55 protein-coding genes and 1 pseudogene (2 of these 56 only partly in view) are annotated in these 54,950 nt (G+C 59.2%); 25 read left to right on the top strand and 31 right to left on the bottom strand.

Annotated features, from left to right (window positions below; translation table 11 throughout):
* From AC6I7Z_RS21205 to mdtI, 5 genes are all read left to right on the top strand, one after another.
* On the top strand, window positions 1-258 hold the 3' portion of the coding sequence (locus AC6I7Z_RS21205) for a MetQ/NlpA family ABC transporter substrate-binding protein (protein ID WP_497815769.1). It extends 543 nt beyond the left edge of the window; only the last 258 of its 801 coding nucleotides appear in the window; its start codon lies beyond the left edge, outside the window; the stop codon is at window positions 256-258.
* A 251-nt stretch (window positions 259-509) separates the two neighbouring features.
* A complete protein-coding gene (locus AC6I7Z_RS21210) occupies window positions 510-839 on the top strand; it encodes a YdgH/BhsA/McbA family protein (protein WP_497815770.1) in 330 nt (109 codons plus the stop codon).
* Window positions 840-1,059: 220 nt separating this feature from the next.
* Entirely contained in the window at window positions 1,060-3,585 is a 2,526-nt protein-coding gene (locus AC6I7Z_RS21215; RefSeq protein WP_497815771.1) for an excinuclease ABC subunit UvrA, read from the top strand.
* A gap of 591 nt (window positions 3,586-4,176) precedes the next feature.
* Window positions 4,177-4,527, top strand: a complete 351-nt coding sequence (mdtJ, locus tag AC6I7Z_RS21220; RefSeq protein ID WP_497815772.1) for a multidrug/spermidine efflux SMR transporter subunit MdtJ — start codon at window positions 4,177-4,179, stop codon at window positions 4,525-4,527.
* Complete coding sequence (gene mdtI, locus AC6I7Z_RS21225) at window positions 4,514-4,843, top strand: multidrug/spermidine efflux SMR transporter subunit MdtI (protein ID WP_497815773.1); 330 nt, start codon at window positions 4,514-4,516, stop codon at window positions 4,841-4,843. The genes mdtJ and mdtI overlap by 14 nt, the downstream gene beginning before the upstream one ends.
* 30 nt (window positions 4,844-4,873) lie before the next feature.
* On the opposite strand, the gene AC6I7Z_RS21230 is transcribed toward mdtI, so the two are convergent.
* Window positions 4,874-5,779: a LysR family transcriptional regulator gene (locus AC6I7Z_RS21230; protein ID WP_497815774.1), complete on the bottom strand. Its 906-nt coding sequence runs from the start codon at window positions 5,777-5,779 to the stop codon at window positions 4,874-4,876.
* Window positions 5,780-5,933: 154 nt separating this feature from the next.
* On the opposite strand from AC6I7Z_RS21230, the gene AC6I7Z_RS21235 reads away from it, so the two are divergent.
* The 4 genes from AC6I7Z_RS21235 (at window position 5,934) to AC6I7Z_RS21250 (ending at window position 8,219) form a co-directional block, all read left to right on the top strand.
* Window positions 5,934-6,683, top strand: coding sequence for an SDR family oxidoreductase (locus AC6I7Z_RS21235; RefSeq protein WP_497815775.1), 750 nt, complete (start codon window positions 5,934-5,936; stop codon window positions 6,681-6,683).
* A gap of 263 nt (window positions 6,684-6,946) precedes the next feature.
* Window positions 6,947-7,186 carry a regulatory protein YcgZ gene (ycgZ, locus tag AC6I7Z_RS21240; protein ID WP_033791039.1) on the top strand — a complete coding sequence of 80 codons (240 nt, stop codon included), beginning with the start codon at window positions 6,947-6,949 and terminating at the stop codon, window positions 7,184-7,186.
* 170 nt (window positions 7,187-7,356) lie between these two features.
* Window positions 7,357-7,650: a hypothetical protein gene (locus AC6I7Z_RS21245; RefSeq protein ID WP_497815776.1), complete on the top strand. Its 294-nt coding sequence runs from the start codon at window positions 7,357-7,359 to the stop codon at window positions 7,648-7,650.
* A gap of 35 nt (window positions 7,651-7,685) precedes the next feature.
* Complete coding sequence (locus AC6I7Z_RS21250; RefSeq protein ID WP_497815777.1) at window positions 7,686-8,219, top strand: hypothetical protein; 534 nt, start codon at window positions 7,686-7,688, stop codon at window positions 8,217-8,219.
* On the opposite strand, the gene AC6I7Z_RS21255 is transcribed toward AC6I7Z_RS21250, so the two are convergent.
* The 3 genes from AC6I7Z_RS21255 to AC6I7Z_RS21265 form a co-directional block, all read right to left on the bottom strand.
* Complete coding sequence (locus tag AC6I7Z_RS21255; RefSeq protein ID WP_497815778.1) at window positions 8,191-9,177, bottom strand: apurinic/apyrimidinic endonuclease family protein; 987 nt, start codon at window positions 9,175-9,177, stop codon at window positions 8,191-8,193. The genes AC6I7Z_RS21250 and AC6I7Z_RS21255 overlap by 29 nt on opposite strands.
* 108 nt (window positions 9,178-9,285) lie before the next feature.
* Window positions 9,286-9,744 (bottom strand): DMT family transporter, encoded by a 459-nt coding sequence (locus tag AC6I7Z_RS21260; protein ID WP_497815779.1) that lies wholly within the window; start codon window positions 9,742-9,744, stop codon window positions 9,286-9,288.
* Window position 9,745: 1 nt separating this feature from the next.
* Complete coding sequence (locus AC6I7Z_RS21265) at window positions 9,746-10,180, bottom strand: DMT family transporter (RefSeq protein ID WP_048782770.1); 435 nt, start codon at window positions 10,178-10,180, stop codon at window positions 9,746-9,748.
* A 96-nt stretch (window positions 10,181-10,276) separates the two neighbouring features.
* Here AC6I7Z_RS21265 and AC6I7Z_RS21270 point away from each other — a divergent pair, with 96 nt between their 5' ends.
* Together AC6I7Z_RS21270 and AC6I7Z_RS21275 are read left to right on the top strand one after the other, a co-directional pair.
* On the top strand, window positions 10,277-11,236 hold the full coding sequence (locus AC6I7Z_RS21270; protein ID WP_497815780.1) for a LysR family transcriptional regulator: 960 nt from the start codon (window positions 10,277-10,279) through the stop codon (window positions 11,234-11,236).
* A gap of 496 nt (window positions 11,237-11,732) precedes the next feature.
* A complete protein-coding gene (locus AC6I7Z_RS21275) occupies window positions 11,733-12,938 on the top strand; it encodes a diguanylate phosphodiesterase (protein WP_497815781.1) in 1,206 nt (401 codons plus the stop codon).
* 55 nt (window positions 12,939-12,993) lie between these two features.
* On the opposite strand, the gene AC6I7Z_RS21280 is transcribed toward AC6I7Z_RS21275, so the two are convergent.
* On the bottom strand, window positions 12,994-13,209 hold the full coding sequence (locus AC6I7Z_RS21280; RefSeq protein WP_497815782.1) for a hypothetical protein: 216 nt from the start codon (window positions 13,207-13,209) through the stop codon (window positions 12,994-12,996).
* Window positions 13,210-13,282: 73 nt separating this feature from the next.
* Window positions 13,283-14,164 carry an alpha/beta fold hydrolase gene (locus tag AC6I7Z_RS21285; RefSeq protein ID WP_497815783.1) on the bottom strand — a complete coding sequence of 294 codons (882 nt, stop codon included), beginning with the start codon at window positions 14,162-14,164 and terminating at the stop codon, window positions 13,283-13,285.
* A gap of 168 nt (window positions 14,165-14,332) precedes the next feature.
* Here AC6I7Z_RS21285 and AC6I7Z_RS21290 point away from each other — a divergent pair, with 168 nt between their 5' ends.
* Entirely contained in the window at window positions 14,333-14,923 is a 591-nt protein-coding gene (locus tag AC6I7Z_RS21290) for a CGNR zinc finger domain-containing protein (protein ID WP_497815784.1), read from the top strand.
* Window positions 14,924-14,953: 30 nt separating this feature from the next.
* Here AC6I7Z_RS21290 and AC6I7Z_RS21295 read toward each other — a convergent pair whose 3' ends face one another.
* Window positions 14,954-15,427: an Lrp/AsnC family transcriptional regulator gene (locus AC6I7Z_RS21295; protein ID WP_497815785.1), complete on the bottom strand. Its 474-nt coding sequence runs from the start codon at window positions 15,425-15,427 to the stop codon at window positions 14,954-14,956.
* 146 nt (window positions 15,428-15,573) lie between these two features.
* On the opposite strand from AC6I7Z_RS21295, the gene AC6I7Z_RS21300 reads away from it, so the two are divergent.
* Entirely contained in the window at window positions 15,574-15,996 is a 423-nt protein-coding gene (locus AC6I7Z_RS21300) for a DUF2000 domain-containing protein (RefSeq protein ID WP_497815786.1), read from the top strand.
* A gap of 9 nt (window positions 15,997-16,005) precedes the next feature.
* On the opposite strand, the gene AC6I7Z_RS21305 is transcribed toward AC6I7Z_RS21300, so the two are convergent.
* The gene (locus AC6I7Z_RS21305; protein ID WP_497815787.1) at window positions 16,006-17,094 is read right to left on the bottom strand and encodes a YncE family protein; all 1,089 of its coding nucleotides are present in this window, start codon (window positions 17,092-17,094) and stop codon (window positions 16,006-16,008) included.
* Between the two features lie 398 nt (window positions 17,095-17,492).
* On the opposite strand from AC6I7Z_RS21305, the gene fhuE reads away from it, so the two are divergent.
* Window positions 17,493-19,664 carry a ferric-rhodotorulic acid/ferric-coprogen receptor FhuE gene (gene fhuE, locus AC6I7Z_RS21310; protein ID WP_497815916.1) on the top strand — a complete coding sequence of 724 codons (2,172 nt, stop codon included), beginning with the start codon at window positions 17,493-17,495 and terminating at the stop codon, window positions 19,662-19,664.
* A gap of 266 nt (window positions 19,665-19,930) precedes the next feature.
* Window positions 19,931-21,271: an MFS transporter gene (locus tag AC6I7Z_RS21315; protein ID WP_497815788.1), complete on the top strand. Its 1,341-nt coding sequence runs from the start codon at window positions 19,931-19,933 to the stop codon at window positions 21,269-21,271.
* Between the two features lie 55 nt (window positions 21,272-21,326).
* On the opposite strand, the gene AC6I7Z_RS21320 is transcribed toward AC6I7Z_RS21315, so the two are convergent.
* Window positions 21,327-22,274, bottom strand: coding sequence for an NAD(P)-dependent oxidoreductase (locus AC6I7Z_RS21320; protein WP_497815789.1), 948 nt, complete (start codon window positions 22,272-22,274; stop codon window positions 21,327-21,329).
* A complete protein-coding gene (locus tag AC6I7Z_RS21325; protein WP_497815790.1) occupies window positions 22,274-22,966 on the bottom strand; it encodes an RraA family protein in 693 nt (230 codons plus the stop codon). Before AC6I7Z_RS21325 ends, AC6I7Z_RS21320 begins: the two co-directional genes overlap by 1 nt.
* Window positions 22,967-23,137: 171 nt before the next feature.
* On the opposite strand from AC6I7Z_RS21325, the gene AC6I7Z_RS21330 reads away from it, so the two are divergent.
* Complete coding sequence (locus AC6I7Z_RS21330; protein ID WP_497815791.1) at window positions 23,138-23,848, top strand: IclR family transcriptional regulator; 711 nt, start codon at window positions 23,138-23,140, stop codon at window positions 23,846-23,848.
* Between the two features lie 98 nt (window positions 23,849-23,946).
* Here the strand turns inward: AC6I7Z_RS21330 and aroD are convergent, their stop codons facing one another.
* From aroD to AC6I7Z_RS21365, 7 genes are all read right to left on the bottom strand, one after another.
* Window positions 23,947-24,786, bottom strand: coding sequence for a type I 3-dehydroquinate dehydratase (gene aroD, locus AC6I7Z_RS21335; protein ID WP_497815792.1), 840 nt, complete (start codon window positions 24,784-24,786; stop codon window positions 23,947-23,949).
* 94 nt (window positions 24,787-24,880) lie between these two features.
* Window positions 24,881-26,269 (bottom strand): purine-cytosine permease family protein, encoded by a 1,389-nt coding sequence (locus AC6I7Z_RS21340; protein WP_286868037.1) that lies wholly within the window; start codon window positions 26,267-26,269, stop codon window positions 24,881-24,883.
* Between the two features lie 209 nt (window positions 26,270-26,478).
* Window positions 26,479-27,945: an aldehyde dehydrogenase gene (locus AC6I7Z_RS21345; protein WP_497815793.1), complete on the bottom strand. Its 1,467-nt coding sequence runs from the start codon at window positions 27,943-27,945 to the stop codon at window positions 26,479-26,481.
* A gap of 11 nt (window positions 27,946-27,956) precedes the next feature.
* Window positions 27,957-28,994 carry an LLM class flavin-dependent oxidoreductase gene (locus tag AC6I7Z_RS21350; RefSeq protein ID WP_497815794.1) on the bottom strand — a complete coding sequence of 346 codons (1,038 nt, stop codon included), beginning with the start codon at window positions 28,992-28,994 and terminating at the stop codon, window positions 27,957-27,959.
* Between the two features lie 20 nt (window positions 28,995-29,014).
* Complete coding sequence (locus AC6I7Z_RS21355; RefSeq protein WP_497815795.1) at window positions 29,015-29,935, bottom strand: flavin reductase family protein; 921 nt, start codon at window positions 29,933-29,935, stop codon at window positions 29,015-29,017.
* Window positions 29,922-30,767 (bottom strand): alpha/beta fold hydrolase, encoded by an 846-nt coding sequence (locus AC6I7Z_RS21360; protein ID WP_497815796.1) that lies wholly within the window; start codon window positions 30,765-30,767, stop codon window positions 29,922-29,924. Before AC6I7Z_RS21360 ends, AC6I7Z_RS21355 begins: the two co-directional genes overlap by 14 nt.
* Window positions 30,739-31,341, bottom strand: a complete 603-nt coding sequence (locus tag AC6I7Z_RS21365; RefSeq protein ID WP_497815797.1) for an amino acid synthesis family protein — start codon at window positions 31,339-31,341, stop codon at window positions 30,739-30,741. Before AC6I7Z_RS21365 ends, AC6I7Z_RS21360 begins: the two co-directional genes overlap by 29 nt.
* A gap of 456 nt (window positions 31,342-31,797) precedes the next feature.
* Between AC6I7Z_RS21365 and AC6I7Z_RS21370 the strand changes: the two genes are divergently transcribed.
* On the top strand, window positions 31,798-32,475 hold the full coding sequence (locus AC6I7Z_RS21370; RefSeq protein ID WP_286868047.1) for a GntR family transcriptional regulator: 678 nt from the start codon (window positions 31,798-31,800) through the stop codon (window positions 32,473-32,475).
* A 3-nt stretch (window positions 32,476-32,478) separates the two neighbouring features.
* Window positions 32,479-32,763, top strand: coding sequence for a DUF1330 domain-containing protein (locus AC6I7Z_RS21375; RefSeq protein ID WP_497815798.1), 285 nt, complete (start codon window positions 32,479-32,481; stop codon window positions 32,761-32,763).
* Window positions 32,764-32,830: 67 nt separating this feature from the next.
* Here the strand turns inward: AC6I7Z_RS21375 and AC6I7Z_RS21380 are convergent, their stop codons facing one another.
* The gene (locus AC6I7Z_RS21380) at window positions 32,831-33,538 is read right to left on the bottom strand and encodes a phage antirepressor KilAC domain-containing protein (RefSeq protein WP_033749107.1); all 708 of its coding nucleotides are present in this window, start codon (window positions 33,536-33,538) and stop codon (window positions 32,831-32,833) included.
* Window positions 33,539-33,825: 287 nt separating this feature from the next.
* Here AC6I7Z_RS21380 and AC6I7Z_RS21385 point away from each other — a divergent pair, with 287 nt between their 5' ends.
* Entirely contained in the window at window positions 33,826-35,019 is a 1,194-nt protein-coding gene (locus AC6I7Z_RS21385; protein ID WP_497815799.1) for a zinc-dependent alcohol dehydrogenase, read from the top strand.
* Between the two features lie 38 nt (window positions 35,020-35,057).
* On the opposite strand, the gene AC6I7Z_RS21390 is transcribed toward AC6I7Z_RS21385, so the two are convergent.
* The 3 genes from AC6I7Z_RS21390 to AC6I7Z_RS21400 form a co-directional block, all read right to left on the bottom strand.
* Window positions 35,058-35,405, bottom strand: coding sequence for a hypothetical protein (locus tag AC6I7Z_RS21390; protein ID WP_497815800.1), 348 nt, complete (start codon window positions 35,403-35,405; stop codon window positions 35,058-35,060).
* Window positions 35,406-35,435: 30 nt separating this feature from the next.
* Window positions 35,436-35,609 carry a hypothetical protein gene (locus tag AC6I7Z_RS21395; RefSeq protein WP_497815801.1) on the bottom strand — a complete coding sequence of 58 codons (174 nt, stop codon included), beginning with the start codon at window positions 35,607-35,609 and terminating at the stop codon, window positions 35,436-35,438.
* Between the two features lie 318 nt (window positions 35,610-35,927).
* Window positions 35,928-36,614 carry a hypothetical protein gene (locus AC6I7Z_RS21400; protein WP_497815802.1) on the bottom strand — a complete coding sequence of 229 codons (687 nt, stop codon included), beginning with the start codon at window positions 36,612-36,614 and terminating at the stop codon, window positions 35,928-35,930.
* A gap of 166 nt (window positions 36,615-36,780) precedes the next feature.
* Here AC6I7Z_RS21400 and AC6I7Z_RS21405 point away from each other — a divergent pair.
* Window positions 36,781-37,457, top strand: a pseudogene (locus tag AC6I7Z_RS21405) (SOS response-associated peptidase family protein).
* An 84-nt stretch (window positions 37,458-37,541) separates the two neighbouring features.
* Window positions 37,542-38,942, top strand: coding sequence for a H(+)/Cl(-) exchange transporter ClcA (gene clcA / locus AC6I7Z_RS21410; RefSeq protein ID WP_497815803.1), 1,401 nt, complete (start codon window positions 37,542-37,544; stop codon window positions 38,940-38,942).
* Here clcA and AC6I7Z_RS21415 read toward each other — a convergent pair.
* Genes AC6I7Z_RS21415 through fdhF form a run of 4 tightly spaced genes read right to left on the bottom strand, consistent with a single transcriptional unit; the run spans window position 38,939 to window position 44,700 of the window.
* On the bottom strand, window positions 38,939-39,883 hold the full coding sequence (locus AC6I7Z_RS21415) for a cytochrome d ubiquinol oxidase subunit II (RefSeq protein WP_497815804.1): 945 nt from the start codon (window positions 39,881-39,883) through the stop codon (window positions 38,939-38,941). The two genes, clcA and AC6I7Z_RS21415, sit on opposite strands and share 4 nt — an antisense overlap.
* Entirely contained in the window at window positions 39,880-41,247 is a 1,368-nt protein-coding gene (locus tag AC6I7Z_RS21420) for a cytochrome ubiquinol oxidase subunit I (RefSeq protein ID WP_497815805.1), read from the bottom strand. Before AC6I7Z_RS21420 ends, AC6I7Z_RS21415 begins: the two co-directional genes overlap by 4 nt.
* On the bottom strand, window positions 41,240-41,728 hold the full coding sequence (locus tag AC6I7Z_RS21425; RefSeq protein ID WP_497815806.1) for a DUF1641 domain-containing protein: 489 nt from the start codon (window positions 41,726-41,728) through the stop codon (window positions 41,240-41,242). The genes AC6I7Z_RS21420 and AC6I7Z_RS21425 overlap by 8 nt, the downstream gene beginning before the upstream one ends.
* Entirely contained in the window at window positions 41,728-44,700 is a 2,973-nt protein-coding gene (fdhF, locus tag AC6I7Z_RS21430) for a formate dehydrogenase subunit alpha (protein WP_497815807.1), read from the bottom strand. Before fdhF ends, AC6I7Z_RS21425 begins: the two co-directional genes overlap by 1 nt.
* A gap of 343 nt (window positions 44,701-45,043) precedes the next feature.
* On the opposite strand from fdhF, the gene AC6I7Z_RS21435 reads away from it, so the two are divergent.
* A complete protein-coding gene (locus AC6I7Z_RS21435; RefSeq protein ID WP_497815808.1) occupies window positions 45,044-46,252 on the top strand; it encodes a zinc-dependent alcohol dehydrogenase in 1,209 nt (402 codons plus the stop codon).
* An 80-nt stretch (window positions 46,253-46,332) separates the two neighbouring features.
* Here the strand turns inward: AC6I7Z_RS21435 and AC6I7Z_RS21440 are convergent, their stop codons facing one another.
* Window positions 46,333-47,316: a GlxA family transcriptional regulator gene (locus AC6I7Z_RS21440; protein WP_497815809.1), complete on the bottom strand. Its 984-nt coding sequence runs from the start codon at window positions 47,314-47,316 to the stop codon at window positions 46,333-46,335.
* A gap of 113 nt (window positions 47,317-47,429) precedes the next feature.
* Here AC6I7Z_RS21440 and AC6I7Z_RS21445 point away from each other — a divergent pair, with 113 nt between their 5' ends.
* From AC6I7Z_RS21445 to AC6I7Z_RS21455, 3 genes are all read left to right on the top strand, one after another.
* Entirely contained in the window at window positions 47,430-48,071 is a 642-nt protein-coding gene (locus AC6I7Z_RS21445) for an HD domain-containing protein (RefSeq protein WP_497815810.1), read from the top strand.
* A gap of 250 nt (window positions 48,072-48,321) precedes the next feature.
* Entirely contained in the window at window positions 48,322-49,014 is a 693-nt protein-coding gene (locus tag AC6I7Z_RS21450; RefSeq protein WP_497815811.1) for a hypothetical protein, read from the top strand.
* Between the two features lie 219 nt (window positions 49,015-49,233).
* Window positions 49,234-49,713 (top strand): Hcp family type VI secretion system effector, encoded by a 480-nt coding sequence (locus AC6I7Z_RS21455; RefSeq protein WP_497815812.1) that lies wholly within the window; start codon window positions 49,234-49,236, stop codon window positions 49,711-49,713.
* A gap of 143 nt (window positions 49,714-49,856) precedes the next feature.
* On the opposite strand, the gene AC6I7Z_RS21460 is transcribed toward AC6I7Z_RS21455, so the two are convergent.
* The 5 genes from AC6I7Z_RS21460 to AC6I7Z_RS21480 all read right to left on the bottom strand — a co-directional run.
* On the bottom strand, window positions 49,857-51,809 hold the full coding sequence (locus AC6I7Z_RS21460; RefSeq protein ID WP_497815813.1) for a methyl-accepting chemotaxis protein: 1,953 nt from the start codon (window positions 51,807-51,809) through the stop codon (window positions 49,857-49,859).
* 142 nt (window positions 51,810-51,951) lie between these two features.
* Window positions 51,952-53,103, bottom strand: coding sequence for an amidohydrolase (locus AC6I7Z_RS21465; RefSeq protein WP_497815814.1), 1,152 nt, complete (start codon window positions 53,101-53,103; stop codon window positions 51,952-51,954).
* 50 nt (window positions 53,104-53,153) lie between these two features.
* Window positions 53,154-53,915 (bottom strand): amino acid ABC transporter ATP-binding protein, encoded by a 762-nt coding sequence (locus AC6I7Z_RS21470; RefSeq protein WP_497815815.1) that lies wholly within the window; start codon window positions 53,913-53,915, stop codon window positions 53,154-53,156.
* 7 nt (window positions 53,916-53,922) lie between these two features.
* A complete protein-coding gene (locus AC6I7Z_RS21475; RefSeq protein WP_033748973.1) occupies window positions 53,923-54,594 on the bottom strand; it encodes an amino acid ABC transporter permease in 672 nt (223 codons plus the stop codon).
* Between the two features lie 62 nt (window positions 54,595-54,656).
* On the bottom strand, window positions 54,657-54,950 hold the 3' portion of the coding sequence (locus tag AC6I7Z_RS21480) for an amino acid ABC transporter substrate-binding protein (RefSeq protein ID WP_497815816.1). It continues 504 nt past the right edge of the window; the window shows 294 of its 798 coding nt (coding positions 505-798); the start codon falls outside the window, past its right edge; its stop codon occupies window positions 54,657-54,659.

Here is a 54,950-nt window from a genome sequence, read left to right on the forward strand (position 1 = left end):
CTGGCGCGCACGCTCGACGATCCGCAGGTTTACGTTTCAATTATCAATAATAACTTCGCCGCGCTGGCGAACCTCTCCGCCTCGCGCGACGGCATGTTTATGGAAGGCAAAGCTTCGCCGTACGTGAATGCCATCGTGGCGCGCGAAGATAATAAGGACAGCCCGAACATCCAGAAGTTGAAAGAGGCGTTCCGCTCACAGGAAGTGCTGGATAAAGCCAACGAAATTTATAAGGGCGATATTATCAAAGGCTGGTAATAGCGTTTGCGCCTCCGCATCCCCACAGGTTGCGGAGGCGTTTCCCTCTCTTGTTCCGGCATGTCAAAAACAGCCAGAATGTAATCAAATGAAAATATCTTCGCTAAACCTTCGTTAAGTTATCAGCCGCTGTTTCCATAACATCTCGTTAGCAATTAAAGCTAAAACGCACAACAAATTCTGGCGTTTATTACTTTCGTTACGACCGAAAATAAAGATAACCGTGCGTTAATCCCTTAAGGAGTCGGCTAATGAAAGAGTTAGTGCAGGATGTTTTATCCATTTTCTCTCCGCAGAGCGTGAATCCCGTGTTGATTCGTACGGGCCTCTCTCAGCGTGAAATCGCTTCCGTTCAGCCCTTCGCCGTGACTTCGGTGAGCTGGGCAACCTCTATGGAAGAGCTTAACGCCGCGTTTGCCCATAAAGCGCATGAAGCAGGCGCCGTTGGCTATCACATTACTGATGTGGAATCGCATAAGGCAGGCAGCGACGACCAGCCGCTGCTGGCGGCGAAAGCGACGCTCTATAATATTCCCGACGACAGCGACAACGCGCCGGCGGCGGCGGGATTTATATTGTAATCCGTTCGAATCAATACAGGCCTTAAATGCTGCCTGTTCTCTGTCATCAAACGCCCTTCGCTTTCAGGCTCAGGCGGCCCAGGCCGCCGCAGCCTTCACCCTGCTTTTTGCCTCCCGCGCCTCAGTCAGCGCATATCCCTGCTACCCTTTGACGACTTACCGGCTGGCGGCAAGCCGGCAGAACCACACTTTTTATGGAAACTCTTTTTGTGGGAGCGTTATGACGTCTAAAGGAAAGCAAAACAGCGGCAACCACAGCGGTGTGAGCGTTCAGGGCGCGAGAACGCATAACCTTAAAGATCTCTCCTTCACTTTTCCCCGAGACGCCATGGTGGTTTTCACCGGCGTTTCGGGATCGGGCAAGTCGTCGCTGGCGTTTGACACGCTCTATGCAGAAGCGCAGCGGCGCTTTATGGAGTCGGTCGCGCCCCATGCGCGCCGCCTGATAGATCAGGCGGCGGCGCCGGACGTCGACAGCGTTGACGGCCTGCCCCCGGCGGTTGCGCTACAGCAGAGCCGCGCGGGCGCGCAGGAGCGCTCTACCGTCGGCAGCCTGACGCGCGTTTCCGTCACCCTCAGACTGCTCTATTCCCGCGCCGGAAAGCGACCTGACGGCGTCTCCTTTCTGGCCGCTGAATCCTTTTCGCCTAATAATCCGCAGGGCGCCTGTCCGGCGTGCCAGGGCATGGGCATGGTGCATCAGGTGAAGAGAGAAGCCCTGGTGCCGGACGCCTCCCTGAGCATCCGCGAAGGCGCTATCGCCGCCTGGCCGCATGGCTGGCAGGCGAAAAACCTGCGCTCTATCCTGGAAGCGCTGGATTACGATATCGACGCGCCCTGGGAAACGCTCTCTGAACGGGACAGAGAGTGGATCCTGATGACCGATGAACAGCCTTCGGTGCCCATCTTTATGGGGCTTAGCGCCGAACAGCGCAAAGCGGCGATAGCGGCAGAGGTTGAACCCGCCTATACCGGCACCTATACCAGCGCCAGTAAATATGTGCTGCAAAGCTATGCGGGAGGCAAAGAGAGCGTCAAAAAACGTCTTTCCCGCTTTGTCGCGGTGGCGCCCTGCGCGCTCTGCCGAGGGAAACGACTTAACCAGGAGGCGCTCTCCGTGACCTTCGCAGGTTACAACATTGCTGAAATGGGCGAGCTGACCATCGCTCAACTCAAGGCGCTGTTTTCCCCGCTGGCGGAAGGCGCTTCGGCATATCTTCCTGAAGAGACGGCGCTAAGAGAAGCGACGATACGTATGGCGACGGATATTTGCAGTCGTCTGGACCAGCTGGAAAACCTCGGTCTTGCCCATCTTTCCCTTGGCCGCAGGACGACGATACTCTCCTCCGGCGAGCTACAGCGCATCCGGCTGGCGACGCAGCTGATCTCGCAGCTTTTCGGCGTCATGTATGTGCTGGACGAACCGGCGGCCGGTCTGCATCCGGAAGATGTGCGCGCGCTGATCCGCTCGCTGCGTGCGCTGCTGGCGGCAGGCAACTCGCTGGTGATCGTCGAGCACAATCTTGACGTTATCGCCGAAGCGGACTGGCTGACGGAGATTGGACCAGGACCGGGCCGACTGGGCGGCGAAATCGTCTATAACGGCGCGCCCTCCGGCCTGGCGCGCAACGGCCGGTCAGCCACGGCAGGCTACCTCTCTGGCGATCGCTATGCCGGCCTGCGGCAGCGCAGGTTGCCTGAGCAGTGGCTGCAGTTTGAACAGGTGACCTGCAATAATTTACGTGCGCTCGATTTCTCGCTGCCGCTCGACAGAATGACGGTGATTACCGGCGTTTCCGGCTCAGGAAAATCGACGCTGCTGATCCGCGTGCTGCCCGCATTGCTCCAGCGGCTGGATAACACGCCGGCCGATGAGGGCGAGGATGAGGAGGATGCCGTCATGGCGGTTCAGGGCAACGTGGTTGCCGGCGGCGCGTCACTGAAGCGGCTGGTACGTATCGATCAGCGCCCTATCGGCCGAACGCCTCGTTCCAATCTTGCGACCTACACCGGCTTTTTCGACATCGTCAGGCGGCTGTTTGCCGAGACCGATGAGGCGAAGAGGCGCGGCTTTGACGCCAGCCGTTTTTCATTCAATCTGCCCGCCGGCCGCTGCCCGGCCTGCGAAGGACAGGGTCTTATCACCATTGAGCTGCTGTTTATGCCACAGGCGAGCGCGCCCTGCTCCACCTGCGGCGGCCGTCGCTATAATGCCGAGACGCTTGAAGTGCGCTGGAACGGCAAGACGATCGCCGACGTGCTGGCGCTGACGGTAGACGAAGCCGCCGAGTTTTTTCGCGACAATGAGAGTATTCAGCGCTCTCTCACCGCGCTCAAGGCGCTGGGTCTGGGCTACCTGACGCTAGGTCAGCCGGCGACGGAGCTGTCAGGCGGTGAGTGCCAGCGCATCAAGCTCGCCTGGGAGCTGCAGCGCGCGCAGCGCGGCAAAACCCTCTATCTGCTCGACGAACCCTCGACCGGCCTGCATCCCTCCGACATGGATAAGCTGATGCGGGTGCTGGATCAGCTGGTGAAACGGGGCGATAGCGTGGTGATGGCGGAACACGATATGAGAATTGCGTCTGAGGCTGACTGGATAATCGATCTTGGGCCGGGATCGGGAGAAAATGGCGGTCATATCGTGGCGGCCGGCACGCCGGAAGCGGTCAGCCGCGCAGAGAAGAGTGTGACCGCGCCCTATTTAGCCCGACGGCTTAAAAACAGGCGCGGCGATCCGCAGGCGTAACGCGGGGGACTATTTCGCGGTTAGCGAAAACCCAGCCCGCTAACAAGCAGGCAGCCGGAGGCGTTTTTTATCTGGCTGCCTGCAACACGCGAGATTAACATGCGTGGCCTGATTCGTTCCCCTCCAGCCGACAAAGAGCCTGACTTTTTTGCTGCCTGAAAAAAAACCGCACGATTACAGAGCGTGGTATATCGCCATTAAAGTATGTTGTAACTACAAACAGGCGCTGTTTTATTTTAGCTGTATCTGGTCAGGCGCCGCCTGCTGGCGCAACACAATGAACCTTGTCATAAATCAATATTAGATATTAATGCTATTGAAGCGGCATGAGGCAGATGCTATAACTGCGCTGTGTTTATTACTGGAGTACAATCCGTCCACCGATGAGAAGCAACAGCGTGGATGTCTTGTTTAAATTATGCGCGTAGCATTTATCAATCATTCTCTTTTTATCTGCTCTCTTCCCGTCTGGAATATCGCCGATCAGCACTGGCGTAGTGCCCTGTAGGCCCTCTCCTCGTTTCCGTTTGCCAAAATAAACTTGCGCCCGTGCGGTGCAGGTCGATTCAATAATTGCGACAGGAGTTAGCCATGTTGGCATGGGTTTTATTATTACTTGCTATTATCAGCGAAATTATTGGTACGCTGGCGATGAAGTGGTCAAGCGTCGACGAAAGCGGATCGGGTTATTTAATCATGCTGGTGATGATCGCCTGCTCCTATATTTTCCTGAGTTTTGCCGTCAAAAAAATTGCGCTCGGCGTCGCCTACGCTTTGTGGGAAGGCATCGGCATCATATTAATTACGATATTTAGCGTACAGCTGTTTGGAGAGCCGCTGTCGCCGATGAAAATCGCCGGTCTGGCGGTGCTCATCGCCGGTATTATGCTGATTAAAACCGGTACCACGCAGAAAAAGGAGGTGCAGCATGTCATCAGCTGATATTACGCATCTGCTCTGGCTGGCGCTGGCGATCCTGCTGGAAATCGCCGCCAATATTTTCCTCAAATATTCCGACGGCTTTAAAAAACCGCTGCTGGGCATCGCCTCGGTAATTTCGGTGCTGCTGGCGTTCAGCGCGCTTTCTCAGGCGGTGAAAGGTATCGATCTGTCGGTCGCCTACGCGCTGTGGGGCGGTTTCGGTATTGCCGCGACGGTCGCGGCGGGCTGGGTGCTGTTTGGCCAGCGGCTCAACGCCCGAGGCTGGGCGGGGCTAAGTCTGCTGCTGGCGGGCATGATCTTAATCAAGCTCGCCTGATATTGCCTGATGTCCTGCCGTGGCAGGACGTCAGGGTCCGACCCGCGCGGGAAAGATTTCCTGCAGCCAGCTAATAAAGACCCGCAGTCGGTGCGTCACGTAGCGATTTTGCGGGTATACCACATGAAACGGATAGCGTGCCGGCCGCCACGGCGCGAGGATCTCCACCAGCCTTCCCGCCCGAATATGCGCCGCGGTGGCATAGGTAAAGGTCTGTACGATGCCCAGCCCCGCCAGCGCCGCCGCCAGATGCGCGTTGCTTTCATTTACCCCGACGCGATAGTCCGCCTTAATTTCCGTTTTTTCCCCGTCGCGCTCAAAGCGGAAGGGAAAGGCCCGTCCGCTCTGCGGCGAAAGGTAGCTGATCAGGCGATGGCCGTTTTTGAGTTCCTCAGGATAGGCCGGTACGCCATAGAGCTTGAGATAGGCGGGCGTGGCGCAGGTGATTAGGGTCGCAAAGCCGAGCTGGCGCGCGATCAGCGAGGAGTCATTTAGCGGGCCGCCGCGGATCACGCAGTCAACATTGTCGCTAATCAGATCGACGGCGCGGTCGGCGACGCCGAGATCGATACGAATATCGGGATAGCGCGTCATAAAATCGGGCAGCGCCGGGATCAGCACCTCGCTGGCGCTCGAGCCGCCGACGTCAATACGCAACACGCCGCGCGGCGAGCTGTGCGCCACGTTGAAAGAGGCGTCGATATCCTCAAGATCGTGCAGGACGCGCAGCGTTTTCTCATAATATTCCCGCCCTTCCGGCGTTACGGTGACGCGGCGCGTGGTGCGCTGCAGCAGACGGATGCCGAGATGCGCCTCCAGCTCCTGCACCAGCTTGCTGAGCGTGGCGTTCGGCATATCGAGCGAGTCCGCCGCGCGGGTAAAATTGCCCGCCTCCACCACGCGGGCGAATGCCCGAATCGCCATAAGCTGATCCATCGTCATCTCCTGAGATTCGTGATTATCCACACACAGAAATAGTGCTTTTCATTTTACAGGATTTTTCAACAAAGCCGGAAGGGATAGATTGTTCCTCAGCGCTGCAGTGACCTGTCGCAGCGACCCTAACCCACACGCTTAAGAGGAAACGATCATGACTCATGCACTTAACGGCAAAATCGCCCTGGTAACCGGCGGCACCAGCGGCATCGGCCTGGCGTCAGCGCAGCAGCTCGCCGCACAGGGCGCGCGCGTCTTTATTACCGGGCGCCGTCAGGAAGCGCTGGATGAAGCGGTAGCGCTTATTGGCTCCGCCGCTACTGGCATCCGCGCCGACGCCTCGCTTCTTAGCGATCTTGATGCGGTCTACGCCGAGATAGCGCGCAGCGTCGGACACCTGGATATTCTGTTCGCCAACGCGGGCGGGGGCGACATGCTGCCGCTGGGCGCGATTACGGAAGATCATTTCGACCGTATCTTCGCCACCAACGTGCGCGGCGTGCTCTTTACCGTGCAGAAAGCCCTGCCGCTGCTGGTGGACGGCGCATCGGTCATTTTAACCTCCTCTACCACCTCGGTGCAGGGCACCGCCGGATTCAGCGTATACAGCGCCAGCAAGGCGGCGGTGCGCAACTTCGCCCGCTCATGGGCGCTGGATCTCAAAGCGCGCGCTATCCGGGTTAATGTCGTCAGCCCCGGTCCGGTTCGCACGCCAGGCCTGGGAGGGCTGGTGGATGAAGCGAACCGTCAGGGATTGTTCGACGCGCTGGCGGCGCAGGTGCCGTTAGGTCGCCTGGGCGAACCGGAAGAGATTGGCAAGGTGGTTGCCTTCCTCGCCTCCGACGCGGCCAGCTTTATCAATGCCACCGAACTCTTTGTCGATGGCGGTATGGCGCAGGTATAAGGCAGATGCCCTGCAGAGAATTCGCTGCAGGGCATTGCTGTAAACAGAAGTTGTACAACCGTAAAAGAGTCTTAAAAATACTTGACGCAGGCCTCGCTTTCGCCACAATACAAAGGGTTAACAAAAGACAAACTCATTTGAGAGCATTTTTTGCAAAAAAGTTAACGCCTTTTTCAAGCATATTCTTGTACACCTTTTCTATAGATGTACAACTTGTCAGTTTTTTTAACTGATCATCGTTTAACTCATTTTGGGGTAAAATTATGCGTCAGAGCAGCAGCCTTCTCTCTTCATCTGAAGATATCGCACGTTATTTTCGTGAAGCCAGCCTGCCTTCCCAACAGGAAACGCTGGGCCAGATCGTTGTTGAGCTTCTCCGCGCAGGCAAAAACGTCAACCGTAAAGGTATTTGCACTAAGCTGGTAAGACGACTGGAAGTTGCCTCAACGGCCGAAGAAGAGAAACACTATCAGCGTCTTATCGGCTTGCTGTTGGGCCGCTAATTCCCGACTGTCATTACGATTTCCGTTTTTCCGGCACGGCCTTAAGATGTAAGCAGGCATTCGCTGGCTCCGGCCAGCACCAGCCAGGTGCGCTGGTTCTTTCTGTAGTCAACCGCACCTCAATCCTGCCCCAGTTTCCGGGGCGTGCAGCGGGACACAGAGCAAATGTTATGTATAAAAGTAATGAAGAAAGATTGACCGACATCGTTATTGGCGAGGCGACGCTGGAGCTGCTGCTGTCTGATAAAGCGGTCTCCAGCCGCGCGCTGATGGACGTCCTGCAGCGCATGGCGGCGGAAGAAGCTGATGAAGATCGGCAGCAGGTTATCGTTCGCGCCATGAACGAGGTGCAGCAGAACCTCACGACGCAATCCACCCAGTCTCGCGTGACGTTACGCGATCGCAACAACAATGAGCATCACTTTAAGGGCGATGCGATGCCGGGCGATAAACGCAGGCACTGACCCTTCCTTTCCGGTTTTCTTTTCAGGAGCACTCGATGAATATTGCCTGTTTAGGTTGGGGCTCGCTGATCTGGAAACCGGGCGATCTTCCCGTTGAAGGCGCGTGGCAGCAGGATGGCCCGCAATTTCCCATCGAGTTCTCCCGCACCAGCGACGGCGGCGAGCTGGCGACCGCGATCTGCATGAACGCGCCGCCGGTGCCGGTGCTGTGGGCCAGGCTGGCGACGCAGGATTTAGGGCAGGCCTGCCTGCAGCTGCGCGAGCGCGAAGGGATCCCTGATGAACGCATCGACGGCCTCGGCATTTTTTCCGTCACCGCGCAGACGCCCGGCGTGCTTGCCGAGTGGGCGCGCGCGCGCGAGCTGGATGCGGTTATCTGGACCGGACTGCCGCCGAAGTTGGGCAGCGTTGAAGGTTTAATTCCGACGCTGCCGCAGGCGATAAACTATCTGCAGCAGCTGGAAGGCGAAGAGGCAGATCACGCGCGCGCCTATATTTTGCAGGTGCCCGCGCAGATCGATACCCCTTATCGGCGCGCCATTACCGCCCATTTTGGCTGGGATCGATAACCTCTCTGGTCAGCGCGTAGTCATAAAGCCGCTGACTGGCGAGATTCTTCATTTTCACCTCGCACATGATATCAAAGGCGCTGAACGACAGCGCCCAGTCGTTCAGCGTCGAATTGAAATAGTAGTCCGAGTGCGCGCGCAGTTTCGTTTTCGCCACGCCCAGGCTCTGCTGATCGGGATAGCCCTGTTCCGGTATCAATCCTTCCTGCGAGATCGAATAGTGCAGCACCGGCCGAACGCCGCGCCATGACTCCTGAATCAGGGCGATGCGGCTATCATCCGGCTGAATAAAGGCGTTCTCTTTCACCCAGTGGTGGTGGATATCCAGCACGATGGGACAGAGCGCCCTCGCCTGCAGCACCTCATCCAGCGAACAGGAGATCTCATCGTTTTCCACCGTCAGCATATTGCGCGCTTCGGGCGTGAGCTGGCCAAAGGCCTGCTGAAATCCCGCGAAGCCTTTTTTGCCGTTCATATGAATGTTGATTTTGAAATCCTGAAACCTTTTGCCGTAGCCCATCAGCACGGCGCAGAGCGCATGGTACTCCACATCTTCGATCGCCCGCTGCACCACGTCGGGATTATCCGACGCCAGCACTGAATATTGTCCGGGGTGAAAAGAGAGGCGGATGCCGTGCTGACGCGCCAGCGCGCCGCAGCGCTCGAACAGCGGATAGAGATCGGGCAGAAATTCCCGGTAGAGCGGCATCGCTTCCGGCACGGTAAAGAGCGGCAGCAGATCGCTGCCGATACGCATCATGCGCAGGGTTTCCGGCTGGGTTGCCAGCGTTTCAAGCAGGCCGGCAAGATTCGTCAGGTTCAGGCGGGCAAGGCTGGCGATCAGCGCACTCTGCTCATCGCGCGGCAATCTGAGAAAACGGGTACGGGTTGTGCTCTTAAACGGGAAATGTTGTTTGCCGTCTGCATCCAGATATTTACACGCGAAGCCTAGTTTCATATTTCCCCCTGTTAAACACAAACAGTAAGTTTAACAGTTATTTGAAAACCGGCTGGCGGCGAGAGGCGACAATAAGCAATGCCTGCGCAGGCGGCGCAGGCATTGCGGTCAGGCACTCGCTTTTTTCGGCTTGTTGCTGCTGTAGATAAAGAACAGCGCAATCGCCAGGCAGACCACCGCCGCCAGCCGGCCCGGCGAGAAGGCGATCGCCGGATTGCCTAACCAGCCGAAATTATCGATCAGCATGCTCATGGCGAGCTGGCCGAAGATCACCGCAACGGTGGCTACGGCCGTCCCGATGCGCTGCACCGCCAGCACCATAATCACGATATAGGGAACGCCGCACAGCGCGCCCAGCAGCTGCCACTTCGGCACATCCATCAGGCTGTGCGCCTGCGGCGGCTCAAAAAAGAAAATCAGCAGCGCCGTCACCACCGCGCCCAGCGCGAAGGTCAGAAAGGCGCAGCGGAAGACGCCCACTTTACCGCCGAGCTGGCCGTTAATCGCCGCCTGAATACTCAGCAGCGCGCCGCCCAGAACCGCTAAACAGATCATTAAAATCGTCATATTAACCTCGAGCGACCAGCGCCAGTGCGATAACAATAAACACCAGCGCGATAATGCGCTTGCCATCGATTCTGCGATGCGGCGTTCCCAGCAGGCCGAAGTGGTCAATCACCAGACTCTTGAAGACCTGACCGGCGAGAATGCCGATCATCGTCATGGCGATGCCGATCACCGGCGTCGCCAGCGTCAGGATCACCACGTAGCCAGGGCCTAAAATCCCGCCGAGCAGCTGCCAGCCCGGCTGGGCGAAAAACGACGGGCTGTTGCGCGGACTAAAAAAGAGCATCAGCAAAAAGGTGAGCGCCGCGCCCACGCCAAAAATGCTGAACGTCGCCCAGAGATCCCCAACCTGCTGGCCCAATGGCCCGAGCAGCCCCGCCTCAACCGACAGTCCCATCCCGCCGGCGATCACCAGAAATAGAAAAATGAGTTGCATAATCGCTTCCTTTAAATCGAAGCGAAACAGCATAATGGAGTCGATTAAGATAAAAAACGCTATAGTGTAGCAAACACCTTTGCAGGAAATGCATTAATGGACAGCACCGGCTCGATTGATCTGCGCGCGCTACGCTTTTTCCTTAGCGTGTTCGATGCGCAAAACTTTTCCGTGGTGGCGCGGCGCGAAGGGGTATCCGCCTCGGTAGTGTCGCGCACCATTCTCCAGCTGGAGGATGCGCTGGGGCAGCAGCTTTTCTACCGCAACACGCGAGCGGTGATCCCCACCGAAGCGGGCCGGCTGTTTGTCGACTATGCGCGCGCCATCGACAGCCAGTTCAGCGACGCGCGGCAGGCGTTGCAGGAGCGATCGCTTCAGCCGTCAGGCCTGGTGCGGCTCAATGCGCCTGTTTTTTTTGGCCAGCGGCATATCGCGCCCTGGCTGGCGGGCCTGTCGGCGCGCTATCCGCTGCTGGAGATTGAGCTGACCTTGACTGACGACTATGTCGACCCGCACCGCACCGCGACCGATCTTATCTTTCGCATCGGCACGCTCACCGACTCCTCGTTTCACGCGCGGGTGCTGGGCAGTCAGCGCTACTATCTGGCTGCTGCGCCGGACTACCTCGCCAGGCATGGCGTTATCGCCAGTCCGGATGCGCTGAGCGAGCATCATTGTCTGGTCTATCGCGGCTCAGCGGGCGCCAACCGCTGGCTGTTCCGGCGCGACGGCGCGCCCTGGGTGCACTATCCGGTTATGCCGCTGCTGTCGTCGAACAACGCCGAAACCTTGCTGACCGCCGCGCTGGGCGGCATGGGAATGGTGCTTTTTCCGGACTGGCTGACGGGCGATCATCTGCGCACCGGCAGGCTGGTCAGGCTGCTGGAGGAGTATGAAGCGGGGATCAATCCCGTGCCGCAGCAAATTGCGGCCATTTATCCCAATACGCGCCATCCGCCGCTCAGCATACGCGCGGTGATCGATTACTTTATCGAGGTGTATGGCTCGCCACTCTACTGGCAGCGCGAGGCGTTAAACGACGCTGAGAAGTCATAAATCCTCCTCAGCGCCAGCGCGAGAAAAACGAGCGCGACGACAGCTAACGCTTTTCCAGTGACCTCCGGCGCTCTGGGCAAAAAACATTCCGGCTGAGGCGCAAAAAACAGGCGAGCCGTCCCGTGGCGATAATTTAAAGCGAAGCGGTTAATTCCGGGCGAAATTATCTCAGGGCCGCCAACGCGCCGCGCGCTGCCAGGCTTACAGATAAGATGTATTAGTCGAGCAACTTTATATAAACCAGAGCGCTATCGACGCCGGATATAATATGGTTTTCGAAAGACTATTATTTTCAATAACTTATAGTTTTCACCAGCACCTTTAATTAGCAGGCATAGCGGAGGATGGATTAAAGCGAACCGGCAAGGCTTTATCACTGCTTTTTTATAAAACAGCGTCTCGCCTACTTTTTTTTATTTCTAAAAAAAACCGCTAGACAATTGCTGCGTGACCTCTGTTAATGTGTGCCTCACAAAATCCATGACTGGAATTATCCATGCTGACAACAATAATCTATCGCAGCCATCTATCAGACGACGTGCCTGTAAAAACGCTGGATAATTTAGCCACACGCGCCAATAAAACCAACGAGACCTACGACGTTACCGGCATTTTGCTGTTTGACGGCACCCATTTTTTCCAGCTTCTGGAGGGTTCCGACGCGGCGGTTTGTGCAATTTACGAACGCATCTGCACGGATAAACGTCACCATAACCTGGTTGAGTTAATGTATGACTACTCGCCGTCGCGCCGCTTCGGCAACGTCGGCATGGAGCTGTTTGACCTGCGCAAGTATGACAAAGAGACGGTGCTGCAGGCGGTGCTCGATAAAGGCACCTCAAAATATCAGCTTACCTATGACGACCGCGCCTTGCAGTTCCTGCGCACCTTCGTCGAGGCGAGAGAAAAAGCCAACTACTTTGAAATCCCGCCGACCGATACCCTGCATTTTGTCGTAGAGGAGGCGCTGGAAAAAGCCATTGCGCCGCCGGACGCCGCTGACTGCAGCTTCGCCTTTCAACCGATTATCGATCCGCTGATGCAGCAAATCGTCTCGCTGGAGGCGCTGATCCGCACGCCGGACGGCAACGCGCCAACCGACTATTTCGCCCAGTTCTCCGGCGACGATATTTACGCTGCCGATATTAAAGCGAAAGGCGTCGCCTTCGCGCTGGCGAAAAAGCTCGATATTCAGGGCCAGACGTTATCGGTTAATTTACTGCCGATGTCGCTGGTGGTGGTGCCGAACGCGGTAGAGATTTTGCTGGATCAGATCAGGCAAAACGGGCTGGTGCCGGAACAGGTGGTGGTGGAGGTGACGGAAAACGAGGTGATTTCACGTCTTGATGAGTTCACCGTCGCCGTTAAGCAACTGCGCGCGGCAGGCATCAGCATTGCGCTGGATGATTTCGGCGCCGGTTTCGCCGGGCTGTCGCTGCTGTCGCGCTTCCAGCCGGACAAAATCAAAATCGACCGCAATCTCATTATCGATGTGCATAAAAGCGGGCCGAAACAGGCGATTGTGCATGCTATTTTAAAATGCTGCTCCTCGCTGGAGATCAGCGTTATCGCCGAAGGGGTCGAGAAGCCGGAAGAGTGGATGTGGCTGGAAGCCGCCGGTATCAGCAATTTCCAGGGTTATCTGTTCGCCCGCCCACAGCTGAACGGTATTCCGGCGGTCGCCTGGCCGGAGATTCAGTAAGGCTACCAGACGGGCCGCCTTCCGCGCGGCCTGTCTGTTATCACGCGGCCAGAGGTTAGATTCCGTCGTTCGGCGGAATCGCGTTTTTCCCCAGCTTCACCAGAAAACTGCCGTCAACGCGTTTAATTTTCGCGCCCCGATCGCCCCAGTACATCGCGATGCCGAAAAACTCATCGGCGGAAAGCTCATAGCCGATAACCACTGATTTATGCTCCCCGCTGCTGAGCAGTTCATTCAGCTCATCCAGATTGCTGGCGATAGCGTAATCCATGTTTCCCCCTGATGCTTCACGTTAACGAGTGCGGCCAAAGTTTAACCATACGCTATCCCGGCAAATCCGCCATCTAAAGCGCTTCGCCGCCAATCACCTGTCTGATGCGCTGCGCGATATAGTTCGCGTGGGTTTCCAGCGCAAAATGGCCGGTATCGAGCAGCTCAATCTGCGCCTGCGGGTTATCCCGCAAATAAGCCTGCGCGCCCGGCGGAATAAAGAAGGGATCGTGTTTGCCCCAGATAACCAGCGTCGGCAGCTGTTTTTCGCGGAAGAACCGCTGAAAATCCGGGTAGCGCGTCAGGTTATTGGCGTAGTCAAGGAAGAGATCCAGCTGAATCGCTTTGTTGCCGGGCCGTTCCATCAGCAGCGCATCAAGCATATAGCCTTCCGGCGCCACCAGCGTTTCGTCGCTGACGCCATGCAGATATTGCCAGCGGGTTCCTGCCAGATTAAGCACGTTGTCATGCACGACTTGGCGATTTTCCGGCGTCGGCTGCGCCCAGTAGCGCCGAATCGGCTCCCATGCGTCGCCCAGCCCTTCGAGATAGGCATTGCCGTTTTGCGACACCAGGCCGGTTACCCTGTCGGGATAAGCGAGCGCCAGTCGCAGCCCGCTCGGCGCACCATAGTCGAATACGTAAAGCGCGTACTGCTCGAGCCGTAACGCATCGACGAACGCGACAAGGGTTTCGCCCAGCGCGTCAAAGCTGTAGACGTAACGGCGCGCGTCTGGCACGTCGGTAAAACCAAAACCGGGCAGATCGGGCGCCACCAGATGGAATCTGTCGCTCAGCAAGGGAATAAGATCGCGAAACTGATGCGAGGAGCTGGGATAGCCATGCAGCAGCAGCAATGTGGGGAGTTCAGGATTGCCGGCTTCGCGATAGAACAGGCGCACGCCGTCAGCGTCGACAAAGCGATAGTGCACTGGATAGAGCGGATTGCTGATCATATTGGCCTCTCTTGTAACCGTTAAAGTTGTTTTTTACAGGTTCCACTCTACCCTGACATACTATTTAAACCTTTAAAAGTTATTTTTAACGGTTATTTGAATGCGCTGCCGTTGCAGAAAATAACCCTGTAACGTAATCTTTAACGGTTATCAGGAGAGTCGAATTTAATGAAAGAGAGAAACAGTGAAAACCTGCCCGCCGCGCCGTTGCTGATTGGCGATCATCTGGCGCTCGATTTTCTCAACACCGTGGCGCAGGTCGATGGCGCGCCGCATGATTTTTTTCAGCGCGACGAGGATGTGGTTCGCTGGCTAGAGGCGGCGGGATGTTTGTCAGGCGGGGGCGAAGTCAACGCGCGCGCGGGCACGCTGTTAACCGCGGCGCGTCAGCTGCGCGCCGTGATTCTGCATGCGGTACAGCAGAAAAAAAGAGAGTCGCTCTGGCAGCCGGAAGAGCTTAATCGCTTTCTGCGCAGCGCCTCCAGCCACTTTGAGCTGACGCTAAACCGCGATGGCCAGCCTGAGTATCGCCGCGTCTACGCGGCGGGCACGCCGGAGCAGCAGCTTGGCCCGGTGGCGGAGCAGGCTGCTGATTTGCTGGTGAACGGCGATTTCTCGCTGGTGCGCGAGTGCGAGCATCCCGACTGCACGCTCCTGTTTTACGATCGCACCAAAGCGCATCGCCGCCGCTGGTGCAGCATGGCGATCTGCGGCAACCGGGCCAAGGCGGCGCGCTTTCGCCGGATGACCCAGAGCTAAAGCGAGAGAGCCTGCGTCGGCGGGCGCGGATTACCCGCCCAACGTGCCTAGCGGCCAGGCGCTCAGCCCCTTTATCTCCTTCAGTACGAACATGCTCTGCATCTCTTTAATTCCCGGCAGGCGACGAATAACGCCCATGGCGAAATCGGCATAGCTGTCGAGATCGGCGGCCACGACCTGCAACAGGAAGTCGCTGTCGCCGCCGATACTGTAGCAGGCCACCACATTCTCCAGCGCGCTTACCTCCTGCTCGAATTTGCGCGCCTGCGCCTCGCTGTGGCTGTCGATAATTACCCGCACGAAAACCATCACGTTCAGGCCAATCTTTTTGCGGTTGAGCACTGCGCGATAGCCCTGAATCACCTCATCGCTCTCCAGCTTACGCACCATGCGCCAGCAGGGCGACGCCGACATGCCTGTCTTATCCGCCAGCTGCTGGTTAGTGATGCGCCCGTCCTGCTGCAGGCGCGCAAGGATTTTGACTTCTGCCTTACTCAACGACATATACGGCAACCTCTGCCTGATTTAGCATTAAATGGGGAATATTTTGCCCATATTAGCCGGTTTCCGCCCCTGATTCGACAGCACATTTCCGTTGCTGGCAGGCATACTTCTTACTCTTTCCCAAGACGATTTACTCAGAGGAACCTATGCGCTTCGATACCGAACAACACCGTTGCACCCTAATCGTCGCTCAGGATTTGCCGCCAGGGCTGGCGATGAACGCCGCCAGCGTGATCGGCGTCAGCTTTGGCCGCGCGCTGGAGAATCTGGTCGGCCCGGCGCTGAACAGCCGCGACGAAGTGATCTTTCCCGGCGTGATCGCCGCGCCGCTGCCGGTGCTGTTGGCCAGCGGTACGCATCTGCGCGAGCTGCATCAGCGCTGCGCCGCAGATGAGACGCTGCTGGTGCTGCCGTTCAGCGCGCTGGCGCAGTCGTGCAGAAGTTATGACGAGTATGAGGCGCGGCTGCGCGACGCCGCCAGCTCCGCTATCGAGCTGGTGGCGCTGGGGCTGGCGGGACCGAAAAAAGCCATTACCCGCCTGACGGGTAACCTTAAGCTTTATCGTTAGCGCGGCGCGTTAGGGTAGCGCAATGCGCACTACGCTGTCCGGCCCTTTGGTGGAGTTGTCTTTGTTGAAGTCCTGCTTCAGCGTAACGTAGAGCACCTCGCCGTCCGGGGAAAGCAGCAGGCTGTTGGGATGGCTGCTAAATGCCCAGCTGTTTTTCACCGCGTAGCTGGTGGCGTCAAGCTGCAGCACCCTCTTCGACTCGCGTTGGCTGATATAGATCTCATTGCGCGCCGGGTTGAACTTAATGCCCAGCGCATCGCCGTCGAGGCGCTTGATCACTTTGCCGGAACGCTCGTCAAACACCAGCGTGGCTTTCGCTTTTGAGTCGTCAGTGACAAACAGGCGGCCGGTAGCGGGATCCTCCGCCAGGTTGAGGAACAGATAGGCTTTGCCGTCATCCGGCGAGAAACGTTTCTCGATACGGTGAGTATGCGGGTTGATCACCAGAATTTCGCCGCCGCCGTTGGCGGTATAGACGCGGTCGGTCAGCGACGAGTAAATGATACCGGTCACCCATTTTCCAGCGTTGGGAATGCGCTTTTTCAGCGTCATGCGCTTCGCATCCACCACAGAAATGAAGCCGGGATCGGCCACGCCGCCGATGAAGAGTTCGTTATTGTGGAACAGCACTTCGCGCGCGCCGATGGGATCGCCATCTTTGTCTTTGCCTTTGAACATCAGACGCTGCAGCACCTTGCCGCTCTGCACATCCACCTGCGAGACGCCGCCGTCGAGCGTATTGGTAGCGTAAAAGCGATCTCCGCTGCTGTCCGCCGCCATGCCGAAGTTTTTCAGATCGGTGTGGGTGACGCCTTTGGTCGCCAGCGTAGTGGGATCAAGACGATAAATAACGCCACCGTTTACCGCATTAAAGCCCTGCGCGCTGGCGACAAACAGGGCGTTTGCCGCAGGCGCGTAAGCCATCTCGTAAAGCCCCTCGCCCAGCTCGCGCTGCGTCAGGTTAGCGGCGGCGGGCTTAGCTACAGCCGTCGCGGCGGGCGCAGCAGTGCGCGCCGGTGTCTGGCAGGCCGTCAGAACTGACGCTGCGAGGATGGCAACGGCAAGCGCGCGTCGGCGCGGGGTGAAGAGCGATTTCATGCAGGACTCCATCTATGGATAAGCCTCTCCCGTCAGGCGCTGCCGCAGCGGGGATAGCCAAATGAATGAGAATCATACTCATTAACATCAGAGGCGACAATCCGCCTGTCTGTGGTCAGGCCTGACGAGACCAGACGCCGTGCCACTCAGAGAGGCAATTGCGTGCGCTTTATGAACAACCTGTTGTGTTGCTGCTGCTGAGATTTCCCAGTTAGAGTTATAACATTATGATTAATATCATGTTTACATTTAATTACATTTATAGTGCAACTTCTGCACGACACATTAAAGCAAATGATTATCATTAACTTTCTCATTACAGTCCCACTCTCCTTTGCGCTTCGCTGCGACGAAGGCGAGCAAGGGCACCATAACAAGACTTCCTGATGGAAAAAATTATGTCTTTCAGCGGCAGGGAAACAGGCGCGACAGCGCGCGCACCACGATCGGTAAAAACCTTCACGCTCACACTGCTGGCGCTGGCGATCCACGCCGGCGCGCATTCCGCCTGGGCGGCGGAGAGCGACGATTCGCCCCAGCAGCTGGTGGTTGACGGCAGCGCGACGGACGCGACCCAGAGCAGCCATGATTATCAGGTCACCACCACGCGCGCCGGCACCAAAATGCTGCTGACGCCGCGCGACGTGCCGCAGTCGGTTACCGTCGTCACCCGCCAGCGCATAGACGACCAGGATCTTCAGGCGGTGGATGATGTGCTGACCAACGCCACCGGCGTCTCATCGCAGCAGGTTGACAGCGAGCGCAGCTATTACTACTCGCGCGGCTTTCAGATCACCGATTTCGCCTATGACAATATTCCCACCACCACGGGCGATGCCTGGAACTATGGCGACGCGGCAGAGGATACGGCGATTTACGATCGCATCGAGATTGTGCGCGGCGCCAACGGCCTGATGACCGGCGCGGGAGATCCAGGCGCCACGGTCAATATGGTGCGCAAGCGCGCCGACAGCAAAACCTTTACTGGCAGCCTCAGCGCCAGCTACGGCAGCTGGAACGCGCAGCGCTACGTGGCGGATCTCTCGGCTCCGCTGAACGCCGAGGGCAGCGTGCGAGGCCGCGTTATCGCCGGCTACCAGAACCAGGAGAGCTGGCTCGATCGCTACCAGAAAACCAAAAAATTCCTCTATGGCGTGGTGGATGCCGACCTGAGCGACCACACCACCCTGTCGCTGGGCTGGGATTATCAGCAGCAGCATACCGGCAACCCCACCTGGGGCGGCTTACCGAGCTTGTTCAGCAACGGATCGCGCACCCGCTACGACCGCAGCACCAATACCTCGACCGACTGGGCAAGCTATGCGGTGGAATCGCGTAAGGTCTTTGCCAACGTCACCCATAACTGGGACAACGGCTGGACCTTCCAGCTGAACGGCACCCACGGCGAACAGACCCTCAATGACAAGCTGCTCTACGTTATGGATAATCCGGACGAGGAAACCGGCCTCGGCGCCAGCGGCTTCGGCAGTCAGGATCGCGGCAAGCGCACGCTGGACTCCTGGGACGCCTGGGCCAGCGGCCCGTTTGAGCTGCTGGGACGTCAGCATCAGCTGATGGCGGGGCTGAGCTACAGCCGCCAGCACAACGCCTCCTGGAGCGCCAACGGCCCGGTCAGCAGCGAACAGCTTGGAGTATTTAACAGCAGCTGGGACGGCTCCCTTGCCGAGCCTGAATGGGGCGACTGGTATCTTAACAACGACGATATCGTGCGGCAGAAATCCGCCTACACCGCCGCGCGTTTCTCGCTGGCCGATCCGCTGTCGCTGATCCTCGGCGCGCGCTATACGCAGTACAGCACCGACGGCAGCAGCGGCGATATGCGCAAGAACAACGTGACGCCTTACGGCGGTCTGGTGTACGACCTGAGCGAGAGCCTCTCCGCATACGCCAGCTATACCTCGATTTTCTCGCCGCAAACCAAACGCAGCGCCGATGGCGCCTGGCTGTCGCCTGTTACCGGGAAAAACTACGAAACCGGCCTGAAAGCGGACTGGATGAATGGCCGTCTGACCAGCAATCTCGCTATTTTCCGCATCGAACAGCAGAACGCCGCCGAGGCGATTGACGGCGTCTTTGTCAACGGGTCGAGCGAACAGGCCTACCGCGCGACGCAGGGCGCGGTGAGCAAAGGCGCGGAGCTGGAGATGAATGGCGCCGTTACCGACAATCTGCAACTTACCTTTAGCGCCACGCGCTATGTGGCGCGCGACAGCAGCGGCCGCTACAACAGTTTTGCGCCGCAGACGCAGCTCAAGCTCTTTAGCCGCTATCGCCTGCCGATGCTGCCGGAGCTGACGCTGGGCGGCGGGATAAACTGGCAGAACCGCGTTTATCAGGATATCACCGGACCGAGCGGCGAGACGCAGCGCCTCTACCAGGGCAGCTACCCGCTGGTGGATCTCTTTGCCCGCTATCAGGTGACGAAGCAGCTGGCGGTGCAGGCGAATCTTCATAACCTGTTCGACCGCGAATACTACTCTTACCTCGACAGCTCCGCCGTCTACGGCGAGCCGCGTAATATGTCGGTCAGTCTGAACTACAGCTTCTGACGCTGCTCCCCGGCATCCGCCGGGGAGCATTACCGGTTTCCTTCCCCCTGCGTATTCATGCGCAGAATTCTAATGCCATCACATAACCGCTATCATCGCGTCATCTTTTTGTGACATCTCACTCAACCTTGCAACATGCCACTGCAGATAAAAGCCCATGCAGAGATAATGAGTTGTACTCTGTACATAACAGTTTTACACAGTAAAACAACCTACACCCGCAAGGTCGCGCTTTGCCGGGGACGACTTCTGTTAAGAGGTACATCATGTCTGAAAAGATGCACGCTTCACCTGCGCCCTCAGAGCTGGAAAGGCAAACCGTCAGGCGCGTTGTCTGGCGCATCCTGCCCTTTTTGATCGTCTGTTACCTGATTGCGATCATCGATCGGGGCAATATCGGCATGGCATCGCTGCAAATGAATGAGGATCTGGGATTATCGAAAGCGGTTTTCGGCCTGGCGAGCAGCCTGTTCTTTATCGGCTACTTTCTGTTTGAAGTGCCGAGCAACCTGGCGATGCAAAAGATCGGCGCAAAGATCTGGATCTCCCGCATCATGATCACCTGGGGCATCGTGTCGGTCTGCACCGCTTTTGTCGAGAGCAAGGAAATGCTGTATCTGCTGCGCTTTCTGCTGGGTGCTGCGGAAGCGGGTTTCTTTCCCGGCGTCATCCTCTATCTGACCTACTGGATCCCGGCGAAGTACCGCGCGCGCGTTATCGCCACCTTTATGGTGGCAATCCCGGCCGCTAACTTTATCGGCTCGCCGATTTCCGGCGCGATCCTGTCGCTGGACGGCTGGTTCGGCATGCGCGGCTGGCACTGGCTGTTTATTCTCGAAGGCATTCCCGCGGTGCTGCTGGGCGTGGCGGCCTTCTTCGTGCTGAGCAACCGGCCGGACAGCGCCAGCTGGCTCACCAGCGAGCAGCGTAACTGGCTCTCATCTACTCTGGCGGCGGAAAATGCCCAGCGCAAAGCCATCGGCCATATTTCCCTGTGGCAGCTGCTGCGCCACAAGCATATCTGGGTCATGGCGCTGATCTACGCCGGCGCTTCCGCCGCCGGATCCACGCTCAGCGTCTGGTCGCCGCAGCTGTTGAAGTCGTTTGGGCTGGATAACTTTACCACCGGTCTGGTGAACGCGATCCCTTACGGGCTGGCATCGGTGTTGATGATTGTCTGGGGTCGCAGTTCAGACCGCACCGGCGAACGCCGCTGGCATACCGCTCTGACGCTGTTCCTGATTGCAGGCGGCCTGCTTTCCGCGTTTATCAGCCAGTCCCTCACCGGCAGCGTGGTGATCCTGTCGCTGGTGTTGATTGGCGCCTATTCGATGAAAGGACCGTTCTGGGCGCTGGCGTCAGGCTGGTTATCCTCTTCGACAGTAGCGGCCGGGCTGGCGGCGATCGGCGCCGTCGCCAATTTGATCGGCGGCGGCCTGATGGTGAACGTGTACGGTATGATCAACCAGGCGACCGGCAGCCATACGCTGGCGATGATGCCGCTGGCGCTGCTCTGCGCGGCGGGCGGTATCGCGGTGCTGGTGATGGGCCGCAAGTCTCAGCTGCGCATTGAGGCTGAGGCTGAGGCTGAGGCGCAGCCGCGCTAAGCGATCGACAGACGAAAAAAAAGGCGCGATAAGCGCCTTTTTTATTGCCTGCGGCTTATACCGGCGATGGTGCCTCGGCAGCGTCTTCCTGCAGCACGCTCAGCACATTGCGCGCCGCCGCGCAGCCCATTTTCACGTAGGAGGTGTCGCTTACGCCGCCGATATGGGGAGAGAGGATCAGATTCTCCTGCTGCTGCCAGCGGTGCGGCGCGGTTAGCGGCTCCTGCGCAAAACTGTCCAGCGCGGCGCAGCGCAGCGTGCCGTTTTGCAGCGCCTCCGCCAGCGCCTCTTCCTCAATCAGACCGCCGCGCGCGGTGTTGATCAGTATGGCGCCCGGTTTAAACTGCGCCAGCGTCGCTGAATTGATCATACCCTGATTCTGCTCGGTGAGCGGGCAGTGGAGCGATACCACGTCGGCCCGACGCAGCAGCGTCGCCAGCTCGACCGATTCGCATCCGTCGGGCAGCTGTTTCGCCCAGGGATCGCAGGCGATGACCTGCATGCCGAAGGCCGCGCCCGCTTTCGCCACGCGGCCGCCGATGGCGCCAAGTCCAATCAGCCCCAGCGTGCGTCCCTCCAGCTCCAGCGATTTATGCCGCGCTTTATCCCAGTGCCCTTCGTGCATGCGCTTGTCCAGCGTAATGACCGACTTGGCGCAGGCGAGGATCAGCGCCCAGGTGTGCTCCGCGACGGCGGCGGCGTTGGCGCCCACCGCGGCCAGCACGCGAATACCACGCTGCGCCGCCGCAGCCTGGTCGATCACGTCAATTCCGCTGCCATGTTTAGCGATCACCCGCAGCGCGGGCGCGGCCTCCATAACGCGCGCGTTGATCTTGCCGTAGCGCACAATGATGGCGAGCGGATTATGCTGCTGGCACAGGGCGATCAGATCCGCTTCGTCAGGCTGGCGGCCGGCATAGACCAGCTGATAAGCGTGCAGCAGATCGACCGCCTCCTGCGCCAGATCGCTGCCGGTAACGATAATGGTCGGCTTATGGCTCATCACAGCGTCTCCCCGTCGTTCAGCATGCCCGCCGCGCGCAGCGCCTCTTCCAGCCAGGGCGCGCGAATATCGCCCTGACGAATGGCCTGAAGCCGGCGATTTTCGCCATCCAGCTTTTTCTGCGCCAGCTCCAGCAGCGCCGCGACCTCTTCCCGCGGCAGCACCACCACGCCGTCTGCGTCGCCGATAATCAGGTCGCCTGGCTGGATAGCCGCACCCGCCACCGATACCGGGTGATTAACGCGCCCGGCAATGGATTTAGTCGGGCCGCAGGGATTTAGCCCGGCGGAGAAAACCGGAAAAGCGCCCTGCGCCAGCGCATCGCTATCGCGCACTGCGCCATCGATAATGATTCCGGCGATACCGGCGGCATGCGCCTGGGTAGCCATGATTTCACCAATCAGGGCGCAGCTAAGATCCCCCTTGCCGTCAACGACAATGACATCGCCCGGCTGGGCAATCGCCAGCGCCGCATGAATGGCCAGGTTATCGCCGGGACGCACTTCTACGGTTACCGCCGATCCGGCGACTTTCATGGCTGGGTTTAGCGGTTTGATTCGCCCGTGCAGCGTGCCGCGTCTTCCCGCCACATCCGCGAGTATGGCCGCCTGAAATTCTGCGGCGCGTTTGACGAGGTCGGGTTCGACGCGCGTAATGGCGCGTTTTAATAGAGAAGATGAATGATTGATCATAGCCGTCGCTCCAGTTGTTTTACTCTGTAAAACTGTGTTTTACTACATACAACAACTATAGCCAGCCAGCCTCTGCTAAGGCTACTGTTAACGATTCATTTGTGATGTAAACACGATGTAAATCACAAATTGCAGGTTACAATCCCTGGCACCAAAATCAGGAGGAACAGGATGGGAAATGAAGGCGTAGTAGCCGTAGAGAAAGCGCTGGCGCTGCTCGACTGCTTTAAACCGGGCGAGGAGTCCATGACGCTGACCGCGCTGGCGCAGGCTTCTGGCCAGCATAAAACCACGGTCTATCGCCTGATGAATTCGCTGGAGCGAATGCATTATGTGATCCGCCGTGAGAACGGCAGCTACTCGCTTGGGCCGCGTCTGCTCTACCTCGGCAAGCTCTATGAACAATCTTTTCATCTGGCGAATATTGTTCAGCCAGAGCTGCACGCGCTGGCGGCCGCCACCGGCGAAAGCGCCTCCTGGTACGTTATTGAGGAGGGGCAACGGCTCTGCCTGTTCCGCGCCGAGTCGTCGGAAGAGCTGCGCGAAACGCGACTGGCGGGCAGCTCACTGCCGCTGGACAATTCCGCTATCGGCCAGGTGCTGCGCCACTGGGGTCTGCATGAGCCGCTGTTTGACCAGACACCTACGCTGCCGCTCTATACGTCCGGCATGCGGGATCCGCATATCGCCGCGTTTTCGCTGCCGGTATTCGGCGAGGGCGATACGCTGGCCGCCGCGCTGGCCATCACTGGCCCCTCATCACGTCTGACGCCGGAGCGCACCGACCGCGACGTCGCCCGCGCGATGCGGGATAGCGCTTATCGCCTGTCGACGCGGCTGGGCGCCAGCAAAGGATTTTGCGACCGCTTTTATCCGCGCTGACGAGCGCCGGAAAAAAGCAGGAAGATCGCGCACCGCCGTTTACTGAGCGGTGCTCGACGCTGTCTACGCCAGCAGCGGCGCGGTGCGCTGTTGTGACATTAGGACGCATTCGCCTTATGCAGCATGCTCATCGCCCGATCCAGCGCCTGCACCTCAAGCTGACCCGGCGCGGACGCCTCGTCCAGGGTGCCGAAGGTCAGATTGCTGCCGAAAACCTCACCCGACATGCGCGTCACCGCGCCCAGCCCACCCATCGCCATGGTCAGCAGCGGCCTGTCGCTGCGCTGGCGCATCTGCCAGGTCACGTCGCTCAGGCGGCTGACGTCGTGCGGCGTTTTCGGCATCACCGCTATCTTCAGAATGTCCGCGCCGTGCGCCTCCTGCCACGTCAGCCGCTGCAGCAGGTCGGCGTTATCCGGCGTCGCCTGGAAGTCGTGATAAGAGAGGATCACCGCGACGTGACGGCGGTGCGCCTGCGCCACCAGGCGATCCACCGCCGGCGCGCCGATGCGCATCTCAATATCGATAAGATCGGCGAAGCCTGCCTCGATCCACTGCTGATAAAGGGCGATATAGCTGGCGTCGTCCGGCGACAGGCTGCCGCCTTCGTTTTGGGTGCGCAGCGTCAGCAGCAGCGGCTTGCCCTGGAGTTCGCGGCGCATCTCTCGCCCGAGCTGCGCCACTTTGTCGACGTTAGTGGCGAAATCGAGCTTATCGACGCGCAGTTCGACCATCTGCACCTGCGACGTTTGCGCCGCCTGGCGCGCCAGCTTCAGCGCGCTCTCCGCATCCTCGCCCGTGGTCGAGACGATAATGGCCGGTTTGCCCTGCTGAATAGTGAGACTGCCCACCTGCAGCGGTCGTACATGCGGCGTCGGCGGTTCCGCAGCCGCTGCGGAAACCGCCACCATCAGTAGTGCTAACGGTGCTTTGAGCATAAACCCTCTCCCTGTGATGAATAAAACCCAGGGTTTAAGATCTAGCTCACACTTTTGCCGTCAGCAAGCGGGAACGCCTTCGGCGTCGCTAAACCTACTGCGCGCGCTGCTGCTGTGGCGCCGTCAGCGACGCGCCTTTTTTATGGAACAGCAGATAGGCGGCGCTGGTCACCACCAGGCTAATTACCCAGGAGATATCGGCGCCTGGGATCAGATGCGCGTAGGGTCCGGTAAAGAAAGCGTTCTCAACGAACGGGATCTGCACCACCACGCCGCCGAAATAGATCAGCAGCGCGTTGGCGTTCACCAGCCCGTAGCGACCGCCGTCGGCGCGGAAAATCGAAGGGATGTCATAGCGCTGCTGCTTCACCACATAAAAGTCGAGCAGGTTGATGACGCTCCAGGGGATCAGCACTCCAATCAGCGCCCAAATCAGGTTCAGGAAGAAAGAGACAAAGTTGGCCGATGCCGCCAGCGACACCAGCACGCCGCCCACCAGCACCACCGCCGAAAATATCACGCGCACGCGCGCCGCCGGCAGCCAGGCCGGGCGGAAGGTCTGCACGGCGGTAATCAGCGAGAGCACCGAACCATAAAGATTCATCGAGTTATGGCAGATGATATTCAGCAGGAACAGCACCATCAGGATCGGCCCGAGCCAGCCGGTCGCCTGGCGCACCGCCGCCATCGCATCCCCTTCGCCGCCGACTAAATTCACCGCCACCACGCCGAACAAAAAGGCGAGAATCGTGCCGCAGCAGGCGCCGAGCCAGGTGCAGATAAAAGGTTTGAACACCCCGATATTGGCGGGCAGATAGCGGGAATAGTCAGAGGTATAGGGCGAGAAGCTGATCTGCCACACCGCGCAGATGCAGAACGTGGCGAACCAGCCGTTCAGGCTGAAGCTGCCGCGCTGCCAGAAATCCACCGGTAGCGGGCGGTCGAGCATTACGATCAGTCCCACCACCAGCGCAATGCCCATCACCCAGGCGCCGACCTTGTTGATATGGTGGATAAAGCGATAGCCGACGATGCCGATCAGCGTCGCCGCCACCGCGCCGAGGATAGTGGCGCTGTGGACCGGCAGCGCCGGGATGACGTTATTGATCACCTTGCCGGAGAGCGTCACGTTGGAGATAAAAAAGCCGAGGTAGATCGCCGTGGTAAAGCAGATCACCAGCAGCGAGCCGTAGCGGCCGAACTGCGCGCGGCTCTGCACCATTTGCGGAATGCCGACGCGCGGCCCCTGCGCCGAGGTCAGCGCCAGAAACAGCCCGCCGAACAGATGACCAGCGATAATCGCCGAGATCGCCGAGAGGATATTGAGATGGTAAGTCTGGGTCGAGATGGCGCCGGTCACCACCGCCAGCGGCGCGATATTGGTGCAGAACCACAGAGTGAACAGGCTGCGCGCCTGGCCGTGCCGTTCGTTTTCCGGCACGTAGTCCACCGATTTATTTTCTATCACGTTGTTTTGAGACATTTTTATCCTCCGCACTGGGGATTTTTATTTTGTGATGTGTAGGGTTGTTTAGCTGAACTGCGGCAAAGCCCGGCCGGAGGCCGTCGTGGCCCCGACAACGATCGGGCTTCTGGATTCATCCTTTACGTCAGACGCGAAGCCGGTATCCGTGCGGCGCGCGCCTGCGGGTAACCTCGTCCGTGAGGTTTTTTCCTGGTGTGGAAACGCAATTAACGCATGATAAAGGGATCGCCGATGGGCTCATCGCTGGTGCGCAGCCACACCGTTTTGGTGGTGGTGAACTCCAGCGCCGCCTCCATGCCGCCTTCGCGGCCGTGGCCCGAGAGGCCGTAGCCGCCAAACGGCGCCAGCGGCGACACCATGCGGTAGGTATTGATCCAGACCACGCCGCTGCGCAGCGCCTTCGTCACGCGATGGGCGCGCGCCAGGTTCTGCGTAAAGACGCCCGCGGCCAGCCCATAGGCGGTATCGTTGGCGAGGCGAATGGCCTCCGCTTCGTCGCGAAAGCTCACTACCGACAGCACCGGACCGAACAGTTCGTTCACCACGGTTTCAGCCCGCGGCGCGGCAGAGCAGTCGAGAATGGTCGGCGGATAGTAGAAGCCGGGCCGGTCGATAACGTAGTGGCCGGTCAGCAGTCTCGCCCCCTGCTCCAGCGAGCGGGCGACCAGCGACTGAATGCGGGTTTTCTGCTGCTTGGTGCAGAGCGGGCCGAACTGCGTCGCCATTTCCTGCGGCGCGCCGATGAGGATGCGTTCGACGCGCGCCACCAGCGTCGCCAGAAAGCGTTCTTTGATGCTTTCCGCCACCAGCAGGCGCGAACCGGCGACGCAGCTCTGCCCCGACGCGGCAAAGATCGCCGCCACCTGCGCATTGGCCGCGCTCTCCAGGTCGGCGTCGTCAAACACGATAAACGGCGACTTGCCGCCCAGCTCCAGCGTGGTTTTGCTGAGATTCTCCGCGCTGTTGCGCACGATGTGGCGCGCAGTCTCCGGGCCGCCGGTAAAGGCGATATGCGCCACGTCGGGATGGGTGGTCAGCACCGTGCCGCAGCTCTCGCCGAAGCCGGTAATAACGTTGCAGACGCCCGCCGGGAAACCCGCCTCGGCAATCAGGCGAGCGAAGGCCAGCAGCGGCGTCGGCGCGCTTTCGGCCGCCTTCACCACCAGCGTACAGCCCGCCGCCAGCGCCGGGCCGATTTTCACCGCAGAGAGAAACAGCTGGCTGTTCCAGGGAACGATCGCCGCCACGACGCCTACCGGCTCGCGCCGCGTCCAGGCTTCGGTGTCGGCCTTGTCGATGCTGAGCACGCGCCCTTCCATCTTGTCGGCCAGCCCGGCGTAGTAGCGGTAATAGTCGGCGACATAGGCGATCTGCGCCCGGGTTTCACGGATGATTTTACCGGTGTCGAGCGTTTCCAGCCGCGCCAGCTCGTCGGCGTTCTGTTCGACCAGATCCGCCAGCCGCATCAGCAGCTTGCCGCGCATTGACGCGGTCAGATCGCGCCATTCCGGCGCGTTAAAAGCCTGATGCGCCGCCGCGACGGCGCGGTTGACCTCTTCCGCGCGCGCTTCGGCGATAGTCGCCCACGGCTGACCGGTGGCGGGATTCAGCGAGTCGAACGTTGCGGCGCCCGACTCAAACTGGCCGTTGATAAAGAGTTTGAACGATTCCATCTCGGCACCTGTTAGTGAAATTCGGGCATCACCTGGTTGATAAAGCGGGTCAGAGACGCTTTTTTACGTTCAAACGTCATGCCGCTGTCGATCCAGAGCGCAAATTCGTCATAGCCCAGCGCTTCGTAGTGCTTGAGGCGCGTAATCACCTCGTTGGCGCTGCCGATCGCCAGGTTCTTGCGCATCGCTGCGGCGGAGTAGTAGGTATTGGCGGCGATGTCGGCGTCGCTCAGCGGCTGGATTAGCCCCTGACTGACCGGACGTTCGTTTTTGAACCAGGCGCCGAAGTAGTTGTAGAAGCGGTTAAGCTCTTCCGCCGCCTGCTGCGCGTCCGCTTCGTCTTCCGCCACGTAGCCATGCTGCAGCAGCATGATCTTCAGCGGCTTCTCCGGCGCGAGACGCTGGCGTGTTTCGTGGAAGCACTGCGCCAGACGCACGATCTCTTCATCGCCCTGATGCAGCGGCGTAACCTGGACGTTGCAGCCGTTGGTCACGGCGAACTCGTGGCTGTTGGGATCGCGCGCGGCGATCCAGATGGGCGGATGGGGCTGCTGTTTCGGCTTAGGCGACGAGGTAGAGCGCGGGAACTGCCAGAACTCGCCGTCGTGGGCATAGTCCCCTTCCCACAGTTTTTTCACCGCGGGCACCAGCTCGCGCATGCGCTGACCGGCATCCCAGGCGGTCAGGCCCGGCATCATACGCTCATATTCGTAGCTGTACGCGCCGCGCGCGATGCCCAGCTCCAGGCGACCGCCGGTAATGATATCGGTCATCGCCGCCTCGCCCGCCAGCCGCAGCGGATGGTTGAAGGGCGCGATCACCGTGCCGGTGCCGAGCCGCACGTTTTTGGTACGGTTCGCCAGATCCGCCAGGTTGATTAACGGGTTAGGCGCGATGGTGAAGTTCATGCCGTGATGTTCGCCGGTCCAGATGGCGTGCATATTGGCCTGATCCGCCATCTCGCACAGCGCCATCATTTCCTGGTAGAGCTTGTCCTGCGGCTCATCGGGCGAGATGCGTTCCATATGGATAAAGAGTGACAGTTTCATAGGGTACCCCGGTACGAGTTTCAGCTGGCGAATTGTTTTATTGAACCGTTGATTTCATCGCCGTAATAGATGCTGTAATTGCCGACGCTATTCTCTCTGACGAAGCGATTCATCAGCGATTTCAGCGCCGAATCTTTGATGGAAAGCGCAGAAATTTTTTCCAGATCGAGCCATTCGCCCTGGCTGAGCGCCCCTGGCGTGCTGTCGGTCGGCAGCGCGCAGAGAAAAACGATGTGCTGCTTGTTGCTCTGGCGATCTTCGTAAACCGAATAGACGAAGCCGGGGCTGGCGTTGACGCCCAGCTCGGCCAGCAGCGCAGTAAGGGTCTCGCTGACGCTGCCGTCGGCGACATGGCGCGAAGGCAGGCTGGCCGCGCCCTCTTTCTGCACCATGATGGCGTGGCCGTTGCATTCGATCAGCGCGCTGACTTCGACGCTCAGGCGATTAATCAGGGTTTGCGCATTCTGGTACGGCGTGAAATAGGCGCCGCGGTAGTAGCCCAGGCCGGCGGTCGCCTGAGAGTCGAAGTTCTCGACCTTGCCGATCAGGATCGCATGGTCGCCCGCGTCTACTACCTGATGCAGCGCACAGTCGAACCAGGCGGAGCTGTGTTCCAGCAGCGGCGTGCCGTTATCGCTGGCGCGCCATTCCACCAGCGCGAAGCGATCCTCTACCTTCGAGGCGAAGATATTCGACGTCTCTTTCTGCTGCTCCGCCAGAATATTCACCGCGAAGTGCGCGCACTCGGTGAAGTTGGCGAAGTTGGCCGAGCGCTTGTCGATGCTCACCAGCAGCAGCGCCGGATCGAGCGACACCGAGGTAAAAGAGTTGGCGGTAAAGCCTATCGGCTGGCCCGCTTTGTCGCGGCTGGTCACCACGGTGACGCCGGTCATAAAGGCGCCGAACGCGTCGCGCAGCTGCCTGCGTTTATCTGTCTGCATGAGAAACTCCTGCCAGTGCGTTGATCTGTTTTTCCGCCGCGACGGGCGCGGTTAAGAAGGTCATCATCTCCTGACTGACGCGCTCCGCGTCCGTCAGGCTCACCATATGTCGCGCGTTGGCGATAACGATCGCCTGTCCTTGCGGCGCCGCTTCCGCCATGGCGCGCGCCATCTGCGGACTCGAATTGGCGTCCAGCTCGCCGGTCAGCACCAATACCGGGCACCGCATCTCATCCCAGCGACCGGCGTAAACCTCGTCGCCGCTGGCGAACGCCTGATAGGCGTCGGCGTACCCCTGAAGATTGACCTGCTGCAGCCAGCCGCCGACGCGCTCGCGCAGCGCGGTTTCACGTTCGCTATCGCTGAACCAGCGCGCCAGCGGCGAATCTAGCTGGGCATCCCCGGCCGCCAGCTCTTTGGCTCGCTGCAACACAGCCTGACGCGCCGCGTCGCTGCGGCGGTAGACGCCGCTCATCACGATGGCGTGGCTGACGCGTTCTGGGTAGTCGATCGCCAGTCCGGCGGCGATCAGCGCGCCCATCGAGTGCCCTGCCACGGCGAAGCGTGACTCCGGCCGCTGGTCGAGAAACTCTGCCAGCCAGGCGACATAGTCCGGCAGCGAGACCGGTCGGCTAAAGGCGTCGCTCTCGCCGTGCCCCGGCATATCGACCGCGATCACGTGGAAGCGCGCGCTCAGCGCCTCAATCTGCGGGCACCAGGCTTCGGCGTTCATCCCGACGCCGTGGATCAGCACCAGCGGCGCGCCTTGCCCGGCTTCGAGATAGCTGACGCGCATCTGGCTGCTAGAGAGCCGCTGGGTTTTTCGCATCATGGCCTAACTCTTTCAGGTCGGAGTAACGGTTGCCGATACGGTGATGCGGACGGCCGCCCAGCGCTGCGCCAAGCGCGATGACGATCTCGTCGTAGCGCGGCGCGTCGCCGATATTGAATTGCATGGTCAGGTAGTGTTCGCGGCTGCCTTCGTCGTTTTTATGCATCATCGGGATCAGCACCGGCGTATTGGCCGGACCGCGCGTGTTGTTAAACGCCAGATAGCTTTTGCTCTGCACCGCGCTGCGGTAGTGGTTGCCGAAGTGCAGCGTGTGGATCAGCGCTGAGGCGTGTTCCAGCTCGCCGTCCAGGCCAACCACGGCGCTTTTGCCGAAGGCTTCGACGTTTTCGCCGCTGCCCGCCTCTTTCAGGATCAGCCGGGTCAGCAGTTCGCCCAGCACCGGCGCGAACTCCCGGATCTGCGGGGCGAGATCTTCCACGTAGCCCCGATCGGCCCAGGGGTTTTTAATTACGGCGGCGGCGGCGATCATCACCAGCGGTTTAGCGGCGGCCTTTCCGCCGTCGACGTACAGCGTTTCGGTGGTCACCAGCGTTTTACGAATGGCGGGATGCATAGTCCTCTCCTGAAAGTTATCAAAATGCTAAATGAATGTTTCGTGAGTGGTATAGCATTGGGGAAATTGCCATGTCAAAATATGGTATACCATCATACGGAATGGCATTTAAACGCGCGCTGACGGGCGTTATTGCTGTTAGTGAGCTGATTTGAAACAGGATTTCCGCGAAGGATAATGCAGCGTTATTTCGCCGCTCGTTACTGACTGATGTAAAATTTGAAATCGAAAAAGCCACGCGCATCAAGGTATTGCGCGTCGCCAACCGCCGCGATGCACTATTTTTTAGCAGAATGCAAAAGTGTGAGGCGGGCCGAATTTAACGCCTGAAAGCGCATCTGCTGTCGCAGCGAGGGCATTGCGCGCGCCGATCGTTCGGTGTTAATAGTAAGTTATCTTCCGGCGCAGTCGGACCCGCGTCAGGTTTATTTATCTAATTGAATACAGAGGGATTTGATGGTTGATAACCATTCTCTGAGAATTGAAAACGCACCAGTGACCCTGCGCGAACTGGCGCTGAAGAAAGTGCGCCAGGCGATTATCGCTGGCTATTTCAAGGCGGGCGATCGGCTGGTGGAGCGCCAGCTCACCGAGCAACTCGGCGTCAGCCGCAGCGTGGTGCGTGAAGTGATCCGCTATCTGGAAGCGGAAGGCTTAATTGAGATCCTGCCGAAAAAAGGGCCGATCGTCGCTCTGCTGACGTGGGAGATCGCCGAGCAGATTTACAATATTCGCCTGCTGCTGGAGCAGGAAGCGGCCTATGACTGCGCGCAGCGCGCCGGCGAGGCCGATAAGGCGCGGCTGCGCCAGCAGCTGCAGCAGATTGCGCAGGCGTCGCGCGAGCACGACGATATCAAGCGCGTCGAGGCGTCGCAGGCGTTTTACGAAACGCTGTTCAGCGTGGCGCATCACACCATCGCCTGGGAGATCGTGCAGCGCATGAACAGCCGCATCAGCCGCCTTCGCGCGCTGACGCTTGCCTGGCCAGAGCGCGAGGTCGCGGGCTTTGAGCGCATGTCGCGCATCTGTCAGGCGATCGAGCAGAACGATGCGCCGCGCGCGAAACAGGCGGTTTATGAGCATCTTACCGAAGCCGCCAGCCTGGCGAAGCAGATCCTTTCCCAACCGGAGTAAAGCATGGCCGCATACTGGATTGCGCACGTCACCATTCACGATCCGACGCAGTATCAGCACTATATGGCGCTGGCGCCCGCCGCCTTTCAGGCATACAGGGCACGTTTCCTCGCGCGCGGCGGCGAAGCGACCTCGCTGGAGGGCGCCGCTTTTCAGAAGCATGTGTTGATCGAGTTCGACGACTATCAGAGCGCGCTTGACTGCTATCACTCCGAGGCCTATCAGCGCGCCCGCGCCGAGCGCGCCCAGGTAGCGGAAGCGATGATCACCATCGTGGACGGGCTATAAGGCGCCATTGAATTGCAGGCATAAAAAAACCGGTCAGCGACCGGTTTTAACATCAATGCGGCAAGCGTCAGGCGGCGACGCCTTTGGGCTGCGTAGCAACATGGCCCGCCCACAGGCTGGCGACCCACTTCACCCCTTTAGCGGTAAAGCGCGCCTGCGAAAACGCGTGCTGATTCTCTCCCACGCCTGAGCGCAGCGTGAAGTAGCCCGCCTGCATATGGTGATGCTGCGGCGTCAGCGTGCCTTTGTCGCGATACATGATATTGCGCTCCAGCAGGAACTGGCGAAACTCCGGCTCTTTCACCTTCAGCATTTTGCACAGCTGGCGAAAGCCGAGCGAGTCCGTCACCTCGACGAAGCGGTCAAAAAATTCCGCCTTTGGGGCGGAAAGCGCCAGCTGTTCTTCGGCGGCGCGACGCTGCTCGAACTGCTCCGCCCAGGCGCGCGCGGCTTCGGCGGGATTGGTGAAGTCGGGCAGATGCGCCACTTTCTCACGCTCCTGCCATTTATCGAGCAGATCGGCGGTAAACCCCGGCGACAGGCGCGCAACGGCTAGCAGCGAATCGCGCTTGTTCAGGCAGAACTCCTGACGCATCTCTCCTTCATGCTCGTAAAGGTTGATCGTCACCGGCTGCGAAAGCCGCTGCGCGGTTTCCAGGCTTTTGATCAAACGTTTTACTTCGCCGTGGGTAATGCCGGTCAGTCGGGCGATTTCACGGCTGCTCATCAGGACAGAAGCGTTGAGAGCAGAAAGATTTTCAGTAGAGAACATCATCAGCGTCACCTCATGCAAACGTACGCAGCCGTTTGGGCTGTTGAATAAGTATACAGGATACTGTTGTTATATCCAGTATTTTTTTTAAGCGTTTTACTAAGCGTTTGCCGTCTCGCCTGATTGCGCAACAGCCGCCGCGCTTGCTTTACCTCTATCTGCGGCCAGGCTTAAACCAATTCCGTCTTCTACGCCAGCCATCCCTGGAAAGTTTGGCAAGCGCACCCCCGGCGTGGAATTTCCGTGTTGCGTCATGACGACCGGCACACTCATCAGGAAAGGATGTTGTTATGAGAGCTCTGACCTATCATGGCCCGCACCGGGTTCGCGTTGAGACCGTTCCCGATCCTGTTCTGCAGGAGCCGGATGACATTATCTTGCGCGTGACGGCCACGGCGATTTGCGGCTCTGACCTGCACCTCTATCGCGGCAAGATCCCCGGTACCGAGCATGGCGAGATATTCGGCCATGAATTTATGGGCGAAGTGGTCGAGGCGGGATGGGCGGTGACCAGCGTCGCCGTCGGCGATCGCGTGGTGGTGCCCTTCGTCATCGCCTGCGGCGACTGCTTTTACTGCCATCTGCATCAGTATGCCGCCTGCGAAACCACCAACAGCGGGCGCGGCGCTATCCTGAACAAGAAGAACATTACGCCGCCGGCGGCGCTGTTCGGCTTTAGCAACCTCTACGGCGGCGTGCCTGGCGGTCAGGCGGAATATGTACGGGTGCCGAAAGCCAACGTCGGCCCGTTTAAAGTGCCGCTGACGCTGCCGGACGATAAGGTGCTGTTCCTCTCCGATATTTTGCCGACCGCCTGGCAGGCGGTGCAGAACGCCGGTCTGGATAAAGGCTCCAGCGTAGCGATTTTCGGCGCGGGTCCGGTAGGTCTGCTCAGCGCCGCCTGCGCCCGTCTGGTCGGCGCGGAAGAGATTTTTATGATCGATCATAACAATTATCGTCTGGCGTTCGCCCGTCAGCGTTACGGCGTCACGCCGATCAACTTTGACGATATCGACGATCCGGCGGCGTGGATTATCGAGCATACGAAAAATAACAGGGGCGTTGACGCGGTTATCGACGCGGTTGGCTTTGAAGCGAAAGGCAGCCTGACCGAAACGGTATTAAGCAACCTCAAGCTGGAAGGCAGCAGCGGCAAAGCGCTGCGCCAGTGCATCGCCGCCGTCAGGCGTGGCGGCGTGGTGAGCGTGCCGGGCGTGTATGCCGGCTTTATTCACGGCTTTATGTTCGGCGACGCCTTTGATAAAGGGCTGACGTTCAAGATGGGACAAACGCACGTGCAGGCCTATCTGCCGCGCCTGCTGTCGCTGATCGAGCAGGGATTGCTGACGCCGGAAGAGATTGTGACCCACCATATGCCGCTTGAAGATGCGGCGCACGGCTATGAGATCTTCGAAAAGCGTAAGGATGATTGCCGCAAGGTTATTCTGGTGCCGGGCATGGCGTCACAGCGCGCCGCCAGCTAACGCGGTCGTCCAGGCTGCCAACGGCAGCCTGGCGGCGGTTAACGCACAATACCTTCATCGCTGTCGTTAAGCTCCGACAGCGAAATTTCGCGCGACGGCGCATTATCGAGACGGTCGCCATATTCGCCGCGCACGTCCGGCAGGCTGGTGAACTGACCGTCGACAAATAAAAAGCTCAGGTGCCGGGCGACATCATTCAGCATCTCTTCAGCCTCATTTTCCGTGGTGCCTTTCGCCTCTTTGCCGTCAAGCTGCCAGCGCAGCTTACCGCCAACCAGCTCGGCGCCGCCGATATCGACCACATGGCCGTCGATATTTTCCACCAGCAGGCGAGACTGGCAGTAATAAAGTAAGTAAGGCATCAGGTCGCGTTTATTTTCAGACATCTCTTCTCCTGCGGCAGACTATTTCTGCGGTTAAAAATGGAAATAATAACGTAGCGCATAGATCGCCCAGTAAATGGCGTTTGCGCCCAGGTAAATCCAGCATCCCCAGTAGGCGACGGGTTCACGTTTGGTTCGGAGTTTGGGCAGAAAGGCGAGCAGATAACCGGCAGCGGCGATAAGCGAAACGAAATAGAAAAACTTCATCTTCCCTCCTGAAAGTCGTTTATTTCATAGAAGGATAGTCAGTTTTTGCGGTAATAGCGTGAGAGGAGCGTAAATAGATTTTGCGCTGGATTAGGCGCTGCGCTTAAGAGCAACTTCAGCACTAAGGTGCTCTATTTCGAACATTTCTGTAAAGTCGGTTTGTTTTTTGCGCTATGCCTTTACTCAAAGTTGAACTTTATCGCCATCGGTAAACTATTACGAAAATAATGCTTAATAGTGTGCGATTGCCAGTTATGCCCTTAGCGCTTTTGGAAAACGCTGCCGATACGGCGCAGCGTCTTTATCCTAAACCGCGCGTCAGGAGCCCTTTTTCAACAGTCGCGGCAGCTGATTATCAAGTTCCAGCAGACAGGCATCCATCATTTTCTCTGTCTCCTGCGTCACTTTCTGATAATTATTCGCCTGCCATTCAGCCAGCGGCGCGGTTTTCGCCGCAGGCTCGCAGCTTGCGACCGTAAAGGCGCTAAACACCGTGCCGCCTTCAGGGCGCTTATAGAAGATTACGCGGTAAGAAAGATCGTAATTGCTGTTGGCGGAGGATAAATCCGTATAGACCAGAGACCAGGTTGACGCGCCGATAATAAGCGCGTGCTGCCAGGCATAGCTTCCGCCGTTCTTATCTAAATATTGCGCGATTTTCGCTTCAGCCTTTGGTGCGAAGTAGCGGCTGGTCGGCTCCGGCAACGCGTCTACTGTCGTGCCCCGATACCCCTTTTTATCAAACATATCGGAGCTGATGCTGGCGCCGCCCAGCAACGCGCCTACCGCAGTCAGGCCCGCAACCACGCCGGTGGAGCCAGGTCCAACAACGCGCAGGTGAGCGTCGGCATAATGGTTGCCGTTCATATCGGTCTGCGCCAGAGTAGTCAGAACCTCCAGGCTGCTTCCGCCTGAGCCTTTAACTACCGTGGGTTTTTTGCCGCCTGCGCATCCTGCAAGGAGCGTGATAGCGAGCGTGCCTGCTGCAATAGTCTTAATGTTCACTGGCCTTTCCTTTTTTAACGTCCCTCATGCATCTCACGCCGCCTGCCTTCTTAAGTCAGCGCTGCGCAAGACAATCTGACACTATTAACGGACAAAGACCGGTAAGCTTTAGTAATGAATTCATCACGCCGCCTGGCAGACTATGCTTACAGCGGAGGTAACGTTTATGTGTGGACGCTTTGCGCAGTATCGCAGCCGGAACGACTATTTTGACGCGCTCGGCATCGAAGACGACGAGCTGATTTACGATCCCGAGCCGATTGGGCGCTACAACGTCGCGCCGGGCACCCGCGTGCTGTTGCTCAATATGCGCGACGAGCATCTGCATCTCGATCCGGTATTCTGGGGCTATGGCCCCGAGTGGTGGCATAAGCAGCCGCTGATTAACGCGCGCAGCGAAACCGCGCCCACCGGACGGATGTTCAAGCCGCTGTGGCATCATGGCCGCGCCGTGGTGCCCGCCGACGGCTGGTTCGAATGGAAAAAAGAGGGTAGCCGCAAGCAGCCCTTTTTATCTACCAGCAGCAGCGCGAGCCGCTGTTTTTCGCCGCCATCGGCAAGGCGCCCTTTGATCAAGAGCACGGGCATGAGGGATTTGTTATCGTGACCGCGGCCAGCAACAAAGGCATGGTGGATATTCACGATCGTCGTCCGCTGGTGCTGCGCGCCGACGCGGTCGAGGAGTGGCTCAGCGCGGAAACCTCGCCTGAACGGGCGCAAAAAATCGCCGAGCAGGCGGCGCTGCCAGAGACGGCGTTTCGCTGGCATCCGGTGACGAAGAAGGTCGGCAATATCCATCATCAGGGCGAAGAGATGATTGAGGAGAGGGTCGACGCGGAGTAGCCGCGTTAGGGATCAAATGATCTCAATGCAGGACGGAAAATGGCGATTGCAGTACACTTCAGCTCTCCTTTTCCGCAGTTGTGAATGACAGTGAATAACGAAACGCACTCCTCAGTTAACGTTCCTCAGTCGATCCCGGCGCGCAATCGCATGTTCCGGGCATTGCTTAACCGCGATAAAACCCCTGTCGCGGTGCTTATCTCCGCCGCGCTGGTCGGCGTCATCGTCGGGCTGGTCGGCAGCGCGTTCGCCAGCGCGGTCCGCTGGGTACAGCACTGGCGTCTATCGCTGGCCGATCCGACGCTGCTCAGCGGCTGGAAGCTCTACGCGCTGGCGTTTATGCTCTCCGCGCTGCTGGCGATGGCGGGCTATTTTCTTGTGCGCCGCTTTGCGCCGGAAGCCGCAGGCTCCGGCATCCCTGAAATCGAAGGCGCGCTGGAAGAGCTGCGTCCCGTACGCTGGTGGCGCGTTATTCCGGTGAAGTTTTTCGGCGGTATGGGCACGCTGGGCGCGGGCATGGTGCTCGGTCGCGAAGGGCCGACGGTACAGCTTGGCGGCAATATCGGCCGTATGGTGCTCGATCTGCTGCGTATCCGCAGCGACGAAGCGCGCCACTCGCTGCTGGCGACCGGCGCGGCGGCCGGGCTGGCGGCCGCCTTTAACGCGCCGCTGGCGGGCATACTGTTCATTATCGAAGAGATGCGGCCGCAGTTTCGCTACAACCTTATCTCTATCAAGGCGGTCTTTACCGGCGTCATTATGGCGAGCATTGTCTTTCGCCTGATCAACGGCGCGCATCCGGTGATCTCCGTCGGCAAACTGGCGGATGCGCCGGTAGAGACGCTGTGGCTCTATCTGGTGCTGGGTATGCTGTTCGGTATGGTGGGCGTGCTGCTTAACCGGTTGATTTTTCTCTGTCAGGACGCCTTCGCCCGCCTCTATGCCGGGCGGATCTGGCGCGCGGTCGCCACCGGCGGCGCGCTCGGCGGCGGCTGCGGTCTGCTGGCGCTGTGGTTCGCGCCGGGGGTAGGCGGTGGGTTCGAGCTGATCCCGCAGGCGACCAGCGGCCACTATACCTTCGGCGTGCTGCTGGTGATCTTTGCGGTGCGGTTGTTCACCACGCTGCTCTGCTTCAGCTCTGGCGCGCCAGGCGGCATTTTCGCGCCGATGCTGGCGCTGGGCACCGTGCTGGGCACCGCCTTCGGCGTGCTGATGGCGGATCTTTTCCCGCTCTACCATTTGCAGCCCGCCACCTTCGCCATCGCCGGCATGGGCGCGCTGCTGGCCGCTTCGGTGCGCGCGCCGCTGACCGGCATCGTGCTGGTGCTGGAGATGACCGATAACTATCAGCTGATCCTGCCGATGATCGTCACCGGGCTGGGCGCGACGCTGCTGGCGCAGTTCCTCGGCGGCAAGCCGCTCTACTCTTCTCTTCTGGCGCGCACCCTGGCGCGTCAGCAGCAAACCGAGAGCGGCAAGGCCTAGCGCACTTTGCCGCGGAATACCCAGAATGCCCAGCTGTGATAGAGCAGCGTCAGCGGCATCACGATGGCGGCGCCGATCAGCACAAAGCGTTGCGTCGCCGCCGGCGCCGCGCTGCGGTGCAGATCCTGCTGCCAGGGGATTAGCCAGGGGTAAAAACCGCAGGCAACGCCGGCAAACACTGCCGTAATCAGCCCAAGCGTCAGCGCCAGTTGCCAGGTCGCCCGTCCGCGCCACAGCGCCAGCAGCTGGGCCAGCCAGCAAAGTAAAATCAGCGCGGCGGCGATTTTGCCCGGCCAGCGCTGCCAGGCGGTCATCCAGATATCGCGGTTAAGCAGCAGCACCGACAAAAACAGCACCAGCGACAGCACCCAGCACAGCCAGGCCAGCGCGCTGGCGCGATCTTCGACATCCTCGCCGATGCGCCAGCGGATCCAGCAGCAGCCAAGCAGCAGATAGATCACCATCAGCCCCAGCCCGCACAGCAGCGGCGTCAGAGAGAAGCCGATCTCCAGGCCGCGCTGCGGCTCCGCGCTAAAGACCACGCCTGCGCACCAGCCCTGAAGAAAGGCTGCCAGCGCCGAGCTGGCGCACATCAGTCGATCCAGCCAGTGGCGAAAGGCTTCCTGCGCCTGCGCGCGATACTCCAGCGCCAGCCCGCGCAGAAACAGCGCCAGCACCATGGCGAAGACCGGGCCGCAGAGCGCATTGAACAAAAAGCTGTATACCGCCGGGAACAGCGCGAACATGCCGCCCGCCAGCAGCACCAGCCAGGTTTCGTTGGCATCCCAGACAGGCAGAATGCTGTTCACCATCCGCCTGCGCTGCGACTCCTCGCGGAAGCAGGGAAAAAGCATGCCGACGCCGAGATCGGTGCCGTCAAGCAGCACATAGATCAGCATCGAGAGCAGCAGCGCCAGCGCCGCGAAGTCGGCGAGCGTCATGGCGCTGTCCTGATCTCTTGAGTGACAACGTCACCTTTGCGCTGCAGCGGCGAGGAGACCAGCCGCAGCAGATAGCGCAGCCCTAACGCAAAACTCAGGCCGTAAATCACCACTATGGCGGCGAGTATCGCCACGGTGGTTGAGAGCGACAGCGCGGAAATGCTGTCAGCAGTGCGCAGCATGCCGTAGACCGTCCAGGGCTGGCGGCCGATTTCCGTCACCAGCCAGCCTGACAGCATGGCGATAAAGCCCGTCGGCGAGAGCCATACCAGCATGCGCAGCAGGCGGCGCGAGGTAATCAGCCGTCCGCGCCAGTGCTGCACGTTCGCCACCAGGCTGGCGATCAGCATCACCACGCCCAGCCCCACCATCAGGCGAAAGGCGAAAAAAACCGGCGCGACCGGCGGCAGGCTTTGCGCATCGAACTCGCTCAGGCTTTTAATATGGCCGGTGAGGTTATGGCGCAAATAGAGCGAGGCGACATCGGGGATCGCCACCTCCAGCCGGTTACGCTGCGCCTGCCGATCGGGCCAGGCGAACAGCCGCAGCGGCTCGCCCTGATTCGCCGCAGGCGGATGCCAGCTGCCTTCTATCGCCGCCAGCTTGGCGGGCTGATGCGCCAGCGTATTCTCTCCATGCAGATCGCCGACCACTACCTGAAGCGGCACCGCCACCAGCGTAAAGGTGAGCGCGGCCGTCAGCATGCGTCGCGCCGCCTGCTCCTGAACGTTAAGCAGCAGACGGCGCGCCGCTACGCCCGCGATCATAAAGGCCACGGCGATCAGCGAGGCCAGCAGCATATGGCTAAAGCGAAAGGGAAAGCTGGGCGCCGAGAGCACCATCGCCCAGCTCTCCGGCAGGAAGCGCCCGCTCTCGTCGCGCGTAAAGCCGGTCGGCGTCTGTAGCCAGGAGTTGGCGGCCAGGATCCAGAAGGCGCTCAGCAGCGCGCCGAGCGTGACAAAACAGGTGACGATAAAGTGCAGGCCCGGCTTGATTTTGCCCATGCCGAACAGCATGACGCCGGTCAGCCCCGATTCGAGAAAAAAGGCCACCAGCACTTCGTAGAACAGCAGCGGACCAATAACGCCGCCCACCTTTTGCGATAGCCCGGCCCAGTGCGTGCCGAACTGCACCTCCATGACTACGCCAGACACCGCGCCGATCGCCACCGTCAGCGCAAAGACCTTTAGCCAGAAGTGCAGCGCCTCGCGCGCGCCCGGCTGCTTTCCCCACAGCCAGCGCGCTTCGAACCAGAGCAAAAAAGGCGCCAGACCAAGCGTCAGCGCGGCCAGCGTAATGTGCATCCCCATGGTGAGCGCGAACTGTCCTCGCGACAGCAGCAGCACCCATTCCGCGTCACTCATTGCTCGGCTTTCCGCTATAGCGGGTGATCGGCTTCTCCTCCTCGCGCTGCATGCCTGCGGAAAACGCCTCCAGCGCGGCGAACAGTGGCCGCAATCCCTGCCATAGCTTTTCGTCGTTCAGCAGATGCAGCACGCCGCGGATCCCCGGCGCGGCGTTGGCCTCCTGCTGCGTGGCGTCGCTGGCGGGCTTCATCGCCATCGCCGCGTCGCGCAATGCCAGCAAAATATGGTTGAGCCGCTCCGGCGGAATGGTGCTCAGCGTCATCAGGATCAGCGATATATTCTGCAGCGCGCTCTGCGTGCCTGGTCGGTTCAGGCCGGCAACCAGAATTTTGCCGATATCGTTATTGGCTTTGATGGCGTCGTTCGCCAGCCGCAGAAAACCGTGCTCATGCAGGTTTTCCACCAGTTCATCCATCGCTTCCTGCGCGGTTTTCTCGGTGCGCGTCGGCGGCACGGTATAGGAAAGGCGTTCAGCCATTAGAATTTCTCCGGGTGTTCAACGTGTTCAGGCGGCTCAACGTAGCCTTCCTGCTGCCATTTCTGCTCAATGGGCAGATGATCCAGCGGCGTGCGCTGGCCGTGGCGGAAATTATGGCGGGGGATGGGGTTCGGCTGCGGCGTCCGCGTCAGTTTCGTCATGCTGACGGCAAGCTCTTTATAGGCCGGGGTATTGACGTCAGGGTCGTGATGCTCGCCCGTCAGGCCGTTGACGCCCGGCTTGCCATGATGGATCGGGATAAAGAGTACGTTGCCCGCCACGCGATCGGTCACCACCACCGGCACTTCTAAGGTGCCGCGGCGCGATGTGAGCGCGACCCACTCGCCCTCTTGCAGACCGCGCGCCTGCGCCAGCTGCGGCGAGATCTCCACAAACCAGTTAGGCGAGAGCGACATCATGCGGCCGCCCTGGCCGGTCTGGTTAGTGGACTGAAAATGCTCCAGCATGCGGCCGTTATCCAGCATCAGATCGTATTCCGCGTCCGCCTCTTCCATCGGCGGCTGCCAGCTCAGCGGATAGAGTCGCGCCTTGCCGTCCGGGAACTTGAATTTATCGGTATAGAGCAGCGGCGTGCTCTCGCCGTCCGGCGTGACCGGCCAGATCTGCGACTGCCAGCCTGCCAGCCGCTCATAGCTGACGCCGGCGAAGATCTCCGCGATGCTGGCCGCTTCCGCCATAATCGCCCCAGGATTAGGGTAGTTCCAGTGATGGCCGAGACGCGCGGCCAGATCGGTAAAGATGCGCCAGTCGGGCCGGCTGTCGCCCAGCGGCGCCATCGCCGGCGAGAAGTGCTGGATGCGGCGCTCGGTGTTGACGAAGGTGCCCTCTTTTTCCACGCTCGGCGAGCCGGGCAGCACCACGTCGGCGAACTCGGCGGTGCGGCTCATAAAAATATCCTGCACCACCATAAAATCGAGGCGGCTGAAGGCTTCATGCACGTTGGTGGAATCCGCGTCGGAGAAAGCGGTCTCTTCGCCGGTGATATACATGGCGCGCAGTTTCCCTTCGTGCGCGTGCTGCACCATCATAAAATTGTCCGCGCCGGGCTGGTCGGAAAGCGCCTCCGGGTTGACGCCCCAGGCGCGCGCCCATTTTTCGCGTATCAAGGGATCAGAGACTTTTTCATAACCGGGATAGACGTTGCTGAGGCAGCCGAAATCACTCGCGCCCTGCACGTTGTTGTGGCCGCGCATCGGATAGCCGCCGGTGCCTGGTCGCCCGTAGTTGCCGGTCACCAGCAGCAGATTCGACAGCGCCGTGCTGGTGTCCGCGCCGTGGCTGTGCTGGGTAATGCCCATCGCCCACAGCAGGCAAACGCTGCCCGCCTGGCCGATCATCTCCGCCGCGGTGGTAAGCTCTTCCACGCTCAGGCCGGTGACTTCGCTGGCGAACGCCAGGGTAAAAGGCGCCAGCGAGGCGCGATACTCCTCGACCTGATTGACGCGCTGCGCCAGGAATGCCTCGTCGGCATAGCCGTGATCGAACATATATTTCGCCATCGCCGAGGCCCACACCATATCGGTGCCCGGCTTGATGCGCAGGAACTGGTCGGCGCGCTCGGCCATCTCATGTTTGCGCGGATCCACCACCAGCAGCTTCTGCCCGCGATGCTTGTGGCTCTGCTTGATGTGCGAGGCGATAACCGGATGGTTCTCCGCCAGGTTGCTGCCGACGGTGATTATCAGATCGGTTTTTTGCAGGTCGCGAATAGTGCCCGCGTCGCCGCCGTAACCCACGGTGCGGAAGAGTCCTTCGGTCGCCGGGTTCTGGCAGTAGCGCGACGAGTTATCGACGTTATTGGTGCCGAAAATCAGGCGGGCGATTTTCTGGGTCAGGTAGGCCTCTTCGTTGCTGGCCTTACTGGAGCCGATAAAGCCGATAGCGTCGCCGCCATACTGACGCGCCACGTCGCGCAGCCCCTGCGCCACGCGATCCAGCGCTTCGTCCCAGCTGGCTGGACGGAAGCGGCCGTTTTCGCGGATCAGCGGCGTGGTCAGGCGCTGTGGGCTGTTAACGAAGTCCCAGCCGAATTTGCCTTTTACGCAGGTGGAAATGCCGTTGGCGGGCGCATCCGCGACCGGCTGCACCTTCAGGATATGGCGATCGCGCGTCCAGATTTCAAAGCTGCAACCCACGCCGCAGTAGGTGCAGACCGATTTGGTGCGCTTGATTTCCGCCTGACGCAGCGCGTCGTCGATCAGCGAGATGCCGGTGATCGGCTCCATGCCGATGCTGTTCTCCAGCGATTTAACGAAGTCGATCATCGGACGTTTCAGTCCTTCATCCATCGCGGTGAACGGCCCCGCGTCGGGCTGCATGGTCTTCTCCAGCAGCGCGTTGCAGGGACAGACCGTTACGCAGTGGCCGCAGCTGACGCAGCTCGATCCGGCGATCTGCGTGCCGCCGTCCCACAGTACGCGCGGATGCTCCTGGGTGTAATCGATGCTCAGCGTCTCATTCACCTCGACGTTCTGGCACGCCTCGACGCAGCGTCCGCAGAGAATGCACTGGTCGGGATCGTAGGTGTAAAAGGGGTTCGAATGATCCTTGCTGGTGGGCTTGCGCTGGTAGGGATAATACTGAATAGGGATATGCATATCCGCGACGGTGTTATGCAGCGTACAGTCGCCGGTATTGTGCTCGCAGACCGTGCAGTAAAGCTCGTGGCGATTCAGGATGCGATCCATCCCTTCCTGCTGCGCGGCGCGCGGCCACTCCCCTTCGCTGTTGATTTCCAGCCCCTGGAAGGTGCGCAGCGTACAGCCGCGCACCTTTTCCCCGTTGGCTTCCACCCAGCAGACATCGCAGCTCTCCAGCGGCTGTAATGCCGGGTGGTAACAGACGTGAGGCAATTTTTTTCCCTGCTCGGTGAGAAAGTCGATCAAGGGCTGATTAACGGCGCCCACCAGGGGTTCGCCATTATAAATAATGGTACAGGTTTTCTCTGACATTTAACGCCTCGTTCTCGACATTGCAATTGGCATCTGCCAGCGTGCTTTATGTTTGTTATGTAAAGTTATGTCTTCAGCTTAGCGACTATTAAATTGCCTGCCATTGAACGGCTTCGTTTATTAACCACAGTCTGGTGAAAACAGCCGGATTTAATCTGAGGCTCGACGGTAAAAAGCGAATTATTTCAGCAAATTGAATTTATTTATGCGAGAGATCCCAAAAAGTGTTAAACATTGCTAACCGTCGCGCTTATTTATCTGTCGCGCAGGATTTCTGACGCTTTCTATACTTTTTAGTCTGGCTTTTTTCCAGCAAACGACATCTATGCGACAGAGGTGAATAATGAAGGCACTAGTCTGGCACGGCGTGGGAAATATCCAGCTGGATAACGTTCCCGATCCGCAAATCGAACAACCGGGCGATGCCGTCATTCGTATTACCGCTTCGGCGATCTGCGGCACGGATCTGCATTTTATTCGCGGCACCTTTAGCGATATGCAGCCCGGCACCATTCTCGGCCATGAGGCGGTCGGCATCGTTGAACAGGTTGGCGACGAGGTGCGCAACTTTAGTCCGGGCGATCGCGTGGTGGTCTGCTCCACCGTCTCCTGCGGCGTTTGTCCGCCCTGTCGCGCCGGACATACCGCACAGTGCGACAATGCGAATCCCAACGGCCCTGAGGCGGGCACCTGCTTTTTCGGCGGCCCCAAAGCTACCGGCCCGGTAAATGGTTTGCAGGCGGAGAAAGCCCGCATTCCTTACGCCGCCAATACGCTGGTAAAAATTCCTGACGGCGTGACCGACGATCAGGCCATCCTGATCAGCGATATCTTTCCCACCGCCTGGTTCGGCGCCGAGCTGGCCGATATCACCCGCGGCGATATCGTGGTGGTGTTCGGCTGCGGGCCGGTCGGGCAGTTCGCCATCGCCAGCGCCCTGCTGATGGGCGCGGCGCGGGTGATTGCGGTGGACTGTCACGAGGATCGACTGGCGATGGCGCGACAGCAGGGCGCGTTCCCGGTTAACTTTGAACGCGAAGATCCGGTGGAGGCGATCAAAATGCTGACCGGCGGCACCGGCGCCGACTGCGCCATCGACGCGGTAGGCGTTGACAGTCAGCACGCTCATCACGGCCCGGCCAGCGAGGAGGCCGAAGAGAAAGCGGAGAAATTCAGCGAAGAGGTGGCTCAGGTGGCGCCTGAAACTCATCCGCAGCATGGTAACTGGGTGCCGGGCGATGCGCCGACCCAGGCGCTGGAATGGGCGATCGCGGGGGTGAAAAAAGCAGGCCGCATCAGCATCATTGGCGTTTATCCTCCCGCAGCGGAGATCTTCCCTGTCGGCAAAGCGATGAACAAGAACCTGACCCTCAAAATGGGCAACTGCAACCACCATACCCACATCCCTTATTTGCTGGAGCTGACGCGCAGCGGCGTTATCGATCCTGCCAAAGTGCTGACCAGAGTCGAGCCGATTGAGGATGTGATTAAGGCTTATGAGGCGTTCGATAAACGTCAGCCGGGCTGGATTAAGGTGGAGCTGGAGACCTGAGCGGCTAATGGATCACTTTTTGCTGTATTCACGCTCTGACAAGGCCCCCTTCGGGGCGTTTTTCGTTTAACTGGCACAGGCTATTCACGGCGCGACGCTGCTGACGTCTGCAAAAACAGGCGTCGATACACCGCCGGCGTCATGCCGGTGCGTTTCGCGAAAGCGCGGCGCATCACGTCGCCGCTGCGATAGCCGCACGCTTCCGGAATCGCCTTGAGCGGCAGCCGCCCCGCTTCCAGCAGTTCGCGCGCCTTTTCAATTCGGGCGTCCTCCAGCCAGCTTCCCGGCTGCCTGTCCAGCTCCTGACGAAACAGGCGTCCGAGATGACGCACGCTGAGATCGATATGCGCCGCCAGATCCTGCACGCCGCCAATCTCTGGCAAATGGGCCAGCGCCCAGCGCTGCAGCTCCTGCAGCGCGGCGCGGCCGCTGAGCGATACGCTGTCGCGCCGGGCGAAGTGGCCCTGATTGACTGGCCGCCGGAAAAACATCACCAGATTCGCCGCTACCTCTTCCGCCACCGCGCGACCCAAATCCTCCTCCACCAGCCGCAGCGCCAGATCCAGCCCGGCGGTTACGCCCGCCGAGGTGCGCAGCGGCCCGTCGGCGATACAGAGCGCGTCCGGCTCGACCAGCGCCTCGGGGCAGCGCTGCGCCAGCAAATCGGCGCAGGCCCAGTGCGTCGTCACGCGTCGCTGTCGCAGCAGCCCGGTTTGCGCCAGCAGCAGCGCGCCGCTGCAAACGGAGCCGTAGCGCTGGCTGCGCGTGCAGATCGCGCTCAGCTGCTCGCACTGCGCCTTGCTTAAATAGCGCTGTTGCGCATCCGGCGCGCCCGCCACCAGCAGCGTATCGATCGCATGGCGCGCCGCCTCGTGCAGCAGGAAATCGGCGCTAAGCCGCACGCCGGAAGAGGCGGTAATGGCGCTGGCATCCGCCGCCATTACGCGCAGGCTGTAAAACTGGCGACGCAGCGCGCGATTCGCCTCGGCGAATACGTCGAGCGGGCCGGAAACGTCAAGCAGCTGCACGCCGGGCAGCGCGAACAGGGTAACGGAATGAGACATGATTATGGGGTGTCCTGAACTGCTGTTATGTCCTGAATCATCGTTATAAGACAATTTGAGACAACGATCATCCGTTTTATGCTCACTGGCAGCTAACCCAACGGAGAATCCTGATGAGCTTTCATATAAACGGCATTGCCATTCCTGACACACAGCTTGCCCGCGACGCGACCGCCTTTATCCGCGACAGCGAATCCGATTTGCTGTTTCACCACTCCAGCCGCGTTTACTACTGGGGGGCACTGGCGGGCCAGCAGCGCGGGCTGAAGGTCGATCGCGAACTGCTCTATGTCGGCTGCATGTTTCACGATATCGGTCTGACACACGAGCACTGCAGCTGCGACAAACGTTTCGAGGTAGACGGCGCAGACGCGGCGAAAGCCTTCCTGGCCGGTTACGGCATTGCGCAAAGCGATATCGACAAGGTCTGGACGGCGATCGCCCTGCACACCACGCCCGGCATTCCTGAATTTATGGCGGCGGAGATCGCGCTGGTGAACGCAGGCGTTGAAATGGACGTGCTGGGGATTCGCTACGACGAGTTTAGCGACGAGGCGCGCGAGGCGGTGGTAAGCCAGCATCCGCGCAGCGCCGCTTTTAAAGAGGAGATTATTCAGGCCTTCTATGACGGCATCCAACACAAACCGCAGACCACCTTCGGCAACGTCAAGGCGGATGTGATCGCGGACAAGCAGCCTGGCTTCGCGCCGCTTAATTTTTGCAGCATCATTCGGCAGTCGCGCTGGCAAGGCTAAGTGCCGGCAATATAAAAGCAGCCGTAAGGCTGCTTTTTTTTGCTTACGGAGACCTGAAGATCGGCCTCTTTTCCGCCCTTACGTCAAAAAATAACGTCGACCGCCAGAAGGAGCGATTTCACTGTTTACATATTAACCAGAAAAACCTTATATTTAGCATGGCCATAGGGTTACCCTTCCTTGTTTTGACGTGAAGCTCAGAGCTAAGGGAAGGTTAACCGAGGCGTTCCACAGCCAAAAGGAGAGGGCTATGTATTACAAGGATAACATTATCAGTTATTTGCAATCTAATAATATTCTTGCCTTAAAACTCGATCATGCAATAACAGGCGTTCGCCATGCCGTTTTAGATCAGATAGATACGACTGGAGCAGGTGCAAGACGCGCTCTTTATTATACGTCCTGTTTTACTGAGGAATATTACGATGTCTGTGAAAACCAGAAAAAAGAGGATTATCGATTTACTCTGGGCGTATTTCGCCTTTTACAGCACGAAGATATTATTAGTGAGATGCTGAGAATTTATTTCCAGGAAATTTTTAGACATAAGACTAACGATCAATTACAACATATAAAAACCTTATTAATGGATGTTAATATTCATATTGCTTCAAGTTCTCTAACAGTTACTGGTTTTGCACTAGCAACGGCATCTGCCGCCGCCGCAGGCATGAATATGAATGTTGAGTTGAGCGCATTAGTGGGAGGCCGCGCGTCCAGTATTATTAGCGGCATCGGAATCTATGGTATCATCCAGAAAGCGGCGAATAGCGCAAACCGCCTTAAATTTACCAATCCAGTCTATTACTCTGCTTTATATAGTCAGGATTTAGAGATGATGTATTTTTTGATAGAACCACTTTTCGAACGTGTTAATGGCACTCTAGAACAATGGATCTCAGATTCTGACGTTGCCGATATCATTTCAGGGATGATTCGCTAATGCTTCGGCACTTTATTTATAGAGTTCTCTACAGAACTTTCAGATCGTTACTATCTTTATACGGCCCATCATTGTTAACTATAGCATTTGCACTCATGCAAATTTGGCTATTTCCCAATGCACCACTCTGGACTATCCCTCTGTTTTTCTTCAGTGTCATTTTTTTGTTTAAATGGTGACATTCATGGAAATGATTATCGTAAATTTTTAAGGAAAAACATGTCTACTCCCGCACACCTCTGGCTTGAAGATGAAAACGGATCACCCGTTATTGGTGGTTGTACAATGCCACAGCGTTTAGGCTCTATCGAGTTAAAGTCTTTCTCTCACGGCGTGACTATTCCGGTTGATCCCAGCTGGGGTAAATTAACGGGAACGCGGATTCATCGGCCGATCACTATCGTCAAAGAATTTGATAATATTACACCTATTCTTTATCGCGCCGTATGTGAAGGCCGCGTAATGAAGAAAGCGACGATTAAAATGTATCGTATTCTGGAAGCGGGTATAGAAGTCGAATATTTTAATATTATTCTGGAAAATGTAAAAATCACTACCGTTTCGCCCTACCTGGCACCTAACGGCATGAGCAGCACACATCTGGAAACGCTGGAGATGCGTTATGAGGCTATTACATGGAAGTATGTCGACGGGAATGTTATTTACCGCGACACGTGGAATGAGCGCGCGATGGCCTGAAGAGGATTTCTACACCGCGCCCGACCTTCTGGCGTGTCGTAGCGGTTGAACACCAGCCTCTCGCTGCCGCGATTAGCCAGGGTCTGAGCCAGTTGAGACAATGAGATAAAAAAGCAGCCCTCAGGCTGCTTCTTCCTGTGGACTTAAGCAGGCTGCCCCTCCAGCCGGAACTGTTCGACCGACTGCGCCAGCAGCGAGGAATGATCCTCCATCGCGCTGGCGGCGGCGGAAATCTCCTGCACCAGCGCGGCATTCTGCTGCGTCACGCTGTCCATCTCGTTGACCGCCACGGAGACCTGGCTGATGCCGCGGCTCTGCTCGTCGGAAGCGGTGGCGATCTCGTCGATAATCGCCTGCACCGAGGTGACCGCCTGGGTGATCTCCTGCATGGTATCGCCCGCATCGCGCACCAGGCTGACGCCGCTGTCAACGCGCTGCGTCGACTCTTCGATCAGCGAGGCGATATCTTTTACCGCCGCGGCGCTGCGCTGCGCCAGGTTGCGCACTTCCGACGCCACCACGGCGAAACCGCGGCCCTGCTCGCCGGCGCGCGCCGCTTCCACCGCCGCGTTAAGCGCAAGGATATTGGTCTGAAACGCAATGCTGTTGATGATGGCGGTGATATCGCCGATCTTGCGCGCGCTGTCGTTGATTTGCGCCATGGTCTGCACCACCTCGCCCACCAGCGCCTCGCCTTTGCGCGCGGTCTGCGAGGCGTTTTCCGTCAGCGACGTCGCCTGATGCGCATTGGCGGCGTTGTGTTTCACCGTGGCCGTCAGTTGTTCCATGCTGGCGGCGGTCTCCTCCAGCGCGGCGGCCTGCTGCTCGGTGCGCGACGCCAGATTGATATTGCCTTTGGCGATCTCCTCCGCGCCGTCGCGCACCGAGGCGCTGGTCTCTTTAATATGGCCCACCATCGCGATCAGCCGCGCCTGCATAGTATGCAGCGCATAGAACAGGCTGCTCTGGTCGCCCGCCTTGAGCGGAATGCGCGTATTGAGCTGCCCATCCGCTACCGCCAGCGCAAAGGCGGCCGCATCGGCGGGCTCGCCGCCCAGCGGACGCAGCACGATGCGGCTGAAGACCACCCCCAGCAGCAGGCTCACCAGCACAATACTCGCCAGCATCATCCACAGGGCATTGTGCAGCTGCTGACGCGCGGCGCTCATCACTAAATCCAGCGGCGCGGCAACGCCCAGATACCAGACGTTGCTGCTGTTGCCGATGGCGATCGGCTGCCAGGTCATCAGCGTCGTCTCGCCGAGCAGCGCGTCCTCTTGCTCTGTCACCGCGGTGGTCAGGTGGCCTTTGTCGCCCTTCCACTGCTGGTTATTTTGCGCTTTATCGGGCGAAGAGACGATCTTACCGCCGCTGGAGAGCAGCATGGCGTAGCCCGCGCCCTGCCAGGGTTTGATCTCATTTACCCGTTGCTGCAGCTTCGCCAGCGAAATATCGGAGGTGACTACGCCCCAGAGTTTGCCGCGATCGATAATCGGCGTGGTGATCGAGGTCAATAGCGTCGGCACGCCGTTATAGGCGTAGCTGTAGGGTTCGGTCGGAAAGTCCTTGCGCGTGCGCTGCGCCACCAGATAGTAATCTCCCTGGCCGGGCGTCAGATAGGAGGTCAGGGGATGCATTTTATAATTGCCCGCTTGATCGACATCGACAAACCAGGCGTAACGCCCTTCCGGCGCCTGGCCGCTCTGCGCGGCGAACTCGGCGTCGCGTCCGTCGAAAACATCTTTTTCCAGGATGACGGAAATAGAGAGGTAGTCAGGGTTGCTGCGCAGCGCATATTCAGCCAGCTTGTCAACGACGTGGCGATCGTGCACGCCGGCATCCGGCAGCGCAATGATACTTTGTCCCAGGCTCTGCGCCACATCGCGCGCGTGGTTAAGGCTTTGCTCTACTTCCAGCGCCTTGCTGCGCGCAATCTGTTGCAGATACTTTTCCGCCAGCGTGCGCTGCGCCTGGCCCGACTGCCAGCTCAGCACGCCGATAGTAATGGCGAAGCCGGTGGCGATGGTCAGCGCGCCGGTCAGCAGCATCATGGCGCGGGTACTTAATCTTTTTTTCGGAACGCGATCCGCTTTCATTATTGGTTTCCCCAGTTTCAGGTGCAGGCGAATAAAACAGCAGCGCTGTCTTCACTCTTATCGGCGCAGGGGATTAAAACTTAAGCAGGCAACGCGGAGCGAGAAGGCGAACGCACAGGCGTTCGCCTCTGGGGGCGAGAAATCAGGCGAGTTTATTCAAGGCGTTAACCGCCAGCTGCGCCAGATACTGCGCGGTCGGAAAAAGCGCTTTATCGTCAACGCGGAACTTCGGATGGTGCAGCGCCCAGGGCCCGCCGGAGCCGACCATCATAAAAGTGCCGGGGATCTTCTGCTGATAGAAGGCGAAGTCCTCGCCAATCGGGCTGGCGTCGATGCGGCGCGCCTCAAAGCCGACGTCGCTCGCCTGCTCCAGCGCAAAATCGACCCACTCCGCGGTATTCACCACCGAAGGCGGGCCGGCGTGCCACAGGAACTCGATTTGCGCGCCAAACGCGGCGGCGAGACCGTCCAGCAGCGCCCGGAAGCGCTGTTCAATCAGCGCGCGCGCCTCGCTGCTAAAGGTGCGCACCGTGCCTTCCAGGTAGGCGGTATCGGGGATCACGTTCCAGGTGCTGCCGCTGTGGATCTGCGTGATTGAGACCACGGCGTTCTGATCTGACGGCACGTTGCGGCTGATTAGCGTCTGCACCGCGCTGATAATTTGCCCCACGATAATAATGGGATCGTTGCCCTCATGGGGTTTCGCCGCGTGCGCGCCTTTGGCCGCCACCTTAATTTCAAAGCGATCGACCCCCGCCGTCAGCGCGCCCTCTTTGCCGCCCACCACGCCCACCGGCAGCGTCGGATCGTTATGGATGCCGAAAATCACCGCCGCCTTGTCCAGCGCGCCGGTGGCGATCAGGTCGGGCGCGCCCAGGCCGGTCTCTTCAGCCGCCTGGAACAGGATGCGCACGCGCCCTTTCAGCGACGCCGCCTGCTGCTGCAGCAGAATGGCGGCGCCCAGCGCGGCCGAGGTGTGGAAATCGTGGCCGCAGGCGTGCATTACCCCGGCGTTTTCAGAACTAAACTCGACGCCGGATTCCTCTTCAATCGGCAGCGCGTCAATATCGGAACGCACCACCACCAGCGGCCCCGCCGCCTCGCCGACCTCGGCCACCAGGCCAGTTTTCAGCGGCAGATCGAGGATGCGGATGCCCGCCGCGGTCAGCGCCGCGCGGATTTTTTTAGTGGTTTCGAACTCCTGATTCGACAGTTCGGGAAAACGGTGCATATCGTGGCGAAACGCCTGGATCTGGCTGGCAAGCGCCCGATCCTGCTCGCGGATCTCTTTCATATTATTTCCTTCCAGTGCGACGGCCTGCGGCAAAGTATGCGGCGGCACGCTTAAATATTGAAATCATCATTGGTGTCGATGTTAGTCATCTGGCGCAAAAAGCGGCGCGTCACCGGGTTATCGGAGAAGCTGATTACCTGCTCCGCCGGGCCCTGTTCGACGATATGGCCATCCGCCATAAAGATGACGCGATCGGCCACCTCTTTGGCGAACTGCATCTCGTGGGTGACGATGACCATGGTGGTTTTCTGCTGCGCCAGGCTCTTCATCACCTGCAGCACCTCGTGCACGCGCTCGGGATCGAGCGCGGAGGTCGGCTCATCGAACAGGATGGCGCGCGGCTTAACCGCCAGCGCGCGCGCAATGCTGACGCGCTGCTGCTGGCCGCCGGAAAGGGTGATGGGATACTGATGCGCCTGCGGCGCCATGCCGACCAGCTCCAGCAGCTGCATGCCGGTCTCGCTGGCCTGCGCTTTCGGCATCTTCTTCACCATGATCAGCCCTTCGGTGATGTTCTCCAGCGCGGTTTTATTGCGGAACAGACTGTAGTTCTGGAACACCATCGCGGTCTGCCCGCGCAGCGCATGCTCTTCTTTCGCGCTGTAGCTGGCGGTGTCGAGCGCCACTTCGCCAATCTGGATCACGCCGGACTCCGGCTTTTCCAGCAGGTTGAGGCAGCGCAGCAGGGTCGACTTGCCGGAGCCGGAGGGCCCGATAATCGCCACCACTTCGCCTTCGCCGATGGTCAGGCTGATATCGTCCAGCACCACCTTGTCGCCGAAACGTTTATTGAGCTGTTTTACCGTGATCATAAGAGCCTTAGCGTTGCAGTGAGTGACTGAGTTTTTTCTCCAGCAGCGCCTGCAGGCGGGCGTAACCGATAATCACCAGCCAGTAAATCAGACCTACTACGAGGAAGGTTTCAAAGTAGCGCAGCGACTCCGCCGCGATCATCTTGCCTTCGGCGAACATCTCCGAGACGCCCAGCGCAAAGGCGACCGAGGTATCTTTGATCAGCGAGATAAAGGTGTTGCCGGTGGCGGGCAGCGCGTTGAGCAGCGCCTGCGGCAGAATGATGCGGCGATAGATCTGCGCCCGACGCATGCCGATAGAGAGCCCCGCTTCCATCTGCGTGGGATCCACCGACGCCAGACCCGCGCGGTAGATTTCCGCCATATAGGCTGAGGTCTTCAGGCTAAAGCCGATAATCGCGGCGGTGGTGGCGGACATGCCGGTCAGCGCCGGAAAGAGCTGCGGCAGGCCGAAGTAGATAATAAACAGCTGCACCAGCGACGGCATTCCGCGAAACAGCGAGATATAGAGTTCGACCAGCTTGCTCACCAGCGTAGATTTGCTGTTGCGCAGCAGCGACAGCCCCAGGCCGATCACCATGGCGCACGCCATCGACACCACCGCCAGCATCAGGGTGACCGGCAGATAACTAAGGATTTGCGGCGAGATTTTCAGCAGGTAATTAAAATCGAAATTCATAAAAAGCCCTTAACGACGTTTGCCACCCGGCGGTGGCAAACGTTGACAAGTAAACGCCAGGTTTAGTGAGACGGCTGCGCGGTGATATCTTCGCCGAAGTATTTTTCCGAGATCGCTTTCAGGCGGCCATCTTTGCGCATCGCATCGACCTCTTTGTCGAACGCGGCGCGCAGCTTGTCGCCCTTCTCATCTTTATGGAACGGGAAGCCGACCGACTCGATCACCAGCGGCTGGCCGACAAACTTCAGCGGCAGCCCTTTCTGGTTGATCTCCGCCAGCAGAATCGGCCCGGAGTTGACGTAGCCCTGAACGCGGTTGTTGATGGCGTCGTTCATCGCGCCGTCGCGGCTTTCGTA

Source organism: Pantoea sp. X-Soil-MYKO-1289, from assembly GCF_059730625.1.

Excerpts from the sequence above, each read along its gene's own strand:
- AC6I7Z_RS21210 (WP_497815770.1), top strand. The coding sequence starts at position 510 with ATGAAAGAGTTAGTGCAGGATGTTTTATCCATTTTCTCTCCGCAGAGC.
- AC6I7Z_RS21215 (WP_497815771.1), top strand. The coding sequence starts at position 1,060 with ATGACGTCTAAAGGAAAGCAAAACAGCGGCAACCACAGCGGTGTGAGC.
- mdtJ (WP_497815772.1), top strand. The coding sequence starts at position 4,177 with ATGTTGGCATGGGTTTTATTATTACTTGCTATTATCAGCGAAATTATT.
- mdtI (WP_497815773.1), top strand. The coding sequence starts at position 4,514 with ATGTCATCAGCTGATATTACGCATCTGCTCTGGCTGGCGCTGGCGATC.
- AC6I7Z_RS21230 (WP_497815774.1), bottom strand. The coding sequence starts at position 5,779 with ATGGATCAGCTTATGGCGATTCGGGCATTCGCCCGCGTGGTGGAGGCG.
- AC6I7Z_RS21235 (WP_497815775.1), top strand. The coding sequence starts at position 5,934 with ATGACTCATGCACTTAACGGCAAAATCGCCCTGGTAACCGGCGGCACC.
- ycgZ (WP_033791039.1), top strand. The coding sequence starts at position 6,947 with ATGCGTCAGAGCAGCAGCCTTCTCTCTTCATCTGAAGATATCGCACGT.
- AC6I7Z_RS21245 (WP_497815776.1), top strand. The coding sequence starts at position 7,357 with ATGTATAAAAGTAATGAAGAAAGATTGACCGACATCGTTATTGGCGAG.
- AC6I7Z_RS21250 (WP_497815777.1), top strand. The coding sequence starts at position 7,686 with ATGAATATTGCCTGTTTAGGTTGGGGCTCGCTGATCTGGAAACCGGGC.
- AC6I7Z_RS21255 (WP_497815778.1), bottom strand. The coding sequence starts at position 9,177 with ATGAAACTAGGCTTCGCGTGTAAATATCTGGATGCAGACGGCAAACAA.
- AC6I7Z_RS21260 (WP_497815779.1), bottom strand. The coding sequence starts at position 9,744 with ATGACGATTTTAATGATCTGTTTAGCGGTTCTGGGCGGCGCGCTGCTG.
- AC6I7Z_RS21265 (WP_048782770.1), bottom strand. The coding sequence starts at position 10,180 with ATGCAACTCATTTTTCTATTTCTGGTGATCGCCGGCGGGATGGGACTG.
- AC6I7Z_RS21270 (WP_497815780.1), top strand. The coding sequence starts at position 10,277 with ATGGACAGCACCGGCTCGATTGATCTGCGCGCGCTACGCTTTTTCCTT.
- AC6I7Z_RS21275 (WP_497815781.1), top strand. The coding sequence starts at position 11,733 with ATGCTGACAACAATAATCTATCGCAGCCATCTATCAGACGACGTGCCT.
- AC6I7Z_RS21280 (WP_497815782.1), bottom strand. The coding sequence starts at position 13,209 with ATGGATTACGCTATCGCCAGCAATCTGGATGAGCTGAATGAACTGCTC.
- AC6I7Z_RS21285 (WP_497815783.1), bottom strand. The coding sequence starts at position 14,164 with ATGATCAGCAATCCGCTCTATCCAGTGCACTATCGCTTTGTCGACGCT.
- AC6I7Z_RS21290 (WP_497815784.1), top strand. The coding sequence starts at position 14,333 with ATGAAAGAGAGAAACAGTGAAAACCTGCCCGCCGCGCCGTTGCTGATT.
- AC6I7Z_RS21295 (WP_497815785.1), bottom strand. The coding sequence starts at position 15,427 with ATGTCGTTGAGTAAGGCAGAAGTCAAAATCCTTGCGCGCCTGCAGCAG.
- AC6I7Z_RS21300 (WP_497815786.1), top strand. The coding sequence starts at position 15,574 with ATGCGCTTCGATACCGAACAACACCGTTGCACCCTAATCGTCGCTCAG.
- AC6I7Z_RS21305 (WP_497815787.1), bottom strand. The coding sequence starts at position 17,094 with ATGAAATCGCTCTTCACCCCGCGCCGACGCGCGCTTGCCGTTGCCATC.
- fhuE (WP_497815916.1), top strand. The coding sequence starts at position 17,493 with ATGTCTTTCAGCGGCAGGGAAACAGGCGCGACAGCGCGCGCACCACGA.
- AC6I7Z_RS21315 (WP_497815788.1), top strand. The coding sequence starts at position 19,931 with ATGTCTGAAAAGATGCACGCTTCACCTGCGCCCTCAGAGCTGGAAAGG.
- AC6I7Z_RS21320 (WP_497815789.1), bottom strand. The coding sequence starts at position 22,274 with ATGAGCCATAAGCCGACCATTATCGTTACCGGCAGCGATCTGGCGCAG.
- AC6I7Z_RS21325 (WP_497815790.1), bottom strand. The coding sequence starts at position 22,966 with ATGATCAATCATTCATCTTCTCTATTAAAACGCGCCATTACGCGCGTC.
- AC6I7Z_RS21330 (WP_497815791.1), top strand. The coding sequence starts at position 23,138 with ATGGGAAATGAAGGCGTAGTAGCCGTAGAGAAAGCGCTGGCGCTGCTC.
- aroD (WP_497815792.1), bottom strand. The coding sequence starts at position 24,786 with ATGCTCAAAGCACCGTTAGCACTACTGATGGTGGCGGTTTCCGCAGCG.
- AC6I7Z_RS21340 (WP_286868037.1), bottom strand. The coding sequence starts at position 26,269 with ATGTCTCAAAACAACGTGATAGAAAATAAATCGGTGGACTACGTGCCG.
- AC6I7Z_RS21345 (WP_497815793.1), bottom strand. The coding sequence starts at position 27,945 with ATGGAATCGTTCAAACTCTTTATCAACGGCCAGTTTGAGTCGGGCGCC.
- AC6I7Z_RS21350 (WP_497815794.1), bottom strand. The coding sequence starts at position 28,994 with ATGAAACTGTCACTCTTTATCCATATGGAACGCATCTCGCCCGATGAG.
- AC6I7Z_RS21355 (WP_497815795.1), bottom strand. The coding sequence starts at position 29,935 with ATGCAGACAGATAAACGCAGGCAGCTGCGCGACGCGTTCGGCGCCTTT.
- AC6I7Z_RS21360 (WP_497815796.1), bottom strand. The coding sequence starts at position 30,767 with ATGATGCGAAAAACCCAGCGGCTCTCTAGCAGCCAGATGCGCGTCAGC.
- AC6I7Z_RS21365 (WP_497815797.1), bottom strand. The coding sequence starts at position 31,341 with ATGCATCCCGCCATTCGTAAAACGCTGGTGACCACCGAAACGCTGTAC.
- AC6I7Z_RS21370 (WP_286868047.1), top strand. The coding sequence starts at position 31,798 with ATGGTTGATAACCATTCTCTGAGAATTGAAAACGCACCAGTGACCCTG.
- AC6I7Z_RS21375 (WP_497815798.1), top strand. The coding sequence starts at position 32,479 with ATGGCCGCATACTGGATTGCGCACGTCACCATTCACGATCCGACGCAG.
- AC6I7Z_RS21380 (WP_033749107.1), bottom strand. The coding sequence starts at position 33,538 with ATGATGTTCTCTACTGAAAATCTTTCTGCTCTCAACGCTTCTGTCCTG.
- AC6I7Z_RS21385 (WP_497815799.1), top strand. The coding sequence starts at position 33,826 with ATGAGAGCTCTGACCTATCATGGCCCGCACCGGGTTCGCGTTGAGACC.
- AC6I7Z_RS21390 (WP_497815800.1), bottom strand. The coding sequence starts at position 35,405 with ATGTCTGAAAATAAACGCGACCTGATGCCTTACTTACTTTATTACTGC.
- AC6I7Z_RS21395 (WP_497815801.1), bottom strand. The coding sequence starts at position 35,609 with ATGAAGTTTTTCTATTTCGTTTCGCTTATCGCCGCTGCCGGTTATCTG.
- clcA (WP_497815803.1), top strand. The coding sequence starts at position 37,542 with ATGACAGTGAATAACGAAACGCACTCCTCAGTTAACGTTCCTCAGTCG.
- AC6I7Z_RS21415 (WP_497815804.1), bottom strand. The coding sequence starts at position 39,883 with ATGACGCTCGCCGACTTCGCGGCGCTGGCGCTGCTGCTCTCGATGCTG.
- AC6I7Z_RS21420 (WP_497815805.1), bottom strand. The coding sequence starts at position 41,247 with ATGAGTGACGCGGAATGGGTGCTGCTGCTGTCGCGAGGACAGTTCGCG.
- AC6I7Z_RS21425 (WP_497815806.1), bottom strand. The coding sequence starts at position 41,728 with ATGGCTGAACGCCTTTCCTATACCGTGCCGCCGACGCGCACCGAGAAA.
- fdhF (WP_497815807.1), bottom strand. The coding sequence starts at position 44,700 with ATGTCAGAGAAAACCTGTACCATTATTTATAATGGCGAACCCCTGGTG.
- AC6I7Z_RS21435 (WP_497815808.1), top strand. The coding sequence starts at position 45,044 with ATGAAGGCACTAGTCTGGCACGGCGTGGGAAATATCCAGCTGGATAAC.
- AC6I7Z_RS21440 (WP_497815809.1), bottom strand. The coding sequence starts at position 47,316 with ATGTCTCATTCCGTTACCCTGTTCGCGCTGCCCGGCGTGCAGCTGCTT.
- AC6I7Z_RS21445 (WP_497815810.1), top strand. The coding sequence starts at position 47,430 with ATGAGCTTTCATATAAACGGCATTGCCATTCCTGACACACAGCTTGCC.
- AC6I7Z_RS21450 (WP_497815811.1), top strand. The coding sequence starts at position 48,322 with ATGTATTACAAGGATAACATTATCAGTTATTTGCAATCTAATAATATT.
- AC6I7Z_RS21455 (WP_497815812.1), top strand. The coding sequence starts at position 49,234 with ATGTCTACTCCCGCACACCTCTGGCTTGAAGATGAAAACGGATCACCC.
- AC6I7Z_RS21460 (WP_497815813.1), bottom strand. The coding sequence starts at position 51,809 with ATGAAAGCGGATCGCGTTCCGAAAAAAAGATTAAGTACCCGCGCCATG.
- AC6I7Z_RS21465 (WP_497815814.1), bottom strand. The coding sequence starts at position 53,103 with ATGAAAGAGATCCGCGAGCAGGATCGGGCGCTTGCCAGCCAGATCCAG.
- AC6I7Z_RS21470 (WP_497815815.1), bottom strand. The coding sequence starts at position 53,915 with ATGATCACGGTAAAACAGCTCAATAAACGTTTCGGCGACAAGGTGGTG.
- AC6I7Z_RS21475 (WP_033748973.1), bottom strand. The coding sequence starts at position 54,594 with ATGAATTTCGATTTTAATTACCTGCTGAAAATCTCGCCGCAAATCCTT.